The sequence below is a fragment of the Enterococcus sp. genome (assembly GCF_022711995.1).
GTDB lineage: Bacteria > Bacillota > Bacilli > Lactobacillales > Enterococcaceae > Enterococcus_D.
In genome coordinates, this window is sequence record NZ_JALAHI010000013.1 from 1 (window position 1) to 56,649 (window position 56,649).

Here is a 56,649-nt window from a genome sequence, read left to right on the forward strand (position 1 = left end):
ATAATTAAGAGAGATTATTCTCAAATAATAATTCTAATTGGAGGAATCGCTATGTCATTGATTGGAAAAGAAATTGAGTCATTTGAAGCACAAGCCTATCACAATGGAAAGTTTATCGAAATTTCATCTGAAGATTTCAAAGGAAAATGGAATGTCGTTTGTTTCTACCCAGCAGACTTTTCATTTGTATGCCCAACGGAATTAGAAGATTTACAAGGTCAATATGCAGCCTTGAAAGAACTAGGAACAGAAGTGTATTCTGTTTCCACAGATACTCACTATACCCACAAAGCTTGGCATGATCATTCGGATGCCATCAGCAAAATCGAATACATTATGGTTGCTGATCCTTCTCACACGATCTCACGTATTTTTGATGTATTGGATGAAGAAAGCGGCCTTTCACAACGAGGAACTTTCATTATTGATCCAGATGGAGTTGTTCAAGCAATCGAAATCAATGCGGACGGTATCGGACGAGATGCCAGTGGATTGATCGACAAAATTCGTGCTGCCCAATATGTGCGGACTCATCCAGGGGAAGTATGCCCAGCAAAATGGAAAGAAGGAGAAGACACCTTAACACCAAGTCTTGATTTAGTCGGAAAAATATAGGAGGGTACCATGGCATTAGATAGCGGAATCAAAGAACAACTGAAACAGTATCTGGCAATGCTGGAATCCGAGATTGTTTTTTCTGCCAGTCTTGGTACAGATGACGCCTCGCAAAAGGTTCGTGATTTCTTAGTCGAAATCGCAGAAATGTCCGAACGCATTACGATCGAAGAAGGAACGGCAGAACGGACACCCAGCTTTACCATTATGCAGCCAGGGAGCGATAGTGGCATTGCCTTTGCCGGCCTTCCTCTCGGTCATGAGTTTACCTCATTTATTTTAGCTTTGCTGCAAGTTAGCGGACGGGCACCAAAGGTCGAACAGGCGATTCAAGACCGTATCAAAAAAATTGACCGTCCTTTGCATTTTGAAACCTATGTCAGTCTGACTTGCCATAATTGTCCAGATGTTGTCCAAGCTTTGAATATCATGGCAGTTTTGAATCCGAAGATCAGTCATACGATGATCGAAGGCGGGATGTTCAAAGAGGAAGTTGACGCCAAGAAAATCATGGCAGTTCCAACGGTCTTTTTGAACGGAGAAGAATTCGCTAGTGGTCGTCAAACCATTGAACAATTACTCGAACAAGCTGCTGGTCCTACGAGCAAAGAATCGTTTGCTGATAAAGAGGTCTTCGATGTCTTAGTTGTAGGAGGCGGACCTGCTGGAGCAAGTGCTGCTGTCTATGCGGCCCGTAAAGGGATCAATACCGGTATGGTGGTGGAAACCTTCGGCGGGCAAGTGATGGAAACACTAGGGATCGAAAACATGATTGGCACTCCTTACACTGAAGGACCAAAATTAATGCGTCAAGTGGAAGAACATGTCAACGAGTACAATGTAGATGTCATGAAAGGGCAACGGGCCAAAGATATCCGCAAACAAGAATTTGTAGAAGTAGAATTAGAAAACGGGGCGGTTCTGAAAACAAAGACCGCGATCCTTGCAACCGGTGCACGCTGGCGGAACATCAATGTTCCGGGAGAGCAGGAGTTTAAAAACAAAGGGGTCGCTTATTGTCCTCACTGCGATGGTCCGTTGTTTGCTGGTAAAGAAGTAGCGGTGATCGGCGGCGGCAACTCAGGTATCGAAGCTGCGATTGATTTAGCAGGAATGGCCAAACATGTCTATGTATTGGAGTTCCTACCAGAACTAAAAGCCGATCTCGTTTTACAAAACCGGCTAGCAACGCTGGAAAACGTGACAGTGATCACCAATGCAGCCACCAAAGAAATTGCAGGTTCCGATCATGTAGAGCAGCTGACTTACGTAGATCGTCAGACAAATAGTGAAACCACTTTAGCGGTAGAAGGGGTCTTTATTTTAATTGGTTTGATGCCAAATACCGAATGGCTGAAAGATCGGGTGGCGTTGAATGAACGCAATGAAATCATTGTTGACAAACAAGGGGCTACTTCTATTTCTGGCGTCTATGCTGCTGGAGACTGTACCGATAGTATCTATAAACAAATTATTATTTCCATGGGTTCGGGAGCTACAGCGGCACTAGGTGCTTTTGACTACCTGATTCGCCAGTGATCCAAGGATCGCTTGGTATTTGAAATAATTGTCACATCATTCACCAAGAAACTTGCTAGTTGTTTTTGATTCGCTGCAGCGGTTTGGGGGTTTTTCCTCACACCCCTCGCGGATCTTGACCCGCGGCATCTTTGGTGAATGTTTTTTTGTCTGAAAAATAACTAGGAAAACAGGCTTGAAACAAAGGCCTTTTTTAAAGATGAAAGAAAAGGATGAAAAAAATCATTTTTTTAAAGATGTTTAAGAATATTTAAAGAAAAACATGAAATTATTAAATATAGTTGTCATCTTGAGGAACTAACGGTAACATTCAGGATGAATAAAAATAACGGATAACCTTGTTAGGTGAGGCTCCTATACAAACACAAGCTATTGCGCAGAAACGTCGAAAGACGCCAATGTGTAAAACAGGAATTGTCGGATTAAGGCTCTTCATAAAATAGCTAAGAAGGAATCAAATTAGGCTTTGTTTCTTCTTTACGTTGTATAGTGCCAAAACTCGGACGATGAGATTGCTTGCGAAGTCGAACGTCTTGAGAGAAGTTTGGCTTTTTTTCTTTTCTCAAGTATGGTTGAACACGTAAATCAGTAAAATAAATAACGTCTGAAATCACCTGCTCCAAGGGAAGGAGTGGAAGACATGAATAAAAGAAGAAAGATCGATTGGCTACTTATCACAGCTTATTTGCTGTTAAGTCTTATCGGTCTTTTAATGATTTATAGTGCAAGTTCTTACCGATTGATGACAGGAGGTAATTCGCCGTCAGCTTTGTTTCAACGGCAACTTCTTTTTTTGCTGTTTAGCTGGGTAATGATTTTTGTGATTCAAAAAACCCGAGTCGAAATTTTGTTAAGCAAGAAACTGGCAATCGGATTATTGGCATTTGGTCTATTGACGCTGATATTGGCGCATTTGCCGTTTTTTGGAGTATCTGTTAATGGGGCACAACGTTGGGTCTCGATCTTTGGTTTTCAGTTTCAGCCCTCCGAAATAGTCAATGTCGGAATGATTCTCTATTTGGCAAATTACTTTAAAGAAAAACGGCCGTTCCATGATCTGAAACAGCCAATGATTCTTTTATTTCTATGTTGTGGCTTGATTTTAATGCAGCCTAAAGTGGCAGGTGTGATGATTTTGCTTTTTTTGGCCTTCATCATGATCACTACCGTTCAAGTCCCTGTCAAGGTGACCCTGTTCTTGTTTGTTGGACTGATCCTTAGTTTATTTCTATTAGGTGCTGCTATTCTGTTTTTGGGTCATCAGGGCTGGCTGCCTCATTTCTTCATGCATGTGTATAATCGAATCCAATTAGTCAGTGATCCTTTCTCTGATCCCTATGGTCAAGGCTTTCAGATGATTCATTCCTATTATGCATTGTTCAATGGGGGATTAAAGGGGCTAGGATTAGGAAACAGTATTACGAAAAAAGGGTTTTTACCGGTAGCGGAAACGGATTTTATCTTTTCGATTCTGGTAGAGGAACTTGGCCTGATCGTAGGTGTTTTTGTAATTGGCTTATTGTTTCTGATTTTTTTACGGCTATTTATCCGTTCGGCAACTGCCGCTGATGATCAAAGCGGCTTGATTTTATTAGGAACCGCCACGCTGCTCCTGTTGCAGACAAGTATTAATATCGCAAGTATTCTAGGATTGATGCCTATGACGGGGGTTCCGCTGCCCTTTATTAGTTATGGCGGCTCAAGCTACTTTATTCTTTCCTTTGCATTTGGTATTTGTCTCAAATTGGAAAGGAGGGGTGCAAATGAAGTTATTCAAGCCGCATGAAGTGAATTATGCCTTGATCTTACCCATATTCTTACTTTTTTTGTTAAGTATTGCGGTGCAATATGGGGCCAGTCTGTTGGACGGCGCGGATCCCCGTCCGGTGGTATTGCGCCAACTTTTCTTTTGTATCTTGGCAGCAATTGCTTTATGGGGAGGGAGCTTGTTTTCGACAACTTTCTTACTGCGCTTTTCGGGTTTGTTTTATCTTCTTTCCTTAGGATTGATGACTCTTTTGTATTGGTTTTATGATCCGATCATGTTTGAGCTGACCCATACGAAGCGATGGATGCGCATTGGCAGTTTTACCCTGCAACCTTCTGAAATCATGAAGTTAGCCTTTGTACTGTTCATGGTCTATCTCACACTCTTATATGAAAAAAAACAGCGGCAGCGAACGATTAAATCTGACTGTCTTTATGTAGGAAAGATCTTGCTTTATAGTTTGCCGACTTTTCTATTGATGTTCATGCAGCGAGACTTTGGTACGAGTCTGGTGTTTATCGTGATGCTGGGGGCACTCTTTGTCATTTCCGGCGTCCATTGGAAATTGCTGACTGCGATGTTTTCATTATTGGCAGTGATCGGGGGACTATTGTTACTGCTGGTATTTACGGATTGGGGCAATACGATTTTGTTTCGACTGCACTTTAAACCCTATCAGTTAGATCGAGTCAAAGCATGGGCAGATCCTTTTGCTTTTCAAGATTCGATTGCTTATCAGCAGGTCCAAAGTATGTGGGCCATCGGCTCAGGGGGATTACTGGGAGCAAATGCCGGCCATCAGTCTGTCTATGTTCCGGTTCGAGAATCCGATATGATTTTTACAGTTATCGGTGAGACCTTTGGCTTTCTGGGAAGTTCATTAGTGATTTTTCTCTATTTTTATTTGATCTATCAAATCATTTTTGCTGCGTTACGAACCAATAATAAAGCAGCGGTCTACCTTTCAATTACCTTCGTTTTTGGCTTAGTCTTTCAAATTTTTGAAAATATTGGCGCAGCTATCGGGTTATTGCCATTAACAGGTATTCCGCTCCCGTTTCTAAGTCAAGGGGGGACGGCGTTAATCGCCATCGGCCTTTCATTGGGAATTATTTTAGGTCTTGAAAAGAACGATTCCCATGAGAAGTCTGCTTTGAAAAAATGAAAAGGAAGTGTTGGAAGATGTTTCATCAATCTCGTCGATTGACAATCAGTTTTTTGCTTATGGCGTTTTTTCTCTTGTTGACAGTGCTGGTGTTGCAGCAACCCCATTGGTTCCGAAATCTAGATCAACTCTTTTGGTTTCTACCGCAGCTGCGCACCCCTTTAGGGGATCAAATCATACTGGGATTCGCCGCAATAGCAACGATTTTGCCAACAACAGCTGTCTCCGGTCTCCTGAGTATCTATCTATGGCGGAAAAAGCAGCGAGTTTGGGCCATCTGGGTGCTGGGAAATCTCTTTTTGGTAAGTGGTATCGGTCAAGGGGTAAAATGGGTGGTCCAACGGCCACGACCCGCTATCGAAGGGGGAATGATTCGGGATTCCTATAGTTTTCCTAGTGGGCATACGTTACTGGCTACGACGCTAGTGATCACCTGTCTGCTTTTAGCAAGATTTTTGGTTAAAAAAAAGGCTACTCTCTCTTTGATCGGCAGCGGTTTTTTGCTGGCTGTGATTTTTTCCCGTTTTTATTTAGGCGTGCATTATCCAAGTGATACCCTCGCAAGTCTCTGCTTAGCCAGTGGAGTGACAGGGATGACCTATGAAGTGACAAGGCTCTTTTTGAACCGTGGTAGAGGAGTGGACAAACCGATGCAAAGGAGAAGATCATGACGACTGGAAAAAAAGTTTGGTTAATACTTTTAGCTGGCATGACAGTGCTGGTGACTGCAGGAACAGTTTACGCGGTGCGCATTTTTTTGCAGGCAGAGCAAACCGTCCAAACGATGCATGCTCCGATCGAAGGTCGCAAAACGACAGTCATTGAAGAGGCTAAACCGCTGAGTTTGCTTATTTTGGGCATTGCCAATGACTCCAAACGCAAATCGGATTATCGAGCCAACACGATCATGGTTGTCACATTGAATCCACAAGAAAAACGAACCACTATTACAAGCATTCCCCGGGATGCCTATGTAGAGATTGTTGGCAAGGGCTTCAAAGATAAAATCAATCATGCCCACTCCTTCGGGGGAGCAGAAATGATGATTGCTACGGTGGAAGAGTTTTTGCAACTTCCGATCCATCATTATTTTTCACTCAACATGGATGGGATGGCGGACCTTGTTGAGGCAATCGGCGGGATCACTGTGGATAATGATTTCGAATTTACCGCTGAGAAGATCCATTATCCCAAGGGAAAGTTACAGCTAAATGGTTGGGAAGCCCTTCAGTATACGCGAATGCGCAAAGATGACCCTGAAGGCGATTATGGCCGCCAGAGAAGACAACGGCAGGTGACTGAAATTCTCGCAAAGGAATTGTTGTCTTTTTCAAGTATTTTCCAATATCAAGAATTAATGGCGATTGTTGGAGAAAATGGTCAAACGGACCTCAACTTTCAACAAATCTCTCGATTGTTAACGAGTTATCAGTCAGCGCTAGCGACCGTTGAGCACTATCAAATTCAAGGAACAGGATTTACTGGAGATGGCTGGCAAGGAGAGGAAGGTATTTCTTACCAAGCGATTTCCGAAGAAGAACGACAAAAAGCGGTACAACGGATGCAATCTGAGTTGGGAATTTCTCCTCAGCTTGAGACAACCGACTAACTGGTCTTGACAATGTCGGTAGAGGTAGACTAAAATAAAAGAAATTCGTTCAAAAAAAGAAAGAGGTTTCTTGATGAGTGTCGTAGGTATCTAAACAGCTAATTTAAACAAATAGACAAGACTATGTTTATTTGTTGTGCCTGTAGATACCGATCAAAATCGTTATTGATAAAAACAGGTGATGGGGAACTGTCACCTTTTTTGTACACTTTTTTTGAACGTGGAGGAGAGAGGTTTCACGGGCACAAGAAAGGACCTCTTATGAATATTCCCAAAGAAACTGAATTTGAAACAATTAAAACAGTTGTCAGTCAACGAATCCTTAGTGATTATGGCAAACAACGCTTTATCGAACAACGACCAGCAGCTTCGATACATTCTGCTCGAAAACGATTAGCAGAAACAGAGGAAGCCATGCTGTTGCTGGATTCTGGCCAACAAGTCCCTTTTATGGGTTTGGCAGATATCTTGCATCATACGACAAAAATTGAAAAAGGCTTAATATTAGAGCCAAGAGAGCTGGTAGATTACGGAGACTTTTTACGGTCTTTTCGATTGATCCGCCAGATGTTTGAGAAAAATCAGTGGCAGACACCGCGGTTGACTGGCTATGCCCAAGGGTTGACAGATTTTTCAGAAATGGCCCAAATGATTTTTGATAAAATCCGCAACGGTCGGATCGATACCGATGCCAGCCGGGAGCTGCGAAAAATTCGCGGTCAAATTGCAAAACACGAAGAGGATCTGAAAAAAGTCTTTTCAAAGTTTTTGCAAGAGCCGCGGATATTACAAGATGCTCGAATTATTCAAAAAAATGATCGCTATACGTTACCTGTGCGATCAGAATTCCAACATCAAATCAAAGGGCAGATTATTGAGCGCTCCAATAAACGGGCGACAGTTTTCATTGAACCAGACGCTGCGGTCCGTTTGAACGACCGCTTGATGCTGGCAAAAGCAGAAGAAACGGCGGAAGAATACCAAATTCTTGCCAGTTTGACTGGCTTGATCGCCGAAAACTTAACAGAGATTTTTGCTTGTCTTGATATTTTGGTGGAATTGGACATCATTTTTGCCCGGGCAAAATACTGTCGTGAGATTCATGGCGTTCCGCTAGAAATCAATGAAGCAGAAGTAATCGACTTACAAGAAGTCCGTCATCCATTGTTGGGAAAAACAGCTGTTCCACTGTCATTACAACTCGGCTACGATGCGCGTTGTCTGGTGATCACCGGTCCCAATGCTGGTGGCAAAACCGTGGTGCTGAAAACTGTGGCACTGGTTTGTGTGATGGCACATTACGGGCTCTTTCCCGCACATGCCGGGGGAAGCCAAGTGCCGTTTTTAAAAAATCTTTGGATGGACATTGGGGATCAGCAAAGTTTAGCGAACGCATTAAGCACTTTTTCGGGACATATGAACAACGTTGCCCAAATCGTCAATCATGCTTCCCGGCAAAGCATTGTTTTGCTGGATGAGATCGGTAGCGGAACAGAACCGAATGAAGGAGCGGCTCTAGCGATCGCCATCATGGAGGCCATCTATCATTCTGGGGCACTTTTGATCGCAACCACTCATTATGGTGAAATCAAGCAGTTTGCTATTGATCATCAAGATTTCCATACGGCTGCGATGGCTTTTGATCCAGATACATTAACACCCAAATATCGCTTGCTTTCTGATGCAGTGGGTACCAGTAATGCGTTTTGGATCGCAGAAAAGATGGCAGTTTCCAAAAATATTGTGGCCAAAGCGCAGCAATATTTAGAAACAAAACAGTATCCAACGGAAAAAGTCGTATTTAAAGGAATCCATAAAGAAGAGGAGATCGTTGCCGTTGCACCGCCATTAAAAAAAGGTGATCGCATCTCTTACACTGAAACCAATCAAACGGGGTTGTTTTATGCCTATTTAGAAAATGGCCAAGCACAGATTTTGTTGGAAGAAACATTCGTCACTGTTCCCACCAGAAGATTAAAACTTTTGATGTCCAGAGAAAACTTGTATCCAGCTGGGTATGATCTGGAGAGTCTGTTCCATTCCTTTGCCGAGCGAAAGTTTATTCGCGATATTGATCGAGGCTCGAAGAAGGCGCAGAAGAAGTTGAGAAAACAAGCACAGGAAAGACAATCCGCTGGGAAAAAGGACAGACCACAAAAGTAATTGGGCCCTGGCACCTTAGCAAGATTCCTCCCAGCAGCTAAAATGAATTTCGTAAAAAACATGCTGTGGTGCCAATAAGGAATGGAATTCTTGTAAAAACGGTTGAAGGCTAAAAAATTTAGGACAAACCTCAGAAAGAGGGAGAACAAATGATCGAAACAAAACGGTTACTTTTAAGACACTGGCAGATGTCTGATGCCAAGGCGTTATTTGAGTTGGCCAAAGATCCGGCAATTGGTCCAAGGGCCGGCTGGTTGCCCCATCAATCCGTGGCAGAGAGTGAAAGGATTATTACGGATGTTCTTACCAACGAGACGACCTATGCCATTTGTCTGAAAGATGGTACGCTGATTGGCAGTATCGGTGTAATGCCCAACAGTCAAGCATTTATGGTCCCCCCTGCAGTCGAAGTAGGCTATTGGATCGGGAAAGCTTACTGGGGACACGGCTATACACCGGAAGCATTGAATGGAGTTCTTGCTGATCAATTTGGTCGGGAACCTAAACTAACCATTTGGGCAGGCTACTATGAAGGCAATGAACAATCTTGGCGTGTGCAGCAAAAATACGGTTGTTAAGTCAAACAGTCGAAGTTCCGCTGTTAAATGAACAAAGAAAAGAACACTTCACTAGCTTGTCCTATGAACAATGGCAAGCAGTGGGGGAACAACCGAAAATAAAATCTAACGAAACGAGTTGATTGCTCAATGAATCATTGCCATTATCAAAGAGAACTTCCCAAAGATCCTCAGCAAGTCCTTTCATTGTATAAGGATGCTGGCTGGTCGCTGTATACCCGCGAACCAGAAGTCTTATGGTCAGCACTTCAACAGTCGCAAGTGATTACGGCTTGGCAAGAGGAACGTTTAGTTGGTTTGGTACGGGGAATTACTGACCAGCAAACCATTTTGTATATCCAAGATTTACTGGTATTACAAGAATTTCAACGTCAAGGAATCGGACAAACATTAGTGAATAAGTTGGTGGCTGATTATCCGACTATTCGTCAGAAGGTTTTATTGACAGATGACACCGAAAAAACGCGAGCTTTTTATGAAGCTTGCGGTTTCCAATCAGTGGAAAAAATGCAAGCAGTCGCTTTCTTGTACTCCCCTAAAAAAGACAATTAATTCTCCTAACTATTAAATCGTAAAATAAAAAGCTGTTGCTTAAGTCAAAAGCAGTCAATGAAATCACACAGTGTGGGATCGACGTTCGCAAGACTTAGGTGACAGTTTTTTTATTAGCTGACTACCGTCGCATTCCCGCTATTTATCGAAAAAATGATGCAAAAAAGTATAATATGGTGTTTTTTATAAAATAAACAGAATAATTTTATTAAGCTTTCTTTTTTATGACAAAAATAGTCTTGTTTGGTCTGGTGGTATGCTAAACTTAATGGAAACTATTTTTTCCTAAGATTGGAGAGGTTTTTTTGGATCTATTAAAGAAATCAAAACTATTTGCAACATTGGTATTCATTTGCTTGATCGGATTAGGTATTTGGATCTATTCAAATATTCTCTTTGTATTCCGACCTTTAGAGGCTATTTTTGCCAGTGTGTTTTTACCGGTTTTAGTTTCAATATTTATCTTTTACATTTTTTTGCCTTTTTTCAAATTTGTCAAAAAACGCAGTCATAATCAACAGCTTGCTCTTTACGTTACCTTATTGCTGCTGCTTTTTTCTACCTATCTGATTATTCAAGTGATTGGACCGGCTCTGCTCAATGAGATGACTCGTTTTGTCAATCAAGTTCCTGATATTATCAATCGTATAATGAACAATATCGATCATACGTATGTGGAAGAGCTGTTTGGCCCGTTGCTGGATACAGTGGATATCAATCAAATCAGCCGCTTTGCTGTTCAGTTCATCTCGGGAGCGACGAACAGTTTGACCAGTTTGGTATCGATTGTTTCCCACTCAACGATTATTTTATTTACGATTCCTTTGTTATTAGTCTATATGTTTAAAGATGGGCATAAAGTTCCCGAACTATTAGCAACAAAGACGCCAAAAAAATACCGCAGCCTCGTGCTGCAATTATGCCAAGACTTTCATCAGGCGGCCTCAGCCTACATTAGTGGGAAATTACTTGTCTGTCTCTACGTAGGTGTTTCCAGCTATGTGGTTTTTACTTTCTTAGGCTTACAGAATGCATTATTACTAGGACTGATCTGCGGTGTATTGGATATCATTCCCTACTTTGGCCCATTTATCGGTGCTGCACCGGCATTTCTGTTTGCATTAAGTCAAGACATGAAAATAGCGGTATTATTAGTGATCGGTATCACGATCATTCAGTTGGGAGAGTCTTATGTGGTATCGCCAATCGTCATGAATAAAGTGCTGCATATTCATCCGATTATTGCTGTCTTTCTGTTATTGATCGCTGGCAATTTATTAGGCTTTGTTGGGATGATCATTGCATTACCTGTCTATTCGATCCTGATGGCGATGGCCAAGACATTGATCCATTTTTATCAGCAAAAGAAAATTCAAGGAGCAGAATATGAAGATCATTGAGTATGTGGGTGACCAAGAAGATCAATTATTAGAAAGAATCATCCGAACTTCATTTGATGCAGATAGCGCTTTTCATTTAGGGGCAGGCAAGCGGGATGGACCGCCTGGATATGACAATGGCGAACTGCTGAAACGAGTGAAACAAGAGCCGAAAGTGTCTTTATACCTTTTGCAAGAAGAAATTATTATTGGGCTGATCGTTGCAAATTATAGTGAAAATCAGATTCTTTACTTCTGTCTTGCCCCTGAATATATGGGTCAAGGTTATGGAACCATTGCTTGGCAATTGTTTGAAAAGTTCCTTCCAAATACTTGGCAATTAGAAACCCCAAGCTATTCCCTAAGAAACCATCATTTTTATGAAAAAAATGGCTTTAAAAAAATTGGTGAAAAATGGTATAGTAAAGACAAATCGTATATTTATCAGAAAATTTTTTCTAATTAAAAGGCAAAGCGAGGGATGTAGCTCATGAAAGTTTTATGGAATGAAAAAATCGTTGATCGAGAAGAAGTTCGAATCGATATTGAAGACCGCGGTTATCAGTACGGTGACGGTATTTATGAGGTCATTCGTATTTACCAGGGGAAAATGTTCATGGCAGAGGAACATTTCCAACGGCTAGCAAACAGTGCGGCAAAAATAAAAATGGCATTGCCTTATGATACAGAGATTCTGAGGGACAAACTCTGCAAATTGATCGAAATTGAGGGAATCACTGATGGAGAAGTATATCTGCAAGTGACAAGAGGCGTTTTAAGTCCGCGAAATCATGTCTTTCCACCACAAGGCTCGATAACCGGTGTATTAACGGCCAATGTCATTCCATTCCAACGGCCGCTGGCGATGCAAGAGGAAGGTCTGAAAGCTACATTAATACCAGACCAGCGTTGGCTTCATTGTGATATCAAATCTCTCAGTCTCCTAGGCAACTTGCTTTCATTGGAGGAAGCTCGCTCTGCTGGTTTTGATGAAGCATTACTGCATCGGGAGGGTTTCTTTACTGAAGCATCCGCCTCCAATTTGTGGTTTGTTTCCAAAGGAACCGTGTATACCCATCCAGATGGCAATCTTGTTTTACCTGGGATCACTAAAATGAAAGTTTTGGCATTGTGTCAGGAGCTGGCGATTCCAGTGAAAGAAGAAGCTGTAGCTATTGACCGTCTGGCAGAATTTGATGAGTGTTTTATTACCAATTCAGTCTGGGAAATCGTGCCGATCGTCGCAGTCGATGGTCTTCCAGTAGGAGAAGGGCGACGAGGTGCCGTGACATCCAGCTTACAGCAAGCGTATATCGAAGCTACCAAAAGGAATTGAAACCCTCTGCTTGATACAAAAACACCTCCAAAGGTTAGCCAACAAGCAAACTTTTTGGAGGTGTTTCGCATTTCTAGTAAATGTGGTGACGAAGAGGTCATTCGCAAAGCAGGAGCAAAATGTTTATCAGTTTTTTAAAAGACGCGTTATTCGGTCACAACCTTCACTAGGTTTCGCAGCCGAAGGTTCTTTGCTCCTTGATGCTACCAAAAGACTTTTACCAATCTTTCGGATTCCATAGTTTACTGTCCAACTCTCCTTGTTTCAGCTGGATTCTTGTTTGCTGCTGTGTCAGAAGCACTTCTAACTCTTGGAGAAAGGCTTTCTCATGGTAATCAGTTGTCTGATTGATTTCTTTCTCAATTAATGTGTGAATCCATGAATCGTTCATTCGTAAGCCTCCATTTCTGCAAGAGCTTCCTCTAATTCACTCAATGTTTCTTGATTTTGGATCAACTGCGCGAAAAGAGGGGCAAGTGACGGATTTTCAGCGAGTGTTTCCAGTCTTTGACGAAACCACTGCTGCTTGGCTGCAAAGGAAAAGGGGGCTTCCATCGTCAGCAACTGTTGATAATCGATCACAAAACGGCGTTTCTCGGTTTCTGTTTTATACATCAGCTGATCAAGAACCAGAACTGGCAGGATGGTCATTTGGTATTTTTGCGCCATCAAAGTCAGCGGACGCAAAATTTCAGAAAAACTAGCCCCTTCTTTGCCACCTAGTTGAAATTCTTTGGCAGCGACACCAGTCGAGAGGGCAAAACCGATTTCTTTATTTAGGAGATAGGGTTTGGCTGCTTCCCAAACCGTATCGATCCATGCTTTCATTTTTGCCGGTACTTGGTACCAGTAAAGGGGAAACTGAAGAATCAACCGATCGATTCCTTGCAATTTTTCGAGTTCAATCGCCAAATCAAAGTCTCCCACAACTTTATCCAGTAAATGAAGAGTCACATTTGGTATCTTGGCACTTTCACTAAAAAAACGTTGCGATAAAGAGTCGTCATATGTTGGATGACTAGCAATAATCAGTGTTTTTAGCATAAAGAAAATCAGTCCTTTCCCTATAGATGTATCATAATTTGGACAAAAACGAAACTACTCTGCTTTAATGAAAGAATTATCGCAACCAAGGAAATCGAGGGGGAATGCACCGATCATCGACTTGAATCCGTCGTTTTTTTTTGCTATACTAGCCAATGAATTGAAAATAAAATAGACAAAGGTTGAGCATTTCGATGCTTCAAGGATCGCGTTCTCCAAGGGGTGAGGAGAACATTCTTGGAGTCGTGCCGATCTTTTTGCAGGCATACTTCTTTAGGAGGTATGTCTTTTTTTATGTCTATTTTATCTTTTGTATTTTAAGAAATAGGAGGGATTCACGATGGAAGAAGCACTGAAACGCCTGCATGAGGCAGAAGCCAGCAATCAGCAAAAGCTGCAGCAATTACGGCGTGGATTGTCTGCTTACGAAGAAGAAAAGCAGGAAGAACTTCAACAACGTATTCTTGAGTTAAGAGCGGCTAGCTTACGTGAACAGACTGCGTTGGAACAACGATTGCAACAACAGCTGCAAGAAACAATCGCTGGGATCGAAGAGCAACAGCTACTTGTTGATCGCCAAGAAACTATTCGCCGCTATCAGGAACAAGTCGTCGATCAGATCGTTGAAGGAGTGATCCAATCTTATGGCAGTCACGAAACTAAGTAAGCTAACAGTGATCGCTCCAAAACAGCATCAAGAGCGTTTACTGAAAAAACTCCAAAGTTTACAGATGGTGGAGATTGAGGATGTCTTTGAGAATGCGGAAAATCAGCCATGGCTCCAAGAATTTTTTGCTGATTATCAACAGGAAGCCGTGACCACTTACAAAGAGACCCTTCACAGGATCCAAGAAGCAATCTTGTTTGTTCGCCGACAAGGAGGGAATGGTAAAACACGCGAGTGGCAGCGGCAGTCCTTGCCATTGTCTGCATTTGAAAAAAACTTTCAGGAAGCGGATATCCTCTTACTGGTTGCAGAAATTGAAGCCTTGCAAGAGCAATGGCAAAAAAATCTCGAAGCAACACAAGCGACTACAGAAGCAGAAACGTGGGGGATGGAATGGCAAAACCTGGATGTTGCTCTCGAAGAACCCGACTTGGCATCCGCGACTATCTTTTGTGGCAGTCTTGAAAGTTCCCATTGGGAATCTCTAACAGCTAGCCTCAAACAGTTTGATACGGTTTATTTGGAAATGATTTATTCGGATCCAAAGAAGACCAATTTCAGTTGCCTTTATCCCAATAAACTTTCTTCGGAAGTGGAAGGCTTGTTTCAGCGCTATAGTGTCAAAAAAGAAGTTACGGCTCGTTCCCAAAAGCCTAAGCAAGTGCTGAGTGAGGCTCAGAAGCAATTGCGGGAGTTGGCGGATCAGAAAAAACAGCTGGCCCAGCAGATCGGCACATACAAAACCAAAATTGATCGTTTGCAGCAAGCCGAAGAATATTTTTTGACACAAGAACAACGGAAATTGGTCCAAAAACGACTGGTTAGCGGCGAGCAATTTACGGTTTTAAGAGGCTGGGTCTCACAACAGGAGCAGCCGACTTTGGAAAAAGAGCTGGTGCATGCTTTCCATGGTGAGGTCTATTGTTCATTCAATGACCCTACAGAAGCAGATTTGACGGCCAATCGCGTGCCAGTCAAACTGCAGAATGCTTCATTTATCCAGCCATTTGAGATGTTGACGGAAATGTATAGTTTGCCTAAATACGATGAGATTGATCCCACACCTTGGATGACCCCTTTTTATTACGTCTTCTTCGGGATGATGGTAGCTGATTTGGGCTATGGTGGATTGATGGCACTGGTGACCACAATTGGCTTGCGCTTTTTCCCTTTGCCAAAGGGAACGAAGCGATTTATGAAGCTGTTTCAAACCTTGTCCATTCCTACGATGATCTGGGGATTGATTTATGGTTCGTTTTTCGGGGCGGCACTACCGTTTCATCTGTTATCCCCAGCGAAAGACTTTATGGCGATCTTTGGATTATCGATGATTTTTGGAGGGATCCAATTATTTACCGGTCTTTATTTAGCCGCAAAAGAAAACATCCGCAAGAAAGATTATTTAGCGGCCGTCAATCAAGGCTTTTCTTGGCAAGGCTTGTTGGCAGGACTGATGGTTGCTGCAGCTGGAAAATGGCTTTTTCAAGCACCCGTTCTCGTTACATTAGGCATAATCTTAGCAGCATTGAGCGGACTTTTGATCGTGATTGTACCGATCATGAAAGGCAAGTCCAAAGTGGGTGGCTTCTTCATGGGATTATATGATCTTTACGGAGTGACCAGTTATATTGGCGATTTTGTCAGCTATAGCCGATTGATGGCGTTAGGCATCTCCGGCGGTAGTATCGCTGCTGCCTTTAATCTATTGGTAGGCTATATGCCGCCGGTGGCACGCTTTTCTGTCGGGATCATCCTGTTAGTGATCTTACAGGCACTAAATATCTTTTTATCCTTACTAAGTGCTTACGTGCATGCCGCACGGTTACAATATGTAGAATTTTTTGGCAAATTCTTTACCGGAGGCGGTCGCGCCTTTGACACCTTTAAACCAAGTGAAAAATATGTTGATTTTGAAAAAGAAAACGGAGGAACGAACGATGATTGATTATTTGATTAATAACAATGGTGGAATGGTATTTGCGATTATAGGAATGGGGATCGCAACGATCTTCTCTGGGATTGGTTCAGCAAAAGGGGTTGGGATGACCGGAGAGGCCGCTGCAGCCCTGACAACCAATCAGCCGGAAAAATTCGGACAGGCATTGATTCTACAGTTATTGCCAGGAACCCAAGGATTGTATGGCTTTGTCATTGCTTTTATGATCTACGGCAGTTTGGCAACAGAGATGTCGACAGTGACCGGAATGGCCTATTTGATGGCTTCATTGCCGGTAGCCTTTACCGGATTGTTTTCTGGAATTGCACAAGGGAGAGTAGCCGCTTCCGGGATTCAAATCTTGGCCAAAAAACCGGAACACTTTTTTAAAGGGGTCATGTTCTCAGTCATGGTAGAAATGTATGCGATCCTCGGCTTCGTTATTTCTTTCTTACTATTAGGTTCTATTTAAAGGAGGAGACAAGCAATGGAGGCAATGGATGCCATCGACAAAATGATTGCAGAATTGAATCATGAAGCGAAAGTAAAACGGCAAGCAATCGAAACCGAAGAAAAAGCGAGGATCGATGCCAAATTTGCAGCGGCTTGGTCTCAAAAAGAAGCAGAGATCAAGCATCATGCAGTGGAAGCCCAAAAACAAGCAGAAAAAAATCATCAGCAAGCCATCAATCGGCGGATAAAAGCAGCCAAACAAGAAGAGTTAAGGAAAGACTATGAAGTATTGGAGGCATTTTTTGCAGAAGCGTATCAAAAAATGAATGAACTTTCATCAGAAAAAATCCAATGTCTGGCAGAAAGTGCGTTAAAACAGATCTCCGTTTCGGGAGAAGCCATTTTTCGCTGTGGCCAGCAACAATCCGAAAGTTTGACCAACGATTGGTTAAAAAGGGTCAATCAAGGGTTGTCTTATCAGTTGACAATGGGCAGCCCTCTGGATCAATCCGGGTTTGTGGTAGAAGACCATGGGATTATCTACAATTTCACCTACCAAGCGTTACTAGCAGAATACAAAAATGAAACGAGAGAACATTGGCTGAAACTGATCCAAAAGGGAGGGTAAGAGATGGCGAGCTATCATCAATTAAATCCGCTGATTCGCATCAAAGAAACAACCTTACTGCAACCGCAGGATTGGCAACAGCTGATTGCAGCGGACACGGCTCAGCAAGCCATGGCAATCTTGCAACAAACAACCTATCAACGCTATATTGGGACGGATTTTCTAGAAAATTTTGAACGTTACCTAGACCAAGAACTGCTAGTTACGATTCAAGAATTGGCAGAAAACTGTCCAGATCCGGATGTCCTTCGCTTGGCTATGTTGCCCTATACCTTTCATAACTTGAAGGTATTGACTAAAGAAGATGTGACAGGAAGAGATTATCATCATTTATTGATCGAAGATGGCTTTCATACGATGGAGGAATTAAAGAGTGCTATCCAAACGGGAGGTTCGGAACACTTATCACCTAAAATCATCGAAACGATTCAAGCTGTAAGAGAATACTTAGAAGGTTCAGCTGTTTTGCAAGGAATTGATATTATTTACGATCGCCGCTTATTGCATGAGCAGCGACGCCTTGCCGAAAAAATCAATATTCCCCCATTGACCCAGGCGGTGATCACTGCTATCGATCTAACCAATATTACGATTGCCGCGCGTTGTTTGCTGCAAAAACGATCCCGCAACTTTATGGCGGCTGTTTTAGTCAGTGTCGGAAGCATCCCTAAAGAAGACTATCTTGCTTTTGCGGATACTTCTTTTGCGGATTTTATCGCCTTTTTAAAAGAAAGTGATTACCAAGAAGCATTATTGCCGCTTTTGCAGGAGCATACGATCGATTTTGCCGCATTGGCAGTTCTGAAAGATGACTTGTTTACCCAACAGTTCATGGGGACTGATGCATTGGGGCTCATGCCATTATTGGCTTTCTTAAATGCGAAACTATTGGAGATTCAGAATCTGCGGCTGCTTTTAGTTGGTAAACGTAGTGGGTTTACCGAAGAAGAGCTGAGAGAGAGGATGAGGGAGTATGGCAGCTAAGATTGGCGTGATCGGCAGCAAAGAATCCGTGCTGCCTTTTCAACTGTTTGGTTTTTCAGTTTGTTATGCAACCACGGCAACGGAAGTGAAGCAGGCCTTTCAGCAGTTAGTGAAAGAAGAATCTGCGGTGATATACCTCACAGAAAAATGTGCGGCTTTGATTCCAGAAGAATTGACCAAATACCAGCAGCAAATTTCACCGGCAGTCATTTTGATCCCCGATTATGATGGCTCTCAAGGATTAGGGTTGAAAATGATTCAGGAGAATGTCGAGAAAGCCGTTGGACAAAACATACTATAGATTGGAGCTGATGTTGTGGAAACAGGAACAATAATTAAAGTATCAGGTCCGTTAGTTTTAGCAAAAGATATGGGCCATGCAAGTTTAGAAGATATTTGTTATGTCGGTGATCTAGGTGTCGTTGGAGAAATCATCGAAATGAGAGGATCGATTGCTTCGATCCAAGTTTATGAAGAAACCTCAGGAATCGGGCCAGGAGAACCCGTTCGAACGACCGGTGAACCGCTGTCTGTTGAGTTAGCACCGGGAATTATGTCGCAAATGTTTGACGGGATTCAACGGCCATTAGAAACGTTTATGGAGCTGACTCAAAGCAATTTTTTGAAACGAGGGGTCCAGCTGCCGGCATTGGATCATGAGAAGAAATGGACCTTTGAACCGACTATTGCGGTAGGAACCGAGGTCACTGCAGGGATGGTTATCGGGGTGGTTCAAGAGACACCATTGATCCTTCATAAAATTATGGTGCCTAATGGCATCACAGGAAGGGTCAAAGAAGTATTTACGGGGGATTTTACGATTGATGAAACCGTCTATATTCTTGAGACACCAAAAGGAGAGCAGTCCTTTTCAATGTTGCAAAAATGGCCGGTACGGCACAGTCGTCCAGTCAAACAGAAATTAAATCCCGTGGAACCTATGATCACCGGACAGCGAGTGATCGATACTTTCTTTCCAATCGCAAAAGGCGGCGCTTCTGCAGTTCCTGGTCCCTTCGGTGCGGGGAAAACAGTGGTTCAACATCAAATTGCTAAATGGGCAGATGTCGACTTAGTGGTCTATGTAGGTTGCGGCGAACGAGGCAATGAGATGACAGATGTCATGAATGAATTTCCGGAACTGATTGATCCACGAAGTGGCGAATCCTTGATGGCTCGGACGGTTCTGATCGCAAATACATCCAATATGCCGGTAGCTGCTAGGGAAGCTTCCATCTACACAGGTATCACGATCGCTGAATATTTCCGAGATATGGGGTATTCAGTGGCGATCATGGCCGACTCCACTTCTCGTTGGGCGGAAGCGTTGCGAGAAATGTCCGGTCGTTTGGAAGAGATGCCAGGTGATGAAGGCTATCCTGCCTATTTGGGTAGTCGTTTAGCCGAGTATTACGAACGGTCAGGGAAAGTGATTTGTTTAGGTTCGGAACAAGAAGGCAGTATTACAGCCATTAGTGCAGTCTCTCCTTCTGGTGGAGATATTTCCGAACCAGTCACACAAAATACCTTGCGAGTGGTGAAAGTTTTCTGGGGGCTGGATGCTACACTGGCTCAAAAAAGGCACTTTCCATCGATCGATTGGCTAAAAAGCTATTCCTTGTACGAGAAGGAGATGGGTGCCTATTTGGATCGGCAGTTGCAAGTGGACTGGTCGGACCATGTAACCACGGCTATGCGGATGCTGCAAAAAGAAGCAGAACTCTCTGAAATTGTTCGTCTGGTGGGAATCGATGCCTTATCGGAAAAGGATCAACTCCTGTTAGAGATCACCAAGTCACTGCGAGAGGACTTTTTACAGCAAAATGCCTTTGATGCCGTTGATACCTTCACCTCTCGAGAAAAACAATTTGCGATGTTAGACACTATCTTACTGTTTCATGAGGAAGGGCAAAAAGCCTTGGAATTAGGTGCCTATTTGACAGAAATTTATCAAGGAACAGAAAATCTGCGAGACAAAATCGCCCGCATGAAATATCTTCCGGAAGACGAAATAGCAGGAATCCGCAAATTAGCAAGCGAGATCAAAGAAACAATGAAAGATATCTTGCAGAAAGGAGACCGCACAGATGATCAAAGAATATAAAACAATTGGCGAAGTTGTCGGCCCCTTAATGGCGGTTGATCGCGTCGCAGGAGTGAAATATGAAGAGCTGATCGAAGTTCGGCTGCAAAACGGTGAGATTCGTCAAGGACAAGTCTTGGAAATTCAAGAAGACAAAGCACTGGTGCAGATTTTTGAAGGAACAGGCGGCATCAATTTACGGGAATCCAGTGTCCGTTTTCTCGGCCATCCATTAGAACTAGGTGTTTCTGAAGGCATGATTGGCCGGGTTTTTGATGGCTTAGGCCGGGTCAAAGATGGCGGTTCAGAAATCATTGCTGAGAAACGCATGGATATCAACGGGGAAGTAATCAACCCGATGGCTCGCGATTACCCGGATGAATTTATTCAAACCGGTATCTCTTCCATCGATCACTTAAATACGCTGGTTCGGGGCCAAAAATTACCGATTTTTTCTGGTTCTGGTCTGCCACATAAAGAGTTAGCTTCTCAAATTGCTCGCCAAGCGCAAGTGCTCAATACAGAAGACGACTTTGCAGTGGTTTTTGCCGGCATTGGGATCACGTTTGAAGAAGCGGAATATTTCATGGAAGACTTTCGCCAAACCGGAGCGATCGACCGATCGGTTGTTTTTATGAATCTAGCAAACGATCCGGCCATCGAACGAATCGCTACCCCGCGGATGGCTTTAACAGCTGCCGAATATTTAGCCTATGAAAAAGGTATGCATGTCTTAGTCATCATGACGGATATGACCAACTATTGTGAAGCTTTGCGGGAAATATCCGCAGCTCGTCGAGAGGTACCCGGTCGCCGAGGCTACCCTGGTTATCTCTATACAAATCTTTCAACCTTATATGAACGCGCAGGTCGTTTACGGGGAGTGAAAGGGTCGGTGACGCAAATCCCAATATTGACGATGCCAGAAGATGACAAAACCCATCCTATCCCTGACTTGACTGGGTATATCACAGAAGGGCAAATCATTCTTTCAAGAGAGCTATATAAAAACGGCATCCAGCCACCGATCGATGTCTTGCCTTCACTTTCCCGGCTGAAAGACAAGGGAACCGGGGAAGGGAAAACCCGTAAAGACCATGCGGCAACCATGAATCAGCTGTTTTCTGCTTATGCGCAAGGGAAGCAAGCCAAAGAACTCGCCGTCGTTTTAGGGGAGTCAGCACTATCTGATGTCGATAAAATCTATGCCAAATTTGCGGAACGTTTTGAAAATGAATACTTGGATCAAGGCTATCAAACCAATCGTTCCATCCAAGAAACGTTGGCCCTCGGTTGGGATTTGTTAGCGATGCTGCCAAAGGTCGAGTTGAAACGAATCAGTGATGGATTGTTGGAGGAATTTTTACCACAAGGAGCGACCAATGAGCAAACAACCCGTTAATCCGACCCGTATGGAATTAAGTCGCCTTAGTAAACAGTTGACGACAGCTAGAAGAGGCCATAAACTATTAAAAGACAAGCAAGATGAGTTGATGCGTCAGTTCATTGAACTGATCAAACAGAACAACCTATTGCGTAAAGAAGTAGAGGCCCAATTGTACAAGGCCATGAAGGCATTTCGCTTAGCCAATGCGACGATTAATGAAAAGTACATTGAAGAAATGTTCATTTTGCCAGCAACAGAAGTTTCTCTTGATGTCTCCACCAAAAATATCATGAGTGTCGAAGTGCCGGTGATGCAGTTTGACTACGACGATGTGACCATGCAGGCACCAATCGAGTATGGGTTTGTAAATTCGAATGTTCCTTTAGATCTGGCAATTGGTCGTTTCACCGATGTCTTGCCGAAATTATTGTCGCTAACTGAAATCGAAAAAACTTGTCAATTACTGGCAGGGGAGATTGAACAAACCCGACGTCGGGTCAATGCACTGGAATACTTGACCATCCCTGAGCTGGAAGAGACGATTTATGGCATCAAAATGCGGCTTGAGGAAAATGAACGCGCCAATGTTACTCGGATGATCAAAGTAAAAAATAAAACCCAGTGAAGAATGGATCTGTCGACAACCGGCACGCCATGAAGGAAGGATAATGAGATGAAAAAAAGAATGCCAAAAAAAATCAGCGCCCCCCAGCTGGTCACGCTGGTCTTTTTGCTATTGATCTTGATCGGCACCAGCCTACTCATGCTGCCAGTGGTAACCAATGATGGGCAAGGAGTGCCTTTCTTAGATGCATTGTTCACCGCGACTTCCGCGATATGTGTGACAGGACTCTCTACATTCTCCATTTCGGAACAATACAATATCGGCGGACAAGCGATTCTTTTGATTTTGATCGAAATTGGTGGGATCGGCTTTATGTCGATTCCAGTCTTCTTTTATCGGATCGCAAAGAAACGGGTCAATTTAAGCACTCGAATGATTCTTAGAGAATCGCTCAATCTTGATCGGATGTCTGGGGAGCTTCACTTAGCTTGGTACATTATCCGGATCGCTGTTTTGATTCAATTTTTGGGCATCTGTTTATTGGCTCTATCCTTTGTTCCGCGTTTTGGTTGGCAAAAAGGCTTGTGGTTTAGCATTTTTCACGGAATTTCTGCCTTTTGTAATGCCGGTTTTGATCTTTTCGGCGATAGTTTGGTTTCTTTTCAAGCGGATCCGTTTGTATTAGCTGTCATCAGTCTGTTGATCATTGCCGGCGGCTTAGGTTTTTTAGTCTGGTCTGATTTGTTGGCCCCTAAAAAAAGGCACTCCTTACATAGCCGTATCGCTTTAACGGCTACGATCACTTTGCTGATTTTGGGAACGATTGGGTTCTATGTGACTGAATACAGTTCAGGAACCGTTGCAGGGGATTCACTAATCGGCCGCTTTTTCCAACTATTCTTTCTTGCTGTGACTCCTCGGACAGCTGGCTTTTACAGCATCGATTATGGCCAGATGAGTCAAGCAGGGCTGATGTTGACGATGATTCTTATGTATATCGGCGGCACCTCTGGATCGACGGCCGGAGGACTAAAAACCACAACGGTTTCGGTATTGATCATTAAGATTCGCAGTCTGTTAAAAGGGCGCAAACGAGCAGAAGTGTTTGGCAGGACCATTAAAGAAACGGCTGTTTCCCGAGCGTTTACCCTTTTTTTCCTAACGTTGAGTCTCTGTTTCATGGCCATTTTTTTGCTGTCCATCACTGAAACAATACCGGGAAACCCACGATTTGGCTTGGAATACATTGCCTTTGAAGTTTTTTCAGCCTTTGGCACAGTCGGTTTAACGATGGGATTGACCCCATATCTTTCTGTCTTCGGCAAATTATTGATTATCCTATTGATGTTTATTGGCCGAGTGGGCATCATGACAGTGGCTTTTTCATTGATGACAAAAGCCAGTCGGCGAGAAGCTGGGTACAAGTATCCGGATGAAACGGTCATGATCGGTTAGATTCTATTAGCAACAACTCCAACTAATGAGTGAGAAGCTGGCAGCTTTTAGTTTGCTTTAAGGTTGACCAACTATGATTAACCATAAGAAATGGGTCGGACAGCTGAATCGCGAGTATCGGATTGCGATCAAAGGCGATAGAGCTGCTAAGAGTACCCAAAGGTGGGATGATCATGGATCTGTGGTTGCTAGGAAAAATTTTCGTTACGATGCTGTTGGCAGGATTGTTATTGGAATGGCTGTATCTGTTGCGGAAATTCTCACGACAAACACAACGAGTGCTTTTTTTGCTGCTGATACTTATGGAATGGCTCAGTAACGGTTGGATCGGACTTTTGACAAGCTTACTTTGTGGTTTAGTATTCATCAAGATCAGCGATCAAGAGCGGCCTAAAATGCCAATTCAATCACCGGATTATGGCGATGGACAAGAAAGCACTGAAAACGTGATACAAAAACAGTGACCGAGTAAAAAGCACGATTGAAAGGAAAGGTTGAAAGGGCAGCGTTTCATGGACAGAAGATAGACGATCAAAAAAAGAACCTGCAGCGCAAGAGGCTATGCCATAAGTCTCCGACAAGTAACACTATCCGAACCATATATAGTATTGCTCCTGCGGTGCAGTGGCTCCTCGTCGCAAAAGTTCGAGGAATCTATCGCAATAGCATATGATTCGGATTAACTTGTTGGATGACGACTTATGGCACAGTCCCAGCGCTGCAGATTTTTTGGAATAGGCTATGCTGTTTTGCTTACTACGTGGAAGTAACCCTCTTTGTCTTGGATGATCCAGACATTTTGGGAATCTTTCTTTGCGATGACGATTCCTTGTACGACCTCATTGGTGACTGTGCGAAATTCTTCTGTATTCATTTCGATCCCTCCAAGGTTTAGCTGCCAATTATTTTCCAAAGGGGGCAGCACGAGCTTAGGAATGAGGTCGTGCTGCAAAGTAAAAAAGAAAATAATTTGGTATCTATAGTATAGGCGCAGGATATTGAGTTGTCGTCAATTTCTTGTAAATAATCGGTTAACAACGAAATAATCGAGTAAAACCGTCTTATTTTAGATTGTTTCATTTTGTTTTTTTTAATTAGACTGTTTCGTTCCACTAACTTCCCCAGTAGGTTAGCGAAATTGGCTGGTCATTCAAAAAGCGGAGGCAGTTTTTCAATATGCTTTTTTCCAGTTACCTGCGCCTATTTTCGGTTATTTCAGCAATTTGTCCAACAGCGGTTTTGTTCGTCAGGGAAAATTGACCAAAAAATGGCGGAATTACCAGCTGCTTGGCTGGCGTTTTTTGTTCTCATTCGCTTAAACTTTTAGTAAAATAGGACAGAAGGAGTGGATAATGTGAAAATCAAACAAATCGTTAAGTTAAGTATTTTGGGGCTCATTGGGATCGGATTAAGCGGCTGTTCTGATGCAGCTTCAAAGACCACTGCTGACACTAGCAGTGAAGCAGCTGTCAGCTCGAATGTTAGCCAACAAAAAGCTGAAATTTCATTTGTCAACAAGACCGACGCAACGCCCAGTGAATTGCCGGCTAAAAGTGTGACTTTTGAAGAGGGTGCCTCTTTGATGGATGTGATGAAAGAAAACTTTGACTTGAAAGAAGACAATGGCATGATCACGAGCATTGAGGGACTGGCTCAAGACGAAGCTGCTGGCTATTATTGGACGTATACGATCAATGATCAAATGATCAACACAGGGGCAAAGGATACTGTCCTTAAAGAAAACGACAAGGTCGTTTTTACTTATGAAAAATTCTAAGTCTACTAAAGCTGCTTTCTCTGTTCAAGAGATTGCTTATCTTGCCTTGATGGTAGCCGCTTCTGTAGTGGGTCGAACATTGTTTCAACCGTTGCCGAATGTACAACCGATGACGGATATTTTCTTGTTGGTGACTTTTTATTTAGGCAGTGCCAGAGGATTGATCGTCGCCCTGTTATCCCTTTTAATCACCAATTTCTATATGGGAATGGGAATCTGGACGATTGCTCAAGGGATAAGTTATGCGGTGGTGATTCTCTTAATGAGCGGATTGCGGCATATTCCGATGGTGAAACGGTCCATGATCCTCCAAGTGAGTTTCAGTGTTTTAGCTGGCTTTATATACGGATTTATCGTTTCTTTGGTCAGTGTGTATTTGCTAGGGATGCCCAGCTTTTGGGGATATTATATACAGGGAATAAGTTTTGATGCCCTTCACGGGGTTGGCAACGGCCTCTTTTATGGCTTGCTGGCACCACTATTTCTGCGCCTTTTTCACCGTTACTATCCATCAACAGCAACAGATGAGAAAAAGCGGAAATTTGGCAACTGATCCGATTAGACGAATAGTAAAAGAGCGTGGGACAAAAGGAAAAACCACTTTTGTTCCACGCTTTAAACACGTATAGCAGGCGAGTAGCAACTCCTTCGGGAAATAAATCGAGACCCCCAAAAATTTGAAAAGTAACTTCTGTGTATTCTGCTTAATTCTCGGAGCTACATATTCCAGCCGCTTTTTTCTGCGATTGTCGCCGGTGAGACAGTGCTTGTGGATGCTGCTACAAGCAAAATGGTGTTTTTCTTCCCGGAATTCAGTTATTCTTACCATATACTGGAAAGGAGGCGGTTTCAATGAAATGGATCGTGAAAAAAGAAGATCTAGAAACGTATCGGATGAGATTCAATGGGAAACTGGCTGGCTATGCTGAAGAAGCAAAAGTAATGGCAATTCCATTGCCTAAATACTATATTGTCATCGTTGATGAGGAAAAAATCAGTTTGATTCAATTGGATTTGAACTTTGAACAAAAAGCCATGGAAACGGTCTTGATCCATGAAATCACCACGTTGAAAATCACAGGAGTCATGAATAAGAAAGTCTTGATTCGGACACCGTCGAAAACGATCAAGGTTTTGATCAAACCAATGGCCATCGGAATCACAGAGGAACAGCAACAATTGATCGATACTTTTACTCGCATGGCAAGCTGATCACTATATAACTAAAGGGCCTGTGCCATAAGTCTCCGACAAGTGACACTATCCGAACATTAACTAGTGCTCCTGCGGTGCAGTGGCTCCTCGTCGCAAAAGTCAGAGGAATCTATAGCAATAGAATATGATTCGGTTTCACTTGTTGGATGATGACTTAAGTCACAGTCCCTAGTATTTGCTCCTGCGGTGCAGGGACTCCTCGTCGCAAAAGTCCGAGGAATCTGTAGCAATAGCATATTATTCGGTTTCACTTGGTGGAAGCTGACTTATGTCACAGTCCCGTTGTTTATTCAGGTGTTCCTACAATTTTGATATATTCATCGATGTTTTTGATTTTCATATGTTTGATCACTAACTGTTCACGTTTGTTCCATTTCCCTTCGACTTCTAACTGATATTTGTTGAGAGGTAAGCGTAACACGTAACTTGAAAGGTAACGGTCTTTGATAATACAGTTGACGATTTTATGGTCTTCTAATAATTGGATTCCAGTCAGCATCATCGGTGTTTCTTGAAAGACACGGCTATTGACCAATAATCCTACATGTGTTTCATTCATTATTCGATCCTTTCTGAGAAAAATAAATTCTCGAATATTCTTCTTTTCTATGTTACCCGATTTAGCTAGGAAAGGCAATTCTGGAAAAGCACCGAAGCATTTCATTCGTTAGAAAGCATAGAAGGGGATGTTTGTTCCCAATAAATATTGAATTTTTTCTAAATCTACTGTTACGAAAAAAAAGGTTGTCCAAAATAATTTGTTTTTTTATAAATTTAAAGAAGAACATTTTTATATAATTGGCTTCGTAGCCGTGTTTAAACAAAATAACAACTTCTTTACTGAATAGATAGATGCAAAAGGAGGAAATGGCCAAGCTTGAAAACAGGCATTTCGGCAAATTTCTGTTAAGATAATAACTATAAAAGAATTGGAGGAGACATATATGAAAAAATCTGGATTGGTAGTAGGTTTGGTTGGCACAGCTTTTGGTCTGGCGGTTTATAAAAAAATGCAGAAGATGAATGTCAACAAAGATTCTGTTAAAGGCAAGACAAAAGAAGTAGCCGGCAATATCGTAGGCAATCACAAAATGCAAACAGAAGGAACCCTTGATCAAGTAGTGGGTGCTTCAAAAGAAGTGTTAAAAGACTTGAAAAAATCAGTGGTCTCGACTATCGGCGTTGGCACACCAGATAAAGTCGCTGGCAAAGCGAAAGAAACTTCAGGCTCTATCACGAATGATCCTGCAAAAAAAGCTGCTGGAGTTGTGGATCAAGCAGCAGGGCACTCAAAAGAGGTCATTGCGGATCTAAAAGATAAGTCAGAATCAGTGGCTCAAGATGTAAAAGACACCTTCGACCAAAAGTAATTTTTCTGGTTTTACCACACTCTCTGTTCGTAGCGAACATACAAATGAAAAGTTTCGTCGCAGTCAGGCATTGTGCCTGACTGTTTTTTTATGTAAGACGTTGAATGAGACATTTTTCGATGGTTTGTTTCAATTGTTCCTGAAAGATAGCTGAATCCGTCGGAGTGCATGGGGAAAGAGTACTCGCTCATTTAATTAAACCTAGCGCTGAATGATTTGCTGGTAGCTCATGACTACTGGCAAAAAGGAACAGTTGCTGCTTGACACATGAATGCATACTCATATATAATAAAAATGTAGATATGAACATATATTCATTTGTTTGCAAATGATTCAATCAAAAGGTTAAAGGAGGCTTTTCTTATGTCTACTCATTCATGCAATCATTCGTCACAACACGCTCATTCATCAGGCGCTGCGCATCAACATGCCCATGGAAATGCGCCTTTACGCAATTATTTAGCCGGAGTGGTTCTTTTTATTGTTGCTTTAATGGTACCGCAAGTGCTTATAAAAGATTTGTTGTACAGTGGGGCTATTCTTTTGTCCGGGTATCATATCATTTGGGAAGGGATCGAGGATACAGTCAATGATAGTCGCAAAAGCAGGAAATTTAGACCAAATGTTCATTTATTGATGACGCTGGCTGCTTTTGGTTCTGTATTGATCGGTAACTTTAATGAAGCAGCATTACTGATTTTGATTTTTGCCGGCGCGCACTTTTTGGAAGACTATGCTGAAGGCCAAAGCCGCAAAGAAATTACGAATCTGCTAAAATTGAATCCGACAGAAGCCCGGCTGGTTATGGCAGATGGGTCCATAAAACAAGTTCCAGCAGAACAAGTGAAAAAAGGAGACACTCTGCAAGTGTTACCAGGTGACCAAATTGCCACGGATGGAAGAATTCTTTCGGGGATCAGTAGTATCAATGAAGCTTCCATCAATGGCGAGAGTATTCCCCGAGAAAAAACAGTGGGGGATGAGGTCTTTGGCAGTACCATCAATGGTACCGGCACCTTTATGATGGAAGTGACAAAGGATAGCAGCGAGACTGTTTTTGCTAAGATTTTGTCTGTTGTTGAATCTGCTCAGACCAATCAATCAAAAACAGAGACTCGGATCAAAAAAATCGAGCCCATATATGTAACTACTGTTTTGATTCTAGTACCGCTATTCATCTTGACCGCACCTTTTCTTTTTGGGTGGGACTGGTCGACCAGTTTTTATCGCGGACTGGTGATGATGATCTCAGCTTCTCCATGTGCGCTAGCTGCTAGTGCCGTACCGGCTAGTCTGTCGGCTATTTCCAACTTGGCAAAACGAGGAATCTTATTTAAGGGTAGCTCGTATTTAGCGAATATGGGACAAACGAAAGTGGCGGCTTTCGATAAAACCGGCACATTAACCATGGGAAAACCGCAAGTAACCGATGTTTACTTTGATGAACAAGCAAGTGAACAACAACGTCAAGAGTGGGCTTCGTTGATTCTGGCAATGGAAAAGCAAGCAAATCATCCACTTGCTGCAGCCATCGTCAGCCATTTTGAAAAGCAAACAGGTGTGCAAGCCATTTCTCTTACCGCCAACAATGAAATTGGCTCGGGGTTGACAACTGTTGTCGCTGGAAAAGCCTATCGAATCGGCAAACCTTCTGGGACTCTCCAGTCCACTTTTACTAAGCAAAAAGAAAGCTTGGAACAAGCAGGGAAAACAGTGGTGCTTTTTTCAGTGGATGAACAGCCAGTTGGACTGATTGCATTAATGGATCTGCCAAATCCGCAGGCAAAAGGGGTCATTGATGAATTAAAACAAGCTGGTATTCGGACAGTCATGATCACAGGAGACAGTCAGGCAGCAGGGGAAGCGATTGGAGAACAACTTGGCGTGGATCAAGTGGCCGCCAATGTTCTGCCAGAAAATAAAGCCCAAATCATTCAACAACTGCAACAAGAATTTGGTCAAACAGTCATGGTCGGTGACGGCATCAATGATGCTCCAGCCCTCGTACAATCTGATATTGGCTTTGCGATGGGAGAAGGATCAGACGTTGCTATAGAGGTTGGTGACGCTGTGATCATGAAAAATGACCTGACCCGTTTTACTTATGCATTAAAAACTGCGAAAAAATTGGATCGGATCATTTGGCAGAACATTTTCTTCTCTATGTTTATCGTTGCTTTATTGATCGTTTTAAATTTATTAGGGAAAATGAATATTGGCCTAGGGGTCTTTGCCCATGAAGGCAGTACACTACTTGTCTTGTTCAACGGCTTGCGGATGCTGGCACCGTTGCATCAAGACAAAGAGAGTACAAAATAAAAAGAACGAGGCTGTGCCATAAGTCTCCTACAAGTAAGAATATCCGAACAGTAACTATTATTGCTCCTGCGGTGCAGTGGCTCCTCGTCGCAAAAGTCAGAGGAATCTATCATAGCAATAGAATCTTATTCGGTTTAACTTGTTGGATGATGACTTATGGCACAGTCCCGTTTGTTTTTTTGAGTTATTGATTGAAAGCGACAGATGAGTGAGGCAACTGATCGATTTTTGCTAAGCGTTGATCGATTCGTTTAATGATGCCTTCTGAAAACTCAAGATTTTTGATCGAAGAGCGAGCTGCCAACAATAGTTGTTTTTCTTGCATCAAGTCCTCTTGGATTCGATAAATATTGGCTAAGCGTTCCACATATTCATAGTGGGTATAGTCCGTCTGGCTGATCAAAAACTTCAATAAATCAGCTGCTTGCACATACGCTTCTTGCGTATAATAGGTGATTGCTTCACGGTACAACTTGATTTCAAATTCTTCGATTTTTTGGGAATTTGCTTTTAATTCTCGCCATTCATTGATCGAAATTTTCTTTTGAATGTTCCCCAAGTCGTCATACAAAAAAATCACAGGGACGTCATTGGGATGTTTCATATCTTGTTTAATTTTTTTCATGTCGTACCTCCTGTGTTCTTTGCTCATTTTTTCTTTTTAATATAGTCTTATTGTAAAAGCAAAGGATCGAAAAGTCCACATGAAGTTGTAAAAGACGGCTTCTTTTAACGGATTCTCATCTTGTTATCTGCGTTTTCTTTGAAAATGATTGACCAAATCGGAAATTCCCATAAACATCAAGACGCCACCGAAGATTTGGAAGAAGAGCAACCATGTTTGAAAAGGATTGAAGACCAGAATGATTCCTGCAACAATCACGAGTAAACTAAACAGCAAACCTGTGAGAAAAGGGAAGCCATTTCGTCGTTGATTAAAGCTTGCCATCAAACGAGTACAGCCGCTGATCGTAATCATGATTCCCAAGAAGAAGGGAACGATCGCTAACAGTCCTTTGGCAAAAACGAGAATAGCTGCTGCTGCAATCAACAGTAAGACACCCGTCGTCATCTGCATATTCACATAGCCGGTTTGTCGTTTTTCTTTATAACTTGAATAGAGATTGATTACTCCTAGAAAAGCGACATACCCAGCAACTAGATAAACAATGGTGTTAAAGACGCTGCGAGGAGCGATCACAATAATCAATCCAGCAATCAAGAACAATATTGCTCGTAGTAAATCATAGCGTTGGATTTTATCGAAAAAAGTATTCATTCGTATAGTTCCTCCTTTTTTTTTCTATTGTAGCGGATTTCTTTAAAAATAGAAAATAGAAAAGCGTTAGGGGAGGATTCTGCTTTTTAAGAGAAGCATTTTTTGGTAAGATAGACGAAACAGCAAAGAATGGAGAAACCCATGAGTGTATTAACGCTATTAATGTGCTTGTTCACAGTTGTATTATATTTATTTTTATTTGTTGTCCGCAAAGACATCCAAGTTGTTGCAGTCAGCCGCAAAGGGGGAAAAGCAGCCATCGCTTTATTTTCACTGGTAATTATCCTTGTGATGCTTTTTACGGAAGAAACCTTTGACAATCGTTTGCGAGGGATCGTTTCGGGTTTGCTGTTTTTAAGCTTTGTTTTTGACAGCAGAGGTCTGGCAGAGGATCGGCTGATCATTCATCCCCTGAATATTCGGGGAATTTTGTATCAAGAAGTGGATCGAGTCGTGTTATATCAGGAAAGCAAAGATCATTGGATCAAAATGAATTTCTTCCGTCGCGGGATCCGGGGTCCGATGTTGAAATTTGATCGACCTATGGAAGAACTGGTTCTGTATTTAACGGAACATTTAAAAGAAGGAACGCCGATTGATGTTCTTGTGGATCAAGAGCCAAAAGATCATTAAGACCGTTTTTGTTCAGTCGTGGATTTGGCAACATTCGGTAGGGGAATGAAACAATTCCCTTAATAAAAGATTTCATTCAGTGCATCATTTCAGATAATGGGTCTTCCTTTGGTGTTTCCTAAAAATCTATAGGATCGCAAAAATTGTCAGAGTATCGATTTGACGAAGCGCTTTTTTCAGTGCTTCGTTTTTTTGCAATCAAGTGGGTCGTTTCTTGAGAGACCATTCGACCTCGTTGTACCATCAAAAACTCTTCTATTCCAATTTTGATCGGGCAGGGGAGACCTTCGTTTCTCTTGAGCCTAGAAAAAGTTGACAAACTTGGTGAGGCAACATCGTTAGCGAATTTAGCCAAATAATTCCAAAGAATGGATTCACTGAATAGCGGACTACTAAAAAGACAACAAAAAAGAATCCAAAAGACAATGATAACCAAAGAAAAGTTCTTTTTCTATAAAGACTACGGGGAGCAAAGCTGTATTTCCCCAAAAGCAGCTTTCCAAAAATCGCGATCCCAAAAACCAAAAACTAAAACGACTGGAACAATGGGAATGTTGCCCTGGGCGTTGATGAATGCGGGGGGCGTGACGAGTGAGTGCAGGAAAACCAGTAAAACCAGTAAAACCAGTAAAACCAGGAGAAATCACGGACTTGTTTTGGTCTGTTTCTTAGCAAAGCGTGAATCATCATTAAACAGGTTGCAAGGCTTGTAGTCCAGCGTATTTACCCGAACGTTTTGCTATGTTTTGTTTAAGACGAACAGGGCTTTTCCCTCAATTCAAGTGAATATGGTAAAATTGAGTATCACCTATTTTGATTCCATGGAATCGTTTTACATACAAAAGGAGAACAATGATGTCGGCACAACTAAAAGAGGTCTTCAAGACCATTTTGTTCGTCGCTCTATTAGGGCTAATGCTTTTTTCGTTGCGTCACTATGTCTTCACCCCGGTAATCGTTAAAGGAGATTCAATGGACCCCACCCTCCACGATGGGGAGCGGGTGATCGCATTGAAGAATACTCAGATCAACCGATTTGATATCATCACCTTTGAAGCACCAGATGATGTGGGAAAAAACTACATTAAGCGAGTGATCGGGTTACCAGGGGATGTCGTGGAATACCGAGAGGACACGTTATACATCAATGGGAAAGCTTATGACGAACCTTATCTAGCTGCTTTTCGCGCAAAATTGACGGACGGTTTCCCCCTTACAGCTGATTTTACGATGACTGACTTTGGGGTAGAACAGATTCCGAAAGGAAAGCTATTGGTATTAGGGGATAATCGCCGGATCTCCAAAGACAGTCGCATGATTGGGTTGATTGACCAATCCGTCGTACTAGGGGATGTCAAATTTATTTTTTGGCCTCTTGAAGATTTCGGGATTATTCCGAAACAGCACTCTGAGTAAGCGGACCTCCGACTCGCTCAGAGCTTTTTTTTGAAGAAGAATTTGTTATACTATTTGGTGTGAGAATAAAAATAATTTAGGATCATTAGGTGTCATAAAGAGGGCTATTCTTAAAGGGAATTGCCGAAAGAAGAGTCCAATGATCGTTAGGTACAAAGAAAAAGTGGACAAAAAACAAAGGAGTCTTCGTATGAGTTTACGATTTATATTAGGCGATGGTCGTTGCGACCATGAACAAGCGATTTTGGAAGCTGCCAACGCATGGTTGGAAAAACCGCAAACAGAAGTCTTTTTTCTTGTTCCTAACTACAATAAGTTTGAACGAGAAAGAGAAATTCTGCAGGCGCTAAAACAAGGACCTGGTGATTTTTCTTCGATTCGGGCGCAAGTTTACAGTTTTCATCGCTTGGCATGGTTTTACCTTCAACAGACGGGGTGGCTGTCAAAAACAGCGATCACAGATACGGGCGCGATGATGATTCTACGCAAAATTCTGCTTGAGTTAGAAGAGAAACTGGTACTCTTTCGAGGAGAAATCAATAAACCTGGATTTATTCAACAATTGCTGGCGCTTTATCAAGAGATGCAGACCAGTAGTATTACGACGGAGGATCTGCTTTTCGGTGGGACTGCGCCAAAGGGTAATGGCGATGATTCGGTAAAATTTGCGGAATTGGCATTGATTTTTCAACGTTTTGAATCAGAAATGATGACGCGAGAATTACAAGTGGAACAACCATTGACATTGTTGACTCGTTTTCTTCAACAAAGTTCTCAACCAACCGACTTAGTCACTAATCCTCCAGAGCTGTCAAATTCGTTATTTATTATTAGTGGCTTTTCAGCATTTTCAACCCAAGAACAACTTTTACTAAAAGAATTGATGAAACAAGGTCACGTAATAGTCGACTTACTATTGGATCGCGGTTATCCCCAAGAATTACCTTCACCATTAGATTTGTTTTATGAATCGGGGCGCAGTTACCATCAACTCTATCAAGATGCTCGCTCAGAAAATGTCGGCATTTATTTAGATCAAAAACTATCAGCTGCAGAATTAGGAAAAGACTCATCTGAGGAAGCAAAGGCCTACAATGAAGTTGAATCGTTTTGGCGGAAAACACAGAATCAGCTTCATTACCACCAGCAACAGAAAGTGTCACCTTATTTAGAAATGTGGAAAGTGGGAAATCCCGAAGAAGAAGTGCGGCAGATGGCGGCAAAAATCCGGGGGCTGATCAGTGAGCAAAAAGGAGCAAAACTGCGGTATCGGGACATTCAAGTTTTGACATTGCAACCTGAGATTTACCACCAGTATATCCCAACGATTTTTAAGGACTATGATATTCCATTTTATATTGATGAAGAACAACTCATGGCCCAGCATCCATTAGTCGAGTTTCTAAATGCTTTCTTTGCTTGTGCAGATTATGGCTTTCGCTTAAATGATATTTTTCGTCTGTTGCGGACAGAACTCTACTTGCCTCAATCTTTCCAACAGCAAGAGGATTGGCTGGCTGCTCGGGATGCCTTTCGCCAATTAGTCGATATTACGGAAAACCAAGCGCTGGCTCATAACTTCCAAGGAAAAGATTGGACCCGTGAGAAAGACTGGCTCTTAGTGGATTACACACTAACAGGGGAAAATGCTTCTGCAATCACAGAACTGACGGCCTACACGAATCAATTGCGCCGTTATTTCCGTCAGGATATTTTTAACTCTTTGAAATCGATTCAAGAAGTCGGCACGAATCTGGAAGCAGCAGGCGCGTTGTATCAGTTTTTACTTTCGGTAGGTGTTGACCAGCAACTGATTCATTGGCGTGATCAAGCCATTGCCCAAGGAAAGCTGGAACAAGCCCGTAATCACGAACAGACATGGCAAGCACTGATTGATTTGTTAGACGAATTTGTGGCGATTTATGGCGACGATCCTTTTGAATGGTCCTTGTTTGAGGAAATAGTGATGACCGGATTGGAAAATTTGACTTTCGGAAAAATTCCAACTGCAATTGATCAAGTCAATATCAATCGCTTTGATCTAGTCCGTCCCCGCCAAGCCAAAATCACTTTTGTTCCGGGGTTGAACGAGACAGTCTTACCGCGACGAATTGAAAATAAAACGTTACTGACGAACGAAGAAAGACAGCACCTCAACCAATTATTTGCGGGAGAAAAATATTTACGGGATACGATTATCGAAAGCAGTGCCAAAGAGCCATTCCTTTTTTATACGATCTTATTGTCTTCGACGGACAAACTGTTTCTATCGTATGCCTGCAATTTTGATACCCAGCAAAATATCAAAATATCTCCCTATTTGGCTCGACTACAGGGATTAGATGTTGCTCTACAAGATCGCGGCATTTTATCTCTGACTAGTGATCCAGAAGCCTATGTCGGTACGTACCGAGGGTTGATCTATCCTCTGAATAATTTAAGTCAGCAGGCAAAAAAAGCAGGGCAGAATTTGCCACCTCAATGGCAGCAGTTCAAAAATGTTTTAATGGATTCACCTGTAAAACAGTTAGCCCTACGTGTGTTTGAAAGTCAAACCCATCAGAATATTCCGGTGCCACTCTCGCAAGACAAAGCCGTTGCGCTCTACGGTCCATCCATTTACAGTTCGATCTCGCAATTGGAAACTTTCTATCAGTGCGAATACAAGTATTTTGTCAGCTATGGTCTGCGGTTGAAAGAACGAGAAATCTATGGCCTCAATTCAGCGATGACTGGGGAATTTTTCCACGATGCATTAGACCGCTTTGTTAAGGTTTTGATCAGTGAAAATATTTCGTTGACCCAGCTGACGGTTGAGCAACGGCTGCAATTTGTTGAAAAAGTGCTGCAAGAGATTTTTGGAGAAGTCCGCTATGCGTTATTGTCGAGTTCCGCCAGGATGAATTTTATCCGTTATCAATTGGGCAAGACGATTCAACGTGTTGCTTGGGCATTGACAAAGCAAGGGCAAAAAATGCATTTTTCCCCACAAAAAACCGAAGTATTGTTTGGCCAGATTGCTGGTGCTCAAGGAATCAATGGCATTGAGTTGCCTTTGAGCAGTGGCGGCAAGCTGCATGTGCGAGGAAAAATCGATCGGGTTGATGCTGCACAAACGGCAGAAGAGCAGTGGCTTTCGGTCGTCGATTACAAGTCCAGCAGTCGTGAATTCGATTTGACAGAAGCTTACTATGGATTGGCGATGCAGTTGATCACCTATTTGGATGTCGCACTCAATGATGCGGTGCAGTTAGTTGGTACAGAAAATGTTCATCCTGCCGGGGCCTATTACTTACACGTCCATGATCCGCTTTTGGACGGTCAAAAGTTCTCAGAAGAAGAACGGTTAAAACAGTTTAAATATGACGGGTTGTTTTTGGATGAACCAGCCTTATTCCCGCTGTTGGATCACGAATTGTCAGATAGCAGCAATTCAACTGTTTTTCCAATTCGCAAAGATAAAAGCGGGACGTATCAAAAAACACCTCAAGCCAAAAATAAGTTTTATACCGAAGAGGAGATCCACTTATTGCGGCAGCATAACCGTAAAAATATGCAGCAAGGTGCCGAAAAGCTTCTCAGCGGTGAAATTGCCTTAAATCCTTCTTACAAGCTGAAAGACAAAAAACGAGCTTGTGAATTTTGTCCGTTTCGCAGTATTTGTGATTTTGATGTGATGCTGCAAGAAAATAATTATCATCGTTTAGAAAACTTATCCAAAGAAGAGGTTCTACAACGATTAAAGGAGGAAGAAAATGACTAAGATCCCATTAAAACCACAAAACGAAACATTTACTGATACTCAGTGGCAGGCGATCTTTGATAAGGGAGACAATCTCCTTGTTTCTGCCTCTGCCGGATCCGGAAAAACCACTGTACTGGTACGGCGTGTGATTGAAAAACTAAAAGCAGGCAGCAATATCGATGAACTGTTGATCGTGACGTTTACCGAAGCGGCCGCTAGAGAAATGAAAGAACGGATTCAAGTGGCTTTGCAAACAGCTATCAACCAAGAGAGCCAAGAGTCGAAACGGCAGCACTTCGTTCGTCAACTGCAATTATTGCCCACAGCGAACATCTCGACGCTGCATGCCTTTTGTTTAACCGTCATACGGCGATTTTACTATCTGATCGATTTAGATCCTAGTTTTCGGATGTTGACGGATGAGACGGAAATTTTGTTATTAAAAGAAGAAATTTGGTCCCAGTTAAGAGATGCCCATTACGAAGCAAACGATGAAGCGTTCTTTCGCTTAACTGAAAACTTCGCCAGCGATCGTTCCGATGAAACCGTGGGGGATTTGATTTTGTCGCTGTACGATTTTGCCCGTGCCAATCCCGATCCGGAAAACTGGTTGGATCATTTAGCTGTCAATTATGAAACAACAGAGAATTTAGGGGAGAATCCTCTCTATCAAACACAGATCAAACCGGCTTTAGTGGAGATGGCTGCAACGGCTGAACATCTGCTGGTTGCGGCTAAGCAATTTGCTGATCAGTCGCCCTTGATGGAAAAAGCGGCTACTCTCGTTCAGGCAGAAATCAATCAAGTCCAAGAAATTCAGCGAGTGTTGGCAACAGATGATCTATCACTATTGTTTGATGGTTTGACCCATCTCACCTTTGGCCGCTACCCAAGCTACCGCAAAGAAGAACAAAAAGAACTTTCACAGGAAATCAAACCGTTGCGGGATGATGCCAAGAAACTGCTGGAACAAATCAAAGGCTATTTTCCTTATCCACCGGCAGAAATGCAACGAATGTTGGAGCTTTCGGCACCGATCGTTGCAACGATGGCGGAGATAACCAAAGAGTTTCTGGCAGCATTTCAAACTCGTAAGCTTGCAAAAGGCTTGTTGGATTTCAATGATTTGGAACACTTTACGTTGAAAATCTTGTTAGGAGACGGCACAGGCAGTGATGCTGCTGTCTATTACCGCGACAAATTCGAGGAAGTTCTTGTGGATGAATACCAAGATATCAATCGGCTGCAGGAAGCGATTTTGTATTGGGTACGGCAAGTGAATGGCGACCATGGCAATATGTTTATGGTAGGGGATGTCAAACAGTCGATTTATTCTTTCCGTCTCGCCGATCCAACATTATTTATCGAGAAATATCTGGCGTTTGAACATCAACAGGGGGGACGGCGGATCGTCTTAGCCGAAAATTTTCGTTCCCGTCATGAAGTGCTTGATTTTACGAACTTGATTTTTCAACAACTGATGGACGAACAGGTTGGTCAGATTCCCTATGATGAAGCAGCGACGTTAGTTCCGGGGTTTCCGAATTTCCCTGAAAGTGCGGCCTTTATGCCAGAACTTTTGATCTATGAAAAAGAAACGGAAAGCACCGCAAATTTGATCGAGGACAAAACCGAAGGAGAACTTCATGTGACTGCGATCAAAATCAACGAACTGATCCAATCGCAATTTATGATCTATGACAAAAAAAGTCGGGAAGAGCGCCCAGTCACTTATCGGGACATTGTTTTATTGACTCCTACCCGAAAGAATAATTTGGTGATCTTAGATGTCTTCAAAAAATTTGGGATCCCTCTTGAAGTCAATGATGCGCAGAACTATTTTCAGGCCACGGAGATCCAAACGATGGTTGCGTTGCTGCAAATCATCGATAATCCTTATCAAGATATTCCGTTAGTGGCGGTTCTCCGTTCGCCGATGGTCGGACTCACTGAAGACGAATTAGCAGAGCTGCGGCTGGCGGATCGTACTAGCGAGTTTTACCAAGCAGTATTGACTTACCAAGCCAATCACGAAGGGACGGCCTCCCCATTAAGCAAACGAGTGGCTGACTTTTTAAGAGAATTGAATCGTTGGCGGGAAGCTGCTCGTCGCTTGCCGATCCCTGATTTAATTTGGGATATTTACGATACCACGGCTTACTTGGACTATGTGGTGGGCTTGCCAGCTGGTCAGCAGCGCTATGCCAATTTGATTGCATTGATCCACCGGGCTGAAAAATATGAAAAAAGCAGTTTTCGCGGATTGTATCAATTCATTCGTTTTATTGAAAAGATGCAGGAAAAAGATAAAGATCTCGCGGAGCCAGTGGCAACACCAGCTGAAAATGCGGTACGGGTAATGACTGTTCATGCTAGTAAAGGATTGGAATTCCCAGTCGTTTTCTTGTTGGATACTACGAAATTCTTTAACTACCAAGATTTTCAAAAGCGGTATATTTTTGAAGAACAGCTGGGAGCAGGGATTCAATATATCGATGCAGCGGAAAATATCAAATATGAAACGATTCCTTTTCAAGCAATCAAACAAGTCCGTTTGAAAAAAGCGTTGTCGGAAGAAATGCGTAAACTATACGTGGCGCTGACTCGAGCGGAGCAGAAGTTGTATTTGGTCGGTTCCTATAAAGATCAACAAGCTGCCTTTAAAGCTTGGCAAGCGGGATTGACGCAAAAGCAGACGGTTCTTGATCCGGCATTGCGCCTAGTTGCCCGAGGAAGTCTAATGGATTGGATCGGCTTGACATTGATTCGACACCCGGAGATGGAGCAAGTTTTTGCGGAGGCTAGCGATCGCAAAGTAACGATTCATCATCCTGCAAGCTTTCAGATTAATTGGTGGAACCAAGATCAAATTGATCAGCAGTTACAATTGCAGCCGGCAGCAGAACCAGTTGCGGCTCCAACCCCAAGTGCCGCCCCCTCAGAAACATTGTTGGATCGTTTAGCTTATCAGTATCCTTACAGCAAGGCAACACAAACGACGAGCTATCAATCGGTCTCTGAGTTGAAACGACTGTACAATGATCCAGATGATCAAGACATCACGTTGCTAGAATGGCGTTCTGCGGAGGAAAAACTGGCGCCTCAGCGTTTTCGTTATGTAGAAACGGAATTGGCTAAGCCGCGCTTTTTACAGGAACAAAAGCCGCAAGCGACATCCATCGGGAGTGCCACCCATTTGGTCTTGCAAATGCTGCCTTTGACGGAAGTGCCAACAGAAGCTTCATTAGCCGCTTTTATCGATGATCTGGTTGAACGTCAGCTTTTTACAAAAGAAGTGGCGGAGAAAATCGATCAATCAAGCATTCTTTGGTTCTACCAGACGGTAATAGGGCAAACGTTGGTCAAATACGCATCACAGGTAAAACGGGAACAGCCTTTTTCCATGCTCAAAGAAGCCGAGACTATCTTTGAAGGCTTTGACGAACCAGATGCTGAATTGTTGATCCATGGAATTATTGATGGTTATGTCGAATTGCCTGATCGAATCATTTTGTATGATTTTAAGACAGACGCAGTCTTCGGCAGTGAAGCCCAAATTGAAAAACGCATGCGAGATCGGTATTACGGACAGCTAAAACTGTATTGTCAAGCGTTGGAACAAGCATTACAGAAGCCGGTGACCGAGATTTATCTAGTTTTACTAGCTGCTAAAAAAATGATCGAATGGTAGGCTCTCGAACGGGATTTCTTACAATTCGTAAGCGATATGCTATAATAATGCAAAGAGGTGATAGGAAATGATAGAAGTGGAAACAAATTATACTCTTTGCCCTAAATTTGAAAAAGCTTTTTCGATTCTAGGGAAAAAGTGGAATGGGTTGATCATTGATGTGCTTCTTGAAGATGGCAAACAGCGGTTTGTGGATCTTGCCAAAAAAATCCCCCAAGTGAGTGATCGGGTATTGGTGGAACGTTTGAAAGAATTAGAGCGAGAAGAGATCGTCTGCAAAGAAGACAATCTGTACTGCTTGACACCAAGAGGGATCGCACTTGAAAAAAGTATGATGAGTGTAAAGCGTTGGGCAGAAACTTGGGTCAGAGAAGAAGAATGCAGTTGATTTCTGGCAAAGAATTAGGTACACTTAGGTCAATCGAATAGTAAAAAAGCGTTGATGGAAACTAGTAGTTTGGATGAAGCAGAAAAGGGAGACTTGTCATAGACTGAAAGCAAGTTCTGTATTCGAAAAATGAATTTCATTTCCGGAGTTTGCTGAGTAATGATCAGTCGGCAGTCCTGCTGTCGTTAGAAGAAGTGAGTGCGTGGAGAATATCCACGAATGAGGATGGTAACACGAGACGTCGTTCCTTTTTTGGGAGCAACGTCTTTTTTTTGTCCTGACTCACCGGCTATTCACAAAGAATAAGGAGGAAAACCATGTCTTTACAAGAAAAACTAGAGTCATTGAAAGAAGTGACGCTTTCAAAAATTAAAGCAAGCGACACCGTCAATGAATTGAATCAGATTCGTGTGGAAGTCCTTGGAAAAAAAGGCCCCATCACGGAAGTCCTGCGGGGAATGAAAGATTTATCCGCGGAAGAACGCCCAAAAGTCGGCAGCTATGCCAATGAGATCCGGGATGTGATCACGCAAGCGATCGACGAAGCCAAACTATCATTAGAAGCGATCGCTCTCGAGAAGGCATTGGCTGAAGAATCGATTGATGTCACCTTACCGGGCAAACGGATGCCACAAGGGACCCGCCATGTTTTGACGCAAATCATGGAAGAAATCGAAGATATTTTTGTGGGGATGGGCTATCAAGTCGTTGAAGGATTTGAAGTGGAAAAAGATCACTACAATTTTGAACGAATGAATTTGCCGAAAGATCATCCAGCACGAGACATGCAAGATACATTTTATATTTCAGATGAAGTCTTGATTCGGACCCATACTTCACCAGTACAAGCGCGTACCATGGAAAAACATGATTTCAGCAAAGGACCACTGCGCATGATTTCTCCAGGGAAAGTCTTCCGCAGAGACACTGACGACGCGACCCATAGCCATCAGTTCCATCAAATTGAAGGTCTGGTAATCGATAAGAATGTAACGATGGGGGACTTAAAAGGAACCCTAGAAGTGATGATGCAAAAAATGTTTGGTGCGGAGCGCAGCATTCGTATGCGTCCGAGTTACTTCCCCTTTACTGAGCCATCTGTCGAAGTAGATGTCAGCTGTTTCAAATGTGGTGGAGCTGGCTGTAATGTCTGCAAGCACACCGGTTGGATCGAGATATTAGGGGCAGGAATGGTTCATCCAAATGTGCTGGAAATGTCTGGAATCGATCCAAAAGAGTATTCCGGTTTTGCGTTTGGCTTAGGGCCTGACCGAGTTGCGATGTTGCGCTATGGCGTCAACGACATTCGGAATTTTTATCAAAATGATGTACGTTTCATCAGTCAGTTCAAGGGGGAATAAGTATGTTAGTATCTTACAAATGGTTAAATGATTATCTTGACCTTTCTGAGATCTCACCAAACGAGCTGGCAGATAAAATGTCAGTCACAGGGATCGAAGTCGAAGGAATCGAAGTGCCAGCAGCGGGATTGAAAAAAATCGTTGTGGGAGAAGTCAAAGAATGTGTGCCACATCCAGATTCAGATCACTTATCAATCTGCCAAGTAGATATCGGTGAATCGGAATTATCACAAATCGTTTGTGGTGCGCCCAATATCAAAAGCGGCATCAAAGTGATCGTGGCACTCCCAGGTTCACGAATCGCAGGAAATGTCAAAATCAAAAAAGGCAAAATGCGGGGACAGCAATCCAATGGGATGATTTGTTCGCTGCAGGAATTAGGCTATTCCGATAGTGTGGTTCCGAAAGAATATGCAGAAGGCATTTATTACTTGCCTGCCGATGCAAACGTAGGTCAGGAAGTCTTTCCTTATCTCGATATGGATGATGCCATCATCGAATTATCCATCACTCCAAACCGGGCCGATGCCTTAAGTATGCGGGGGGTCGCTTACGAGGTAGGAGCCATTTATCGACAAACACCAAAATTTGAGACCGCTCAACTAAATGAAAGTGCAGTGAAAGCTGCAGACAAAATCAAAGTCCGCGTGGAAGACCAAAAGGATGCGCCAGCCTATCAAATTCGGATCATTGAAAACGTAACGATTGCACCAAGTCCGCAATGGTTGCAAAACCGTTTGATGAATGAAGGCATTCGCCCAATCAACAATGTCGTGGATGTCACCAACTATATTTTACTGCAGTTTGGTCAGCCTCTTCATGCCTTTGATTACCAAAAACTAGGTAGTCAGGAAATCGTCGTTCGCCGTGGCAAACCGCAAGAAACATTGGTTACATTGGATGGCGAAACACGAACGTTAGATGAAGAGAATATTGTGATCACCAACGGCAAAGAAGCTGTTGCTCTGGCTGGCGTCATGGGTGGCTTAGATTCTGAGATCACACAAGAAACCACCAGTGTGGCTTTGGAAGCGGCTTTGTTTGATCCACTAGCCATTCGTTTGACGTCTAAAAAATTCAACTTGCGCAGTGAATCCTCTGCCCGTTTTGAAAAAGGCATCAACCAAGCTACGATTGCTGAAGCTTGTGATGCTGCAGCAGCTATGATCGCTGAATTGGCAGGTGGTACGGTTCTTCAAGGTGCGGTCAAAGGCGCTGAAGTGACCCCTAAGGATGTTCAAGTCACGATCACATTGGATCGGATCAATCGTTATTTAGGGACACAAATCACAACGGCTGAAGCCAATGAAATTTTTGCCGCATTAGGGTTTGGCTACCAAGAAAATGAGGGATCCTATCAAGTTGTTGTGCCGCCTCGTCGTTGGGATATTCAGATCGAAGCTGACATCATTGAAGAAGTTGCCCGTATCTATGGGTATGATCGCTTGCCATCGACACTGCCAAGTGGTGAGACAGTTGCAGGTAGCTTAACTAAAGAACAACGCTTGACCCGCAAAGTGCGGACTTTGCTAGAAGGTAATGGGGTTAGTGAAGCCATCAGTTATGCATTGACCACCGAAGAAAAAGCCCGTCAATTTTGTTGGCAAGAAAGCCAGGTTACTCGCTTGGATTGGCCAATGACAGAAGACCGAGGCGTTTTAAGAATGAATCTACTTTCTGGGCTGTTAGATGATATTGCCTACAATTTAGCTCGTAAAAATACCAATGTTGCGTTGTACGAAGTGGGACGTGTCTTTTTCAAAACAAGTGATGATCCACGGGAACTACCAACAGAAAACAATCATCTAGGACTAGCCATCACTGGCGCCATCACCGAAAAAGATTGGCAAGAAGGCGAACAAAAAGTTGATTTCTATCATATGAAAGGGATCTTGGAAAACTTATTTGCAGGACTTTCTCTAACGGATCAGATCACTTTTGAAAAGACAACCGCAATCAAAGAACTGCATCCAGGCAGAGCCGCTGCCATTCTTTTGCAAGATGAAGTGATCGGCTACCTAGGACAAGTCCATCCAAGTACGGCTAAAGCCTATGATCTAACGGAAACGTATGTTGCTGAATTGGACTTGGATCGTTTGTTGGCAGCAGATAATGCACAGTTGATTTATCAAGCCGTATCGAAATTCCCAGCGGTTAACCGGGATATTGCCTTGTTAGTGGATGAAAAGACAACAAATCAAGACATTCGCCAAACGATTGAAGAAGCAGCCGGTCGTTTCTTGACCGCTATCCATTTATTCGATGTCTACCAAGGAAAGAATATCGGCAGTGACAAGAAATCAATGGCCTATCGATTGACTTTTGCAAATCCGGAAGCAACATTGACAGATGAAGAAATCAATCAAGCAATGGCGAAAATTACTCGTGTGTTAGAAGATACACTGCAGGTAGAAATTCGTTAGTCCCATTGCGGTGACAGGAAACAATGACTTAAAAAAGAATGATCTTGAGGGGTCATTGAGATTGCAGCATTCACAGGGAAGGTCTCTTCCCTTGCGATGCTGCAATCTTTTTATAATGATGAAAGGAAATGGGATCATCGGTTGAACGGTTGCGGTTACAGAGAGCCGCTGTTTTCAGTTTTAGATGAAAGGAAGGATCGATTGATGGAATACATGATGATTTATGATGCTCAAAAGCAGCCGACAGCTGAAGAAATGGTGCGGGATACCCCAGTTCCTAATGGCGGGTATCGTTTTGTGGTCACGGTGTTGTTGTTTAATGAAGCAGGGGATTTGCTGATTCAAAAGCAGCAGCAAGGCAAAAAAAGCTGGCCGGGTTATTGGGATTATACAGCCGGCGGCGCCGTCCAAGCAGGAGAAAGTTGTTACCAAGCGGCCGAAAGAGAGTTGGCAGAAGAGATGGGAATTACACTTTCTTTAGCAAAAATCCCTAGTCGTTTAACCGTAAGATTCGAAGAAGGCTGGAATGAACTCTATTTTGTCCAATGGTCAGGTACCAACCCTGAACTTTGCTTGCAGCTTGAAGAAGTTGCTGCAGCAAAGTGGGTCAATGAAAAAGAGTACCTCTCATTGATCAATGAACAAAAATTTGTTCCTTACTTATATGCATCGATCGTTTTTTCGCTTCAGAGTCATTTGGGGGAGTGCTTTCACATCTAGATTACTCTCAATGGTCGTTTCTTTTTGCCAGAAAGCGATTCTGTAGTGATGAGAAAAATGTTCTCGAATGGTGTCTTCTCACATGCCAATGGCAGTTGAGCAGTTCTTTTTTTTATTTAGGGATCTATAGATAAAAGAGAGTAGTCAAAAACAAACCCACCAAAGATACTGGTGGGTTTGTTAGTTATTCGTATTTAGACAAAATAATTGATTCCCATTGCTTGTTTGACTTCTGCAAGGGTTTGTGCAGCGACTTGTTCAGCTTTTTCACTGCCTTTTTTCAACAGGTTCATGACTTCAGCCGGATCTTTGGCAAACTCTTCTCGGCGTTGACGGATTGGAGCAAATTCTGCTTCCAAAACATCGATCAAATAGCGTTTGATTTTTACATCGCCTAGACCACCTTGACGGTAATGTTCTTTTAATGCGGCAATTTTTTCGACATCTTTGCCAAAAACGTCTAAGTAAGTAAAGACCATATTGCCTTCGACTTGGCCAGGATCTGCCACATGGATATGATTTGGATCAGTATACATGCTCATGACTTTCTTTTGCACGACATCCGCACTGTCTGCCAAATAGATGCCATTGTTCAATGATTTGCTCATTTTCCCATTTCCGTCGATTCCAGGTAAACGGCCCATCCCTTTAGGAGGAAGCACGGCTTTGGGTTCTACCAATACTTCACTATAGATGGAATTAAAGCTATGAACGATTTCTTGTGTTTGTTCTAGCATTGGTTTTTGGTCTTCACCAACAGGAACCAAGTTTGCTTTGAAAGCTGTGATATCTGCGGCTTGTGAAACAGGGTAGATGAAGAACCCAGTTGGGACGCCTTCCCCAAATTTCTTTTGTTCGATCTCCGCTTTAACGGTCGGATTCCGACGAACCCGTGCCACACTGACTAAGTTCAAGTAATACATAGTTAATTCCGCTAATTGAGGAATCTGAGACTGAATAAATAATGTGGAGCGAGTCGGATCTAAGCCAATCGCTAAATAATCAAGTGCCACTTGCAAAATGTTTTCTGACACTTTCTGTGGATTTTTGGCATTATCTGTTAATGCTTGCATATCAGCAACCATGATATAAAGCTGATTATTGGGATCATCTTGCATCTCCACTCGTTTTTTTAAGGAGCCAACATAATGTCCTAAATGAAGTTGCCCTGTGGGCCGATCTCCGGTTAAAATTGTGTTCACGTTTCATCCACCTCTAAATTCAATATATAGTCCATCTTACCTTGTTTTTCCGAAAGAAACAACTTGTTCTCATAGTCTGTGAAATAAAACGATGGACAAAAACCTTACATGAGGTTAAAATAATGAAGGTTTTTCTTTGCAAAATGGTAGCAAAATTAAAACAACCTTTACAAATTGAAAAATAGTGAGCTATAATATGAATCAAATCTTTTCAATTACTCATTTATTTTTAAATATAGATTAGGAGCGTGAATGAATGGCAATGATAGAATTTAAAGACGTGGAAAAGTACTATGGCAAATTCCATGCATTAAAAAACATAAATATCGAATTTGAAAAAGGCGAAGTCGTTGTTGTGATTGGTCCTTCAGGTTCTGGAAAAAGTACGATGCTTCGTACAATCAACGGTTTAGAGACGATTTCATCAGGTCACTTACTGATTAACGGCAAAGACCTATTCAGCAAAGATGTCAAATTGACCGAAATTAGAAAAAACATCGGGATGGTCTTCCAACATTTCAATCTTTACCCCAATAAAACCGTGTTAGAAAACATCACTTTGGCCCCCATTAAAGTATTAAAGCAAAATGAACAAGATGCGATCAATTTAGCAGAAAAATTGCTGAATCGTGTAGGGATGCTTGATAAAAAAGATTCTTATCCTTCCATGTTATCTGGTGGACAACAGCAGCGGGTGGCTATTGCCAGAGGGCTAGCCATGACGCCGGAAATGTTGCTTTTTGATGAACCAACTTCTGCGCTGGATCCAGAGATGATCGGTGATGTTTTGGACGTCATGAAAAAAATCGCCAGTGAAGGGATGTCAATGATCGTGGTGACCCATGAAATGAGTTTTGCTCGTGAAGTAGCAGACCGCATCGTTTTCATGGCAGAAGGGCAAGTGCTAGAAGATCGTCGCGATGTCGATGGCTTCTTTGAAAACCCAAGAGACGAGCGGGCCAAACAATTCTTAAGCAAGGTTACCAATCATTAGGAGGGAAGTAGCTATGCACAAAAAAATTAGTACACTGCTGCTCCTGGTATTCGCGCTTGTGTCCTTGTCTGCTTGTAAAAGCGGGGCGGCAGAACGTGACGTGTTGACTAGCAGCAAAGAAAGCAATCAAATTGTCTGGGGTGTCAAAAACGATACCCGTCTTTTTGGGTTGATGGATATTGCTACCGCTGAAGTTCGGGGATTTGATATCGATATTGCCAGAGCAATTACTGAACACATTTTAGGTCGTGACGGAAATGCTATTTTTGTCGAAGTCACATCAAAAACTCGAATTCCGCTATTAAAAAATGGCAATATCGATGCCATCATCGCTACGATGACCATCACGGAGGAACGGAAGAAACAAGTAGATTTTTCTGATGTGTATTTCGATGCTGGACAATCGTTATTAGTAGCCAAAGACAGCCCGATTCAGGGAATCGAAGATTTAAATGCCAATACGACGGTTTTAGTCGTCAAAGGATCGACTTCTGCCATCAATATCCGCAAGGCAGCGCCGGAAGCAAAAATCTTGGAACTGGAAAACTATGCCGAAGCTTTTACAGCATTACAATCCGGTCAAGGGGATGCCATGACGACAGATAATGCGATCTTATTGGGGATGGCCAGTGAAAACCCCAACTATCATTTAGTTGGCGGCACGTTTACAAATGAACCTTACGGAATAGCTATCGATAAAGGACAAGAACCTTTCTTGAAAGCCGTCAACCAGGCATTGAAAGAAATGCATGAAGACGGTACGTATGATGAAATCTATCAAAAATGGTTCCCTGATGATGCATCTGGGAAAGTTGATTAAAGGAGGAAATTTGCATGCTTGAATTGTTTCAAACTTATGGCCACCAGTTTTTTTCTGGTTTCAAATATACGATTTTCTCCAGTTTACTGGCTTTATTCTTTAGTTTAGTGATTGGGACACTGATGGCAATATTTCAGCTGTCTACCAATCGATGGATCAAAGGAATCGCAAAAGCGTATGTCGAGTTTTTCCGTAATATTCCATTGTTGATCATCGTGATGTTCTTTTATGTCGTGGTACCGATGTATTGGGTGACATTTGACGGATTTCAAGCTGGAACAATTGGTTTGACGATCTACACTTCGGCGTTTATCGCAGAAACGATTCGTTCGGGAATCCAGACAGTTCCTAAAGGGCAGATGGAGGCGTCATTGTCTTCTGGATTTACCTATAGTCAAGCGATGCGCTATATCATTTTGCCCCAAGCCTTTAAAATCGTCGTGCCGCCATTAGGCAATCAGTTTATCAACTTGGTCAAAAACTCCTCGATTTTAGCAATGGTAGCTGGTCTGGACATTATGTATCAAGGCGACTTGATTGCCAGCGAAACCTTTAATACTTTCGACACCTATATTATTGTCGGAATCTTTTATTTGATTATCACATTACCATTATCCTACTTAATGGTTTATCTTGAAAGACGTTGGGCTGTACGCTCATAGAAAGGAGACACTAAATGGAATTTTTCGAAGCTTTTTCTGCCATCAATCTTCGGTTTTTGATCGACGGTCTCCGAGTAACGATCGAAGTCTCCGTCTTATCGATCATCTTTAGTTTTTTGATCGGGGGTCTTGCAGGGGTCTTGCGTTTCACGAATATTCCCTTCTTCTCAAAGATCTTAGGTATAGTGATCGATGTGATTCGTAACTTGCCATTGCTGCTGATTATTTTCTTTACGTATTTTGCATTGCCTCAGATTGGCATTCGTTTCAATATTTTTTGGTCTGCAGTCGTAGCATTGACGATCTTTGAATCCGCCATGCTCTCAGAGATTTTTCGGGCGGGGCTTAATGCCGTACCAAAAGGGCAAATGGAAGCCGGCTTGTCTACCGGTTTGAGTTATGTGGAAGTCTTGCGAAGCATCGTGATGCCGCAAGCCTTCAAAGCCATGCTGCCTGCGATCGTTAGTCAATTGATCTCACTGATCAAAGATACGTCATTGGCAGTGATTATTTCACTCCCAGAACTGACCCACCATGCCCGAATTATTTATGGACAAAATACCAATTATGTATTGCCGATGTTTCTTGCGATGACGGTGCTGTACTTCATCGTCTGCTATGCCTTATCGCTGCTTTCTCGCTTCTTGGAAGCACGTCAGTATAATTACTGATTTCTTAAATAGGGATGAATGATTAAAAAAACAGATCCGTATGATCTTTGTTGTCAATTTGCTATTTTCTCTATGAGCGTAGCGGAGACAACGAAGACGTGCGGATCTTTTTTTGTGCCTGTCGTTTGACTGAATGATTCTGTGAAGCAATACTTGAAAAATCGGTAAAAAAAGTCCAAAATGGAACTTAGACAAATTTCTTTCTTTCATTATAAAGGATGGACAACTATGACAAATAAACAACCCATTGGTTTTATCGATTCTGGTGTCGGCGGACTGACCGTCGTCAAAGAAGCGATCAAGCAATTGCCAAATGAACATATTATTTATCTTGGTGATACTGCCCGCTGTCCCTATGGTCCGCGTCCGGCAGAACAAGTCATTGCATATACCTGGCAGATGACCGAGTTTTTATTGCAGCAAAATATCAAAATGCTGGTGATTGCCTGCAACACGGCAACGGCCGTTGCATTAGAAGAAATCAAAGAAAAATTATCGATTCCGGTAATTGGGGTGATCCTGCCTGGCGCCAGAGCGGCGGTTAAAGCAACCACCAATCAGCAAATTGGCGTCATCGGCACCGCAGGGACCATCAAAAGTAATGCGTATGAAGAAGCAATCAAGCTGAAATCACCTCGTTCGGTTGTAGTCAGCCTGGCTTGCCCTAAATTTGCGCCCATCGTGGAAAGCAATCAGTCTCATTCCTCGGTGGCCAAAAAAATTGTCGCAGAAACATTGCGTCCTCTCAAAAACAAGAAGTTGGATACACTGATCTTAGGCTGCACCCATTATCCTTTGTTGCGGTCTCTGATCCAGAACGAGATGGGAAGTCAGATCCAGCTGATCGATTCCGGTGCAGAAACGGTGGGGGAAGTCAGCATGCTGCTAGATTACTTTACCATCGCCAATACAAGTCAAATGGACCAAGAACCGAAATATCTTTTTTATACCACAGGTTCAACAAAATTATTTGATGAAATTGCGAAGGAATGGTTGAATGTCCCGATTCATTCGCAACATATCACATTAGGAGGAAATTAAATGCGCCATGATGGCAGAAAAGCAGGCAGTATTCGTCCTGTAAAAATCAAAACCAATGTTTTCAAACACCCCGAAGGATCCGTTGTGATCTCATTTGGTGACACCACCGTTATTTGTTCCGCAACCATTGAAGATCGAGTTCCCCCTTTTTTACGTGATACAGGAAAAGGCTGGGTGACAGCGGAATATAGTATGCTGCCGCGAGCAACAAATACCCGTAATCGTCGCGAAAGTGCAAAAGGGAAGTTGTCAGGCCGGACGATGGAGATCCAGCGTTTGATCGCTCGTTCACTACGAGCAGTGGTGGACTTGGAGAAATTAGGGGAACGCAGTATTGTGGTCGATTGTGATGTTATCCAAGCGGACGGCGGCACGCGAACAGCGAGTATCACCGGAGCTTTTGTGGCGTTGCGATTAGCGATTGATCAATTAATGAAGAACCATGAATTAGCAGAAGACCCAATCAAAGAACATTTAGCAGCCATCAGTGTCGGAATTTTACCAGATAACACTTGTGTGACTGATTTAGACTTTGAAGAAGATTCTGCGGCTGCTGTAGATATGAATCTTGTGATGACAGAGTCAGGCCGTTTCATTGAGATTCAAGGAACTGGCGAAGAAGCGACTTTTGATGGTCAGCAATTGAACGAAATGCTGATTTATGGCAAGACAGCCATTGAAGAATTGATCGCCTACCAAAAAGAAGCCTTGCTGATTCAAGAACAGCCTCAGTATGATATTCCTGATAGGACCATCGTGATTGCCACAGGTAATCCTGGCAAAGCCCGAGAGTTCACCGCCGTTTTTGGTGCAGCTGGCTATGATGTTCGTACATTGAAAGATTACCCAACATTACCTGATGTTGAGGAAACAGGAACGACTTTTGAAGAAAATGCCCGGCTGAAAGCAGAAACGATTGCCAAAATTCTAGGACGTCCCGTTTTAGCAGATGATTCTGGCTTAAAAGTGGATGCATTAGGTGGCAGACCTGGTGTTTATTCAGCTCGTTTCGCTGGCGAACAAAAAAGCGATGCCGCCAATAATGCCAAATTGTTGTATGAACTGACGGATATTGCGGATGAACAACGAACGGCACAATTCCATTGTACATTGGTTTTTGCAGCCCCCGACAAAGAAAGTTTAGTCGTCGCTGCCGATTGGCCAGGCAGAATCGGCCGTATTCCTCGAGGAGACAACGGCTTCGGCTACGATCCATTGTTCATACCGGATGGTTCGGAGAAAACAGCTGCTGAAATGAGTGGCGAAGAAAAGAATCAAGTGAGCCATCGTGGCCAAGCCATCGCGAAACTGCGCAATGTATGGCAAGACTGGTTGGAAGGAGAACAAGCATGAAATATTTAGTAGTGAGTGATAATCATGGCGATCGTCAGATCTTAGTGGATCTGCTGGCGGAATTTTCTGGGAAAGTGGATACTTTTATCCATTGTGGAGACTCTGAACTGCAACCCGACGATTCCCTTTGGCAAACTTTTCAAGTAGTAGGGGGAAATTGTGACTACAGTCCCGAATATGACGACGCAAAGACCATTAAAACGCCTCTGGACACGATTTATGTGACCCATGGCCATTTGGCTGATGTTCGCTTTGGCGTGACAACTCTCGGACTTCAAGCCCAACAAGCTGACGCATCAATTGCTGTATTTGGTCATACCCATCAGATTGCCTGTGAAAAGGTGGGGCATCGATTATTCTTGAATCCCGGCAGTATTTCTCAACCCCGAGGACCAATCCAAATCAAGAGCTTTGCGATTATTGAAAGCACGGAAAAACAGTGGATCGTTCAATACTATGACCGTACATTTAATGAAATTACTGATTTGCACTTCGTTTTTGAGCGCTAAGAAAGCGAAATCAAAAAGTAAAAAATTCATTATAAATAAGCAGTTTTAGACTATCTTTTTGATTTTTCTAGTAAAATAGAATAGTAGCTTTGAAATGGAGGCATTCAGATTGATTGGTCAAACAGTAGAAAAAATTTTATTAGAAAATCATGAAAGTTTTTTAGTACCTGCAGAAAATGTTGCAACAGTTCTTTACAATCATCCATTGAATCACGCATTACTGGTTTTATCGAAAGTCGGTTATTCAAAGATTCCGGTTTTAGACAGTGAAGATCACCTAGTAGGATTGATCAGCTTGTCCAATGTGGTGGAAAAAATGATGGATTTGACTGGATTTAGTATGGACAATTTGGAAGGCTTGACGGTCGCTGATGTGATGGAAGTCAATGTCGCTTGTGTGAAGGAAGACAGCGAATTAGAGGATATGTTGCATCTTTTGGTGGATCAAGCATTTTTGCCCATCGTTGATGAAGAAAATATCTTTGTTGGCATCATTACCCGCAAAGAAATTCTAAAGTCAGTCAATCACTTAGCTCACGAATTAGAAAAACGCTACTTACTAATTTCAAAAGAAGTCACACCAACAGATGAATTACAAGTGATCTAATGCAAGAAAACAAACAAAAAAAAGCACTCCCAGATGAAGGGCCTTCCTCTGATTAGACAGAAGGAAACACCAAAATCCTGTGAGTGCTTTTTTGTGCCGTTACTTTACGCCGATGATTGGCGCGTTAGGGATGGTGAAGCCTTTGGTGGTTAAAGCATCAATCGAAGCTGCCAAGAACTCTTCTTTTATCTTCCACTGAGTCCCGTTGGTGACATACATTGTTGTGCGGATCGCAAAGTTATTGTTGCCAAGATCGACAACTCCGAAGATTGCTGGTTTGGTTTGGATTTCTTCCTCATGGGCAGCCGCTACGGTTTGATTGACTTCGTCAATGATGGCGCGAATATCATCCAACCCTTCAGAAGGCAAGATGCGGACATCCACCACGACTTGCATATTGGCCCGTGAGGTGTTGCTGATGGTAGTAATATTCCGATTCGGAATATAGTGGACGGTTCCATCGACTGACTTCAATTGAAGGGTCCGAATCCCTACTGCCGTAACGGTTCCTTCTAAAGACAAACTCGTCAAGCGGATATAGTCACCCACATTGATTTGTTGTTCAGTAATGATAAAGAAACCAGTGATTAGATCGTTCATAAAGCCTTGAGCACCTAAACCAAGTGCTACCCCGGCAATACCTGCACCAGCTAAGAGTGAACCAACGGGGACACCGATCGTTGATAATAAGGCGTACACAAAGAAAAAGCCTAACGTATAATGGACGATATTGCGGATCAGTGTGTGGATCGTGTTGATTCGGCTGGCGTTATAAGTTCCTTTTTTCTCGTAAGAACGATAAATGCGTTCAATGACATAGTTACTGATTTTCAGTAAAATGCCGAATAAAATGAACAAAAAAAGCAGAATCAGAACTTGTTGGATCAAGACACCAACGATCGCTTCCCAATCAATATTTTGCCACCATTTTTGCAAGGCATTCAATTGTTTTGCAGCAGGCTCCGTTAAGCCGGATCCTGTTGAATCGGTTGTCGCATCTGTCAAAAGTCGTAACATAAAATCCCTCCATCTATCAATAGGTCTATTTTAAAGGAGAAAAAACAGAAATGCAAAATTTCCCATTTAGGTCTTTTCCAGTCAGAAGGAGGGGTAGACCCAAAGGGAGGCACACGAAAAGCTCGTCTCTTGGCTGATAAAACCAAGAGGCGAGCAGTGTAGCGAGGGGATTAAGATAAATGAACCCCTTTATCAACAAAAATAACTTCTCCGATAATTCCGCTAGACAACGGACTGATCAAAAAGGCACACGTATTGCCGACTTCTTCAATCGTTACTCCGATATGATCAGGGGTACGGTCTTCAGATAATTGGATCAGTTTTTGGTAATCTTTGACACCGGTCACCGCCAGAGTTTTGATTGCGCCAGCTGAGATTGCATTGACACGAATTTTTTGTGGGGACAATTCCGCAGCTAAATAACGAACGCTTGATTCAAGGGCAGCTTTGGCGATCCCCATCATGTTATAATTTGGCACAGCGCGTTCTGAACCTAAATAGGTTAACGTAACGATCCCGGCATTTTCAGCCAAAATCGGTTTGGCATACTTGGTAACAGCGATCAATGAATAGCTGCTGATATCTTGGGCCAGTGCATAGCCATCTCTCGATATATTTAGAATATCTCCAGAAAGATCATCTTTGTTGGCATAAGCAACTGCATGGACGACACCATGGATCTCGCCGGCATAGTCTTTGATTGTTTCGAAAGCTTTTGCGATGCTTTCATCATTTGCTACATCACATTCAACGGTATATTCATTTTCCTCTAACAATCGTTCAAGAGGTTTTTTCATGCGTTCATTTTGATACGTATAAATAACTTCCGCGCCTTGTTCTTTTAGCGCTTGCGCACAGCCCCAAGCAATACTGCGTTTGTTGGCTACGCCCATTACGACTACTTTTTTTCCAGTTAAGAAACCCATAATTCCACTCCTTAATAATTTACATAATAATCAATAATGACGATCGATAGTAGGTTCCACTATCATGATTCCTAATTATTATTCATAATTGTTTGATTGTCAAACTATTTTTTTCTTAATAAATAATTAGTTGCCAAAAAATCAGAACTATGATACTTTGATAATCAAACTATAATATTTTTTTAAGCAAGGAAGGGAACCCCATGAAAAAACTATTGACAGAAACGGAAGTCATGGACTTGATTCCAAATCGCTACCCAATCATTTACATTGACTATGTCGATGAAATTGAGTCAGGTAAGAAAATTATCGCCACGAAGAATGTCACGATCAATGAAGATTTTTTTCAAGGGCATTTTCCGGGAAATCCCGTGATGCCCGGGGCACTGATCTTAGAAACATTGGCACAAGCAGGATCGATTTTGATTTTGAAATCGGATGAATTTCAAGGAAGAACCGCTTATATCGGCGGGATCAACAAAGCCAAATTCCGTCAAAAAGTTGTCCCCGGTGATACCTTGAAACTTGTTTTTGAGATTGTCAAAATCAAAGGAACTGTTGGAATTTCCAACGCTGTGGCCACTGTAGAAGGCAATAAAGCAGG

General features: G+C 42.6%; 54 protein-coding genes, 1 riboswitch and 1 other annotated feature. Of the genes, 45 read left to right on the forward strand and 9 right to left on the reverse strand.

The window, feature by feature from the left end:
• Positions 1-51: 51 nt before the first annotated feature.
• The 12 genes from ahpC (at position 52) to dat (ending at position 12,704) form a co-directional block, all read left to right on the forward strand.
• The gene (gene ahpC, locus Q0A12_RS00940; RefSeq protein ID WP_291290847.1) at positions 52-615 is read left to right on the forward strand and encodes an alkyl hydroperoxide reductase subunit C; all 564 of its coding nucleotides are present in this window, start codon (positions 52-54) and stop codon (positions 613-615) included.
• Between the two features lie 9 nt (positions 616-624).
• Positions 625-2,154, forward strand: a complete 1,530-nt coding sequence (gene ahpF / locus Q0A12_RS00945) for an alkyl hydroperoxide reductase subunit F (RefSeq protein WP_291290848.1) — start codon at positions 625-627, stop codon at positions 2,152-2,154.
• Positions 2,155-2,484: 330 nt separating this feature from the next.
• A riboswitch (M-box (ykoK) riboswitch) is annotated at positions 2,485-2,672 on the forward strand.
• A gap of 122 nt (positions 2,673-2,794) precedes the next feature.
• Positions 2,795-3,940, forward strand: a complete 1,146-nt coding sequence (locus Q0A12_RS00950) for an FtsW/RodA/SpoVE family cell cycle protein (RefSeq protein WP_291290849.1) — start codon at positions 2,795-2,797, stop codon at positions 3,938-3,940.
• A complete protein-coding gene (locus Q0A12_RS00955; protein WP_291290850.1) occupies positions 3,918-5,087 on the forward strand; it encodes an FtsW/RodA/SpoVE family cell cycle protein in 1,170 nt (389 codons plus the stop codon). Before Q0A12_RS00950 ends, Q0A12_RS00955 begins: the two co-directional genes overlap by 23 nt.
• 17 nt (positions 5,088-5,104) lie before the next feature.
• Positions 5,105-5,758, forward strand: coding sequence for a phosphatase PAP2 family protein (locus Q0A12_RS00960; RefSeq protein WP_291290851.1), 654 nt, complete (start codon positions 5,105-5,107; stop codon positions 5,756-5,758).
• Positions 5,755-6,696 carry an LCP family protein gene (locus Q0A12_RS00965; protein WP_291290852.1) on the forward strand — a complete coding sequence of 314 codons (942 nt, stop codon included), beginning with the start codon at positions 5,755-5,757 and terminating at the stop codon, positions 6,694-6,696. Before Q0A12_RS00960 ends, Q0A12_RS00965 begins: the two co-directional genes overlap by 4 nt.
• Before the next feature lie 261 nt (positions 6,697-6,957).
• Positions 6,958-8,859, forward strand: coding sequence for an endonuclease MutS2 (locus tag Q0A12_RS00970; protein WP_291290853.1), 1,902 nt, complete (start codon positions 6,958-6,960; stop codon positions 8,857-8,859).
• Between the two features lie 149 nt (positions 8,860-9,008).
• Positions 9,009-9,437 carry a GNAT family N-acetyltransferase gene (locus Q0A12_RS00975; RefSeq protein ID WP_291290854.1) on the forward strand — a complete coding sequence of 143 codons (429 nt, stop codon included), beginning with the start codon at positions 9,009-9,011 and terminating at the stop codon, positions 9,435-9,437.
• A 129-nt stretch (positions 9,438-9,566) separates the two neighbouring features.
• Positions 9,567-9,989, forward strand: coding sequence for a GNAT family N-acetyltransferase (locus Q0A12_RS00980; protein ID WP_291290855.1), 423 nt, complete (start codon positions 9,567-9,569; stop codon positions 9,987-9,989).
• Positions 9,990-10,294: 305 nt separating this feature from the next.
• Positions 10,295-11,389, forward strand: a complete 1,095-nt coding sequence (locus Q0A12_RS00985; RefSeq protein ID WP_291290856.1) for an AI-2E family transporter — start codon at positions 10,295-10,297, stop codon at positions 11,387-11,389.
• Positions 11,376-11,834: a GNAT family N-acetyltransferase gene (locus Q0A12_RS00990; protein WP_291290857.1), complete on the forward strand. Its 459-nt coding sequence runs from the start codon at positions 11,376-11,378 to the stop codon at positions 11,832-11,834. Before Q0A12_RS00985 ends, Q0A12_RS00990 begins: the two co-directional genes overlap by 14 nt.
• Positions 11,835-11,858: 24 nt before the next feature.
• Positions 11,859-12,704, forward strand: coding sequence for a D-amino-acid transaminase (gene dat / locus Q0A12_RS00995; protein ID WP_291290858.1), 846 nt, complete (start codon positions 11,859-11,861; stop codon positions 12,702-12,704).
• Between the two features lie 217 nt (positions 12,705-12,921).
• On the opposite strand, the gene Q0A12_RS01000 is transcribed toward dat, so the two are convergent.
• Both Q0A12_RS01000 and Q0A12_RS01005 read right to left on the reverse strand, forming a co-directional pair.
• Positions 12,922-13,095: a hypothetical protein gene (locus tag Q0A12_RS01000; RefSeq protein ID WP_291290859.1), complete on the reverse strand. Its 174-nt coding sequence runs from the start codon at positions 13,093-13,095 to the stop codon at positions 12,922-12,924.
• On the reverse strand, positions 13,092-13,760 hold the full coding sequence (locus Q0A12_RS01005) for an NAD(P)H-dependent oxidoreductase (RefSeq protein ID WP_366030670.1): 669 nt from the start codon (positions 13,758-13,760) through the stop codon (positions 13,092-13,094). The genes Q0A12_RS01000 and Q0A12_RS01005 overlap by 4 nt, the downstream gene beginning before the upstream one ends.
• A 168-nt stretch (positions 13,761-13,928) precedes the next feature.
• Positions 13,929-13,980: a sequence feature (sodium ion sensor (DUF1646 type); this cis-regulatory element may regulate processes involved in with the transportation of sodium ions), on the forward strand.
• 108 nt (positions 13,981-14,088) lie between these two features.
• Here Q0A12_RS01005 and Q0A12_RS01010 point away from each other — a divergent pair.
• The 11 genes from Q0A12_RS01010 to Q0A12_RS01060 all read left to right on the forward strand — a co-directional run bounded on the left by Q0A12_RS01010 (position 14,089) and on the right by Q0A12_RS01060 (position 24,370).
• Positions 14,089-14,415, forward strand: coding sequence for a hypothetical protein (locus tag Q0A12_RS01010; RefSeq protein WP_291290861.1), 327 nt, complete (start codon positions 14,089-14,091; stop codon positions 14,413-14,415).
• Positions 14,393-16,360, forward strand: a complete 1,968-nt coding sequence (locus Q0A12_RS01015; RefSeq protein ID WP_291290862.1) for a V-type ATP synthase subunit I — start codon at positions 14,393-14,395, stop codon at positions 16,358-16,360. The genes Q0A12_RS01010 and Q0A12_RS01015 overlap by 23 nt, the downstream gene beginning before the upstream one ends.
• Positions 16,353-16,823, forward strand: a complete 471-nt coding sequence (locus Q0A12_RS01020; protein ID WP_228158636.1) for a V-type ATP synthase subunit K — start codon at positions 16,353-16,355, stop codon at positions 16,821-16,823. The genes Q0A12_RS01015 and Q0A12_RS01020 overlap by 8 nt, the downstream gene beginning before the upstream one ends.
• 15 nt (positions 16,824-16,838) lie before the next feature.
• Entirely contained in the window at positions 16,839-17,432 is a 594-nt protein-coding gene (locus Q0A12_RS01025; RefSeq protein ID WP_291290863.1) for a V-type ATP synthase subunit E, read from the forward strand.
• Between the two features lie 3 nt (positions 17,433-17,435).
• Complete coding sequence (locus tag Q0A12_RS01030) at positions 17,436-18,416, forward strand: V-type ATPase subunit (protein WP_291290864.1); 981 nt, start codon at positions 17,436-17,438, stop codon at positions 18,414-18,416.
• On the forward strand, positions 18,406-18,717 hold the full coding sequence (locus Q0A12_RS01035; protein ID WP_291290865.1) for a V-type ATP synthase subunit F: 312 nt from the start codon (positions 18,406-18,408) through the stop codon (positions 18,715-18,717). The genes Q0A12_RS01030 and Q0A12_RS01035 overlap by 11 nt, the downstream gene beginning before the upstream one ends.
• Positions 18,718-18,732: 15 nt before the next feature.
• Positions 18,733-20,520 (forward strand): V-type ATP synthase subunit A, encoded by a 1,788-nt coding sequence (locus tag Q0A12_RS01040; RefSeq protein ID WP_291290866.1) that lies wholly within the window; start codon positions 18,733-18,735, stop codon positions 20,518-20,520.
• The gene (locus Q0A12_RS01045) at positions 20,504-21,901 is read left to right on the forward strand and encodes a V-type ATP synthase subunit B (RefSeq protein ID WP_291290867.1); all 1,398 of its coding nucleotides are present in this window, start codon (positions 20,504-20,506) and stop codon (positions 21,899-21,901) included. Before Q0A12_RS01040 ends, Q0A12_RS01045 begins: the two co-directional genes overlap by 17 nt.
• On the forward strand, positions 21,882-22,511 hold the full coding sequence (locus Q0A12_RS01050) for a V-type ATP synthase subunit D (RefSeq protein WP_291290868.1): 630 nt from the start codon (positions 21,882-21,884) through the stop codon (positions 22,509-22,511). Before Q0A12_RS01045 ends, Q0A12_RS01050 begins: the two co-directional genes overlap by 20 nt.
• A gap of 48 nt (positions 22,512-22,559) precedes the next feature.
• Positions 22,560-23,906, forward strand: coding sequence for a TrkH family potassium uptake protein (locus tag Q0A12_RS01055; RefSeq protein WP_291290869.1), 1,347 nt, complete (start codon positions 22,560-22,562; stop codon positions 23,904-23,906).
• A gap of 173 nt (positions 23,907-24,079) precedes the next feature.
• On the forward strand, positions 24,080-24,370 hold the full coding sequence (locus tag Q0A12_RS01060; protein ID WP_291290870.1) for a hypothetical protein: 291 nt from the start codon (positions 24,080-24,082) through the stop codon (positions 24,368-24,370).
• A gap of 275 nt (positions 24,371-24,645) precedes the next feature.
• Here Q0A12_RS01060 and Q0A12_RS01065 read toward each other — a convergent pair whose 3' ends face one another.
• Entirely contained in the window at positions 24,646-24,780 is a 135-nt protein-coding gene (locus tag Q0A12_RS01065) for an aldo/keto reductase (RefSeq protein ID WP_291290871.1), read from the reverse strand.
• A 480-nt stretch (positions 24,781-25,260) separates the two neighbouring features.
• Between Q0A12_RS01065 and Q0A12_RS01070 the strand changes: the two genes are divergently transcribed.
• The 3 genes from Q0A12_RS01070 to Q0A12_RS01080 all read left to right on the forward strand — a co-directional run bounded on the left by Q0A12_RS01070 (position 25,261) and on the right by Q0A12_RS01080 (position 26,895).
• Positions 25,261-25,683, forward strand: a complete 423-nt coding sequence (locus Q0A12_RS01070; RefSeq protein ID WP_291290872.1) for a DUF4430 domain-containing protein — start codon at positions 25,261-25,263, stop codon at positions 25,681-25,683.
• The gene (locus Q0A12_RS01075) at positions 25,670-26,236 is read left to right on the forward strand and encodes an ECF transporter S component (RefSeq protein WP_291290873.1); all 567 of its coding nucleotides are present in this window, start codon (positions 25,670-25,672) and stop codon (positions 26,234-26,236) included. Before Q0A12_RS01070 ends, Q0A12_RS01075 begins: the two co-directional genes overlap by 14 nt.
• A 299-nt stretch (positions 26,237-26,535) precedes the next feature.
• A complete protein-coding gene (locus Q0A12_RS01080; protein ID WP_291290874.1) occupies positions 26,536-26,895 on the forward strand; it encodes a hypothetical protein in 360 nt (119 codons plus the stop codon).
• 289 nt (positions 26,896-27,184) lie between these two features.
• On the opposite strand, the gene Q0A12_RS01085 is transcribed toward Q0A12_RS01080, so the two are convergent.
• Complete coding sequence (locus Q0A12_RS01085) at positions 27,185-27,457, reverse strand: hypothetical protein (RefSeq protein WP_291290875.1); 273 nt, start codon at positions 27,455-27,457, stop codon at positions 27,185-27,187.
• A 385-nt stretch (positions 27,458-27,842) separates the two neighbouring features.
• Between Q0A12_RS01085 and Q0A12_RS01090 the strand changes: the two genes are divergently transcribed.
• Entirely contained in the window at positions 27,843-28,268 is a 426-nt protein-coding gene (locus tag Q0A12_RS01090) for a CsbD family protein (protein ID WP_291290876.1), read from the forward strand.
• A gap of 363 nt (positions 28,269-28,631) precedes the next feature.
• Positions 28,632-30,587, forward strand: coding sequence for a heavy metal translocating P-type ATPase (locus Q0A12_RS01095; RefSeq protein WP_291290877.1), 1,956 nt, complete (start codon positions 28,632-28,634; stop codon positions 30,585-30,587).
• 184 nt (positions 30,588-30,771) lie between these two features.
• Here the strand turns inward: Q0A12_RS01095 and Q0A12_RS01100 are convergent, their stop codons facing one another.
• Complete coding sequence (locus Q0A12_RS01100; protein WP_291290878.1) at positions 30,772-31,212, reverse strand: hypothetical protein; 441 nt, start codon at positions 31,210-31,212, stop codon at positions 30,772-30,774.
• 123 nt (positions 31,213-31,335) lie between these two features.
• Entirely contained in the window at positions 31,336-31,866 is a 531-nt protein-coding gene (locus tag Q0A12_RS01105) for a DUF308 domain-containing protein (protein ID WP_291290879.1), read from the reverse strand.
• 141 nt (positions 31,867-32,007) lie between these two features.
• Between Q0A12_RS01105 and Q0A12_RS01110 the strand changes: the two genes are divergently transcribed.
• From Q0A12_RS01110 to Q0A12_RS01145, 8 genes are all read left to right on the forward strand, one after another.
• Entirely contained in the window at positions 32,008-32,499 is a 492-nt protein-coding gene (locus tag Q0A12_RS01110; RefSeq protein WP_291290880.1) for a hypothetical protein, read from the forward strand.
• Positions 32,500-33,354: 855 nt separating this feature from the next.
• Positions 33,355-33,915 carry a signal peptidase I gene (lepB, locus tag Q0A12_RS01115; protein ID WP_291290881.1) on the forward strand — a complete coding sequence of 187 codons (561 nt, stop codon included), beginning with the start codon at positions 33,355-33,357 and terminating at the stop codon, positions 33,913-33,915.
• Positions 33,916-34,105: 190 nt separating this feature from the next.
• Complete coding sequence (locus Q0A12_RS01120) at positions 34,106-37,678, forward strand: PD-(D/E)XK nuclease family protein (protein ID WP_291290882.1); 3,573 nt, start codon at positions 34,106-34,108, stop codon at positions 37,676-37,678.
• Complete coding sequence (addA, locus tag Q0A12_RS01125) at positions 37,671-41,351, forward strand: helicase-exonuclease AddAB subunit AddA (RefSeq protein ID WP_291290883.1); 3,681 nt, start codon at positions 37,671-37,673, stop codon at positions 41,349-41,351. The genes Q0A12_RS01120 and addA overlap by 8 nt, the downstream gene beginning before the upstream one ends.
• Before the next feature lie 67 nt (positions 41,352-41,418).
• The gene (locus tag Q0A12_RS01130) at positions 41,419-41,739 is read left to right on the forward strand and encodes a winged helix-turn-helix transcriptional regulator (protein WP_291290884.1); all 321 of its coding nucleotides are present in this window, start codon (positions 41,419-41,421) and stop codon (positions 41,737-41,739) included.
• 317 nt (positions 41,740-42,056) lie between these two features.
• Positions 42,057-43,100 (forward strand): phenylalanine--tRNA ligase subunit alpha, encoded by a 1,044-nt coding sequence (pheS, locus tag Q0A12_RS01135; protein ID WP_291290885.1) that lies wholly within the window; start codon positions 42,057-42,059, stop codon positions 43,098-43,100.
• Positions 43,101-43,102: 2 nt separating this feature from the next.
• The gene (pheT, locus tag Q0A12_RS01140; protein ID WP_291290886.1) at positions 43,103-45,523 is read left to right on the forward strand and encodes a phenylalanine--tRNA ligase subunit beta; all 2,421 of its coding nucleotides are present in this window, start codon (positions 43,103-43,105) and stop codon (positions 45,521-45,523) included.
• A gap of 204 nt (positions 45,524-45,727) precedes the next feature.
• Entirely contained in the window at positions 45,728-46,243 is a 516-nt protein-coding gene (locus Q0A12_RS01145) for an NUDIX domain-containing protein (RefSeq protein WP_291290887.1), read from the forward strand.
• A gap of 194 nt (positions 46,244-46,437) precedes the next feature.
• Here the strand turns inward: Q0A12_RS01145 and trpS are convergent, their stop codons facing one another.
• Positions 46,438-47,445 (reverse strand): tryptophan--tRNA ligase, encoded by a 1,008-nt coding sequence (trpS, locus tag Q0A12_RS01150; protein ID WP_291290888.1) that lies wholly within the window; start codon positions 47,443-47,445, stop codon positions 46,438-46,440.
• 256 nt (positions 47,446-47,701) lie between these two features.
• Here trpS and Q0A12_RS01155 point away from each other — a divergent pair, with 256 nt between their 5' ends.
• The 8 genes from Q0A12_RS01155 (at position 47,702) to cbpB (ending at position 54,102) form a co-directional block, all read left to right on the forward strand.
• Positions 47,702-48,439, forward strand: a complete 738-nt coding sequence (locus Q0A12_RS01155) for an amino acid ABC transporter ATP-binding protein (RefSeq protein WP_291290889.1) — start codon at positions 47,702-47,704, stop codon at positions 48,437-48,439.
• Positions 48,440-48,452: 13 nt separating this feature from the next.
• Entirely contained in the window at positions 48,453-49,259 is an 807-nt protein-coding gene (locus Q0A12_RS01160) for a transporter substrate-binding domain-containing protein (protein ID WP_291290890.1), read from the forward strand.
• A gap of 14 nt (positions 49,260-49,273) precedes the next feature.
• Positions 49,274-49,921, forward strand: a complete 648-nt coding sequence (locus Q0A12_RS01165; RefSeq protein WP_291290891.1) for an amino acid ABC transporter permease — start codon at positions 49,274-49,276, stop codon at positions 49,919-49,921.
• 14 nt (positions 49,922-49,935) lie between these two features.
• Positions 49,936-50,592, forward strand: a complete 657-nt coding sequence (locus Q0A12_RS01170) for an amino acid ABC transporter permease (RefSeq protein WP_291290892.1) — start codon at positions 49,936-49,938, stop codon at positions 50,590-50,592.
• Between the two features lie 228 nt (positions 50,593-50,820).
• Positions 50,821-51,633 carry a glutamate racemase gene (gene racE, locus Q0A12_RS01175; protein WP_291290893.1) on the forward strand — a complete coding sequence of 271 codons (813 nt, stop codon included), beginning with the start codon at positions 50,821-50,823 and terminating at the stop codon, positions 51,631-51,633.
• Positions 51,634-52,986, forward strand: coding sequence for a ribonuclease PH (gene rph / locus Q0A12_RS01180; protein ID WP_291290894.1), 1,353 nt, complete (start codon positions 51,634-51,636; stop codon positions 52,984-52,986).
• Positions 52,983-53,495 (forward strand): metallophosphoesterase, encoded by a 513-nt coding sequence (locus tag Q0A12_RS01185; RefSeq protein ID WP_291290895.1) that lies wholly within the window; start codon positions 52,983-52,985, stop codon positions 53,493-53,495. Before rph ends, Q0A12_RS01185 begins: the two co-directional genes overlap by 4 nt.
• A 109-nt stretch (positions 53,496-53,604) precedes the next feature.
• A complete protein-coding gene (gene cbpB, locus Q0A12_RS01190) occupies positions 53,605-54,102 on the forward strand; it encodes a cyclic-di-AMP-binding protein CbpB (protein ID WP_291290896.1) in 498 nt (165 codons plus the stop codon).
• Positions 54,103-54,201: 99 nt separating this feature from the next.
• Here the strand turns inward: cbpB and Q0A12_RS01195 are convergent, their stop codons facing one another.
• Both Q0A12_RS01195 and fabI read right to left on the reverse strand, forming a co-directional pair.
• Entirely contained in the window at positions 54,202-55,119 is a 918-nt protein-coding gene (locus tag Q0A12_RS01195; protein ID WP_291290897.1) for a mechanosensitive ion channel family protein, read from the reverse strand.
• A gap of 170 nt (positions 55,120-55,289) precedes the next feature.
• Positions 55,290-56,045, reverse strand: coding sequence for an enoyl-ACP reductase FabI (gene fabI / locus Q0A12_RS01200; RefSeq protein WP_291290898.1), 756 nt, complete (start codon positions 56,043-56,045; stop codon positions 55,290-55,292).
• 203 nt (positions 56,046-56,248) lie between these two features.
• Here fabI and fabZ point away from each other — a divergent pair.
• The coding region (fabZ, locus tag Q0A12_RS01205; protein WP_291290899.1) for a 3-hydroxyacyl-ACP dehydratase FabZ at positions 56,249-56,649 on the forward strand (401 nt) is incomplete at its 3' end.

What these genes read in the sequence shown, in the direction of transcription:
- ahpC (WP_291290847.1), top strand. Translation starts at nt 52, where the DNA reads ATGTCATTGATTGGAAAAGAAATTGAGTCATTTGAAGCACAAGCCTAT.
- ahpF (WP_291290848.1), top strand. Translation starts at nt 625, where the DNA reads ATGGCATTAGATAGCGGAATCAAAGAACAACTGAAACAGTATCTGGCA.
- Q0A12_RS00950 (WP_291290849.1), top strand. Translation starts at nt 2,795, where the DNA reads ATGAATAAAAGAAGAAAGATCGATTGGCTACTTATCACAGCTTATTTG.
- Q0A12_RS00955 (WP_291290850.1), top strand. Translation starts at nt 3,918, where the DNA reads ATGAAGTTATTCAAGCCGCATGAAGTGAATTATGCCTTGATCTTACCC.
- Q0A12_RS00960 (WP_291290851.1), top strand. Translation starts at nt 5,105, where the DNA reads ATGTTTCATCAATCTCGTCGATTGACAATCAGTTTTTTGCTTATGGCG.
- Q0A12_RS00965 (WP_291290852.1), top strand. Translation starts at nt 5,755, where the DNA reads ATGACGACTGGAAAAAAAGTTTGGTTAATACTTTTAGCTGGCATGACA.
- Q0A12_RS00970 (WP_291290853.1), top strand. Translation starts at nt 6,958, where the DNA reads ATGAATATTCCCAAAGAAACTGAATTTGAAACAATTAAAACAGTTGTC.
- Q0A12_RS00975 (WP_291290854.1), top strand. Translation starts at nt 9,009, where the DNA reads ATGATCGAAACAAAACGGTTACTTTTAAGACACTGGCAGATGTCTGAT.
- Q0A12_RS00980 (WP_291290855.1), top strand. Translation starts at nt 9,567, where the DNA reads ATGAATCATTGCCATTATCAAAGAGAACTTCCCAAAGATCCTCAGCAA.
- Q0A12_RS00990 (WP_291290857.1), top strand. Translation starts at nt 11,376, where the DNA reads ATGAAGATCATTGAGTATGTGGGTGACCAAGAAGATCAATTATTAGAA.
- dat (WP_291290858.1), top strand. Translation starts at nt 11,859, where the DNA reads ATGAAAGTTTTATGGAATGAAAAAATCGTTGATCGAGAAGAAGTTCGA.
- Q0A12_RS01000 (WP_291290859.1), bottom strand. Translation starts at nt 13,095, where the DNA reads ATGAACGATTCATGGATTCACACATTAATTGAGAAAGAAATCAATCAG.
- Q0A12_RS01010 (WP_291290861.1), top strand. Translation starts at nt 14,089, where the DNA reads ATGGAAGAAGCACTGAAACGCCTGCATGAGGCAGAAGCCAGCAATCAG.
- Q0A12_RS01015 (WP_291290862.1), top strand. Translation starts at nt 14,393, where the DNA reads ATGGCAGTCACGAAACTAAGTAAGCTAACAGTGATCGCTCCAAAACAG.
- Q0A12_RS01020 (WP_228158636.1), top strand. Translation starts at nt 16,353, where the DNA reads ATGATTGATTATTTGATTAATAACAATGGTGGAATGGTATTTGCGATT.
- Q0A12_RS01025 (WP_291290863.1), top strand. Translation starts at nt 16,839, where the DNA reads ATGGAGGCAATGGATGCCATCGACAAAATGATTGCAGAATTGAATCAT.
- Q0A12_RS01030 (WP_291290864.1), top strand. Translation starts at nt 17,436, where the DNA reads ATGGCGAGCTATCATCAATTAAATCCGCTGATTCGCATCAAAGAAACA.
- Q0A12_RS01035 (WP_291290865.1), top strand. Translation starts at nt 18,406, where the DNA reads ATGGCAGCTAAGATTGGCGTGATCGGCAGCAAAGAATCCGTGCTGCCT.
- Q0A12_RS01045 (WP_291290867.1), top strand. Translation starts at nt 20,504, where the DNA reads ATGATCAAAGAATATAAAACAATTGGCGAAGTTGTCGGCCCCTTAATG.
- Q0A12_RS01050 (WP_291290868.1), top strand. Translation starts at nt 21,882, where the DNA reads ATGAGCAAACAACCCGTTAATCCGACCCGTATGGAATTAAGTCGCCTT.
- Q0A12_RS01055 (WP_291290869.1), top strand. Translation starts at nt 22,560, where the DNA reads ATGAAAAAAAGAATGCCAAAAAAAATCAGCGCCCCCCAGCTGGTCACG.
- Q0A12_RS01060 (WP_291290870.1), top strand. Translation starts at nt 24,080, where the DNA reads ATGGATCTGTGGTTGCTAGGAAAAATTTTCGTTACGATGCTGTTGGCA.
- Q0A12_RS01065 (WP_291290871.1), bottom strand. Translation starts at nt 24,780, where the DNA reads ATGAATACAGAAGAATTTCGCACAGTCACCAATGAGGTCGTACAAGGA.
- Q0A12_RS01075 (WP_291290873.1), top strand. Translation starts at nt 25,670, where the DNA reads ATGAAAAATTCTAAGTCTACTAAAGCTGCTTTCTCTGTTCAAGAGATT.
- Q0A12_RS01080 (WP_291290874.1), top strand. Translation starts at nt 26,536, where the DNA reads ATGAAATGGATCGTGAAAAAAGAAGATCTAGAAACGTATCGGATGAGA.
- Q0A12_RS01085 (WP_291290875.1), bottom strand. Translation starts at nt 27,457, where the DNA reads ATGAATGAAACACATGTAGGATTATTGGTCAATAGCCGTGTCTTTCAA.
- Q0A12_RS01090 (WP_291290876.1), top strand. Translation starts at nt 27,843, where the DNA reads ATGAAAAAATCTGGATTGGTAGTAGGTTTGGTTGGCACAGCTTTTGGT.
- Q0A12_RS01095 (WP_291290877.1), top strand. Translation starts at nt 28,632, where the DNA reads ATGTCTACTCATTCATGCAATCATTCGTCACAACACGCTCATTCATCA.
- Q0A12_RS01100 (WP_291290878.1), bottom strand. Translation starts at nt 31,212, where the DNA reads ATGAAAAAAATTAAACAAGATATGAAACATCCCAATGACGTCCCTGTG.
- Q0A12_RS01105 (WP_291290879.1), bottom strand. Translation starts at nt 31,866, where the DNA reads ATGAATACTTTTTTCGATAAAATCCAACGCTATGATTTACTACGAGCA.
- Q0A12_RS01110 (WP_291290880.1), top strand. Translation starts at nt 32,008, where the DNA reads ATGAGTGTATTAACGCTATTAATGTGCTTGTTCACAGTTGTATTATAT.
- lepB (WP_291290881.1), top strand. Translation starts at nt 33,355, where the DNA reads ATGTCGGCACAACTAAAAGAGGTCTTCAAGACCATTTTGTTCGTCGCT.
- Q0A12_RS01120 (WP_291290882.1), top strand. Translation starts at nt 34,106, where the DNA reads ATGAGTTTACGATTTATATTAGGCGATGGTCGTTGCGACCATGAACAA.
- addA (WP_291290883.1), top strand. Translation starts at nt 37,671, where the DNA reads ATGACTAAGATCCCATTAAAACCACAAAACGAAACATTTACTGATACT.
- Q0A12_RS01130 (WP_291290884.1), top strand. Translation starts at nt 41,419, where the DNA reads ATGATAGAAGTGGAAACAAATTATACTCTTTGCCCTAAATTTGAAAAA.
- pheS (WP_291290885.1), top strand. Translation starts at nt 42,057, where the DNA reads ATGTCTTTACAAGAAAAACTAGAGTCATTGAAAGAAGTGACGCTTTCA.
- pheT (WP_291290886.1), top strand. Translation starts at nt 43,103, where the DNA reads ATGTTAGTATCTTACAAATGGTTAAATGATTATCTTGACCTTTCTGAG.
- Q0A12_RS01145 (WP_291290887.1), top strand. Translation starts at nt 45,728, where the DNA reads ATGGAATACATGATGATTTATGATGCTCAAAAGCAGCCGACAGCTGAA.
- Q0A12_RS01155 (WP_291290889.1), top strand. Translation starts at nt 47,702, where the DNA reads ATGGCAATGATAGAATTTAAAGACGTGGAAAAGTACTATGGCAAATTC.
- Q0A12_RS01160 (WP_291290890.1), top strand. Translation starts at nt 48,453, where the DNA reads ATGCACAAAAAAATTAGTACACTGCTGCTCCTGGTATTCGCGCTTGTG.
- Q0A12_RS01165 (WP_291290891.1), top strand. Translation starts at nt 49,274, where the DNA reads ATGCTTGAATTGTTTCAAACTTATGGCCACCAGTTTTTTTCTGGTTTC.
- Q0A12_RS01170 (WP_291290892.1), top strand. Translation starts at nt 49,936, where the DNA reads ATGGAATTTTTCGAAGCTTTTTCTGCCATCAATCTTCGGTTTTTGATC.
- racE (WP_291290893.1), top strand. Translation starts at nt 50,821, where the DNA reads ATGACAAATAAACAACCCATTGGTTTTATCGATTCTGGTGTCGGCGGA.
- rph (WP_291290894.1), top strand. Translation starts at nt 51,634, where the DNA reads ATGCGCCATGATGGCAGAAAAGCAGGCAGTATTCGTCCTGTAAAAATC.
- Q0A12_RS01185 (WP_291290895.1), top strand. Translation starts at nt 52,983, where the DNA reads ATGAAATATTTAGTAGTGAGTGATAATCATGGCGATCGTCAGATCTTA.
- Q0A12_RS01195 (WP_291290897.1), bottom strand. Translation starts at nt 55,119, where the DNA reads ATGTTACGACTTTTGACAGATGCGACAACCGATTCAACAGGATCCGGC.
- fabI (WP_291290898.1), bottom strand. Translation starts at nt 56,045, where the DNA reads ATGGGTTTCTTAACTGGAAAAAAAGTAGTCGTAATGGGCGTAGCCAAC.